At 63.5% G+C, this 57,671-nt stretch carries 47 protein-coding genes (1 of these 47 running past the window's edge); 11 read left to right on the top strand and 36 right to left on the bottom strand.

Features of this window, described 5'->3' with window-relative positions:
• From sufC to QD208_RS11800, 14 genes are all read right to left on the bottom strand, one after another.
• On the bottom strand, nucleotides 1-422 hold the 5' portion of the coding sequence (gene sufC, locus QD208_RS11865) for a Fe-S cluster assembly ATPase SufC (RefSeq protein ID WP_043335213.1). 328 nt of this gene lie to the left of the window's left edge; the window shows 422 of its 750 coding nt (coding positions 1-422); the start codon lies at nucleotides 420-422; the stop codon falls past the left edge of the window.
• A 74-nt stretch (nucleotides 423-496) separates the two neighbouring features.
• Nucleotides 497-1,939, bottom strand: a complete 1,443-nt coding sequence (gene sufB / locus QD208_RS11860) for a Fe-S cluster assembly protein SufB (protein ID WP_054557094.1) — start codon at nucleotides 1,937-1,939, stop codon at nucleotides 497-499.
• A gap of 135 nt (nucleotides 1,940-2,074) precedes the next feature.
• Nucleotides 2,075-2,581 (bottom strand): SUF system Fe-S cluster assembly regulator, encoded by a 507-nt coding sequence (locus QD208_RS11855; protein ID WP_279831138.1) that lies wholly within the window; start codon nucleotides 2,579-2,581, stop codon nucleotides 2,075-2,077.
• A 404-nt stretch (nucleotides 2,582-2,985) separates the two neighbouring features.
• Entirely contained in the window at nucleotides 2,986-4,281 is a 1,296-nt protein-coding gene (locus tag QD208_RS11850; protein WP_043335209.1) for an adenylosuccinate synthase, read from the bottom strand.
• Between the two features lie 174 nt (nucleotides 4,282-4,455).
• Nucleotides 4,456-5,640, bottom strand: coding sequence for an ATP phosphoribosyltransferase regulatory subunit (locus QD208_RS11845; RefSeq protein WP_131431591.1), 1,185 nt, complete (start codon nucleotides 5,638-5,640; stop codon nucleotides 4,456-4,458).
• A gap of 348 nt (nucleotides 5,641-5,988) precedes the next feature.
• Nucleotides 5,989-6,870: a protease modulator HflC gene (gene hflC / locus QD208_RS11840; RefSeq protein ID WP_043335206.1), complete on the bottom strand. Its 882-nt coding sequence runs from the start codon at nucleotides 6,868-6,870 to the stop codon at nucleotides 5,989-5,991.
• Nucleotides 6,870-8,090 carry an FtsH protease activity modulator HflK gene (hflK, locus tag QD208_RS11835; RefSeq protein WP_043335204.1) on the bottom strand — a complete coding sequence of 407 codons (1,221 nt, stop codon included), beginning with the start codon at nucleotides 8,088-8,090 and terminating at the stop codon, nucleotides 6,870-6,872. Before hflK ends, hflC begins: the two co-directional genes overlap by 1 nt.
• Before the next feature lie 388 nt (nucleotides 8,091-8,478).
• The gene (gene hflX / locus QD208_RS11830) at nucleotides 8,479-9,849 is read right to left on the bottom strand and encodes a ribosome rescue GTPase HflX (protein WP_279836911.1); all 1,371 of its coding nucleotides are present in this window, start codon (nucleotides 9,847-9,849) and stop codon (nucleotides 8,479-8,481) included.
• Between the two features lie 15 nt (nucleotides 9,850-9,864).
• Nucleotides 9,865-10,113, bottom strand: a complete 249-nt coding sequence (hfq, locus tag QD208_RS11825; protein ID WP_043335203.1) for an RNA chaperone Hfq — start codon at nucleotides 10,111-10,113, stop codon at nucleotides 9,865-9,867.
• 114 nt (nucleotides 10,114-10,227) lie between these two features.
• Nucleotides 10,228-11,211: a tRNA (adenosine(37)-N6)-dimethylallyltransferase MiaA gene (gene miaA, locus QD208_RS11820; RefSeq protein WP_279836910.1), complete on the bottom strand. Its 984-nt coding sequence runs from the start codon at nucleotides 11,209-11,211 to the stop codon at nucleotides 10,228-10,230.
• Between the two features lie 60 nt (nucleotides 11,212-11,271).
• A complete protein-coding gene (gene mutL, locus QD208_RS11815) occupies nucleotides 11,272-13,629 on the bottom strand; it encodes a DNA mismatch repair endonuclease MutL (protein ID WP_279836909.1) in 2,358 nt (785 codons plus the stop codon).
• A 163-nt stretch (nucleotides 13,630-13,792) separates the two neighbouring features.
• Nucleotides 13,793-15,247, bottom strand: a complete 1,455-nt coding sequence (locus tag QD208_RS11810) for an N-acetylmuramoyl-L-alanine amidase (protein WP_043335201.1) — start codon at nucleotides 15,245-15,247, stop codon at nucleotides 13,793-13,795.
• A 121-nt stretch (nucleotides 15,248-15,368) separates the two neighbouring features.
• Nucleotides 15,369-15,854 carry a tRNA (adenosine(37)-N6)-threonylcarbamoyltransferase complex ATPase subunit type 1 TsaE gene (tsaE, locus tag QD208_RS11805; protein ID WP_279836908.1) on the bottom strand — a complete coding sequence of 162 codons (486 nt, stop codon included), beginning with the start codon at nucleotides 15,852-15,854 and terminating at the stop codon, nucleotides 15,369-15,371.
• Nucleotides 15,835-17,640 (bottom strand): NAD(P)H-hydrate dehydratase, encoded by a 1,806-nt coding sequence (locus tag QD208_RS11800; RefSeq protein ID WP_279836907.1) that lies wholly within the window; start codon nucleotides 17,638-17,640, stop codon nucleotides 15,835-15,837. The genes tsaE and QD208_RS11800 overlap by 20 nt, the downstream gene beginning before the upstream one ends.
• 307 nt (nucleotides 17,641-17,947) lie before the next feature.
• Between QD208_RS11800 and queG the strand changes: the two genes are divergently transcribed.
• Complete coding sequence (gene queG, locus QD208_RS11795; RefSeq protein ID WP_279836951.1) at nucleotides 17,948-19,018, top strand: tRNA epoxyqueuosine(34) reductase QueG; 1,071 nt, start codon at nucleotides 17,948-17,950, stop codon at nucleotides 19,016-19,018.
• A gap of 55 nt (nucleotides 19,019-19,073) precedes the next feature.
• Here queG and orn read toward each other — a convergent pair whose 3' ends face one another.
• Entirely contained in the window at nucleotides 19,074-19,646 is a 573-nt protein-coding gene (gene orn / locus QD208_RS11790; RefSeq protein WP_107335235.1) for an oligoribonuclease, read from the bottom strand.
• A gap of 183 nt (nucleotides 19,647-19,829) precedes the next feature.
• Between orn and rsgA the strand changes: the two genes are divergently transcribed.
• Nucleotides 19,830-20,840 (top strand): small ribosomal subunit biogenesis GTPase RsgA, encoded by a 1,011-nt coding sequence (rsgA, locus tag QD208_RS11785; protein ID WP_192837873.1) that lies wholly within the window; start codon nucleotides 19,830-19,832, stop codon nucleotides 20,838-20,840.
• Nucleotides 20,841-20,969: 129 nt separating this feature from the next.
• On the opposite strand, the gene QD208_RS11780 is transcribed toward rsgA, so the two are convergent.
• The gene (locus tag QD208_RS11780; RefSeq protein ID WP_153635353.1) at nucleotides 20,970-22,304 is read right to left on the bottom strand and encodes an NCS2 family permease; all 1,335 of its coding nucleotides are present in this window, start codon (nucleotides 22,302-22,304) and stop codon (nucleotides 20,970-20,972) included.
• 616 nt (nucleotides 22,305-22,920) lie between these two features.
• On the opposite strand from QD208_RS11780, the gene QD208_RS11775 reads away from it, so the two are divergent.
• Entirely contained in the window at nucleotides 22,921-23,784 is an 864-nt protein-coding gene (locus QD208_RS11775) for a rhodanese-like domain-containing protein (RefSeq protein WP_153635352.1), read from the top strand.
• A 252-nt stretch (nucleotides 23,785-24,036) separates the two neighbouring features.
• Nucleotides 24,037-24,954, top strand: a complete 918-nt coding sequence (gene asd / locus QD208_RS11770; protein WP_153635351.1) for an archaetidylserine decarboxylase — start codon at nucleotides 24,037-24,039, stop codon at nucleotides 24,952-24,954.
• Between the two features lie 487 nt (nucleotides 24,955-25,441).
• On the opposite strand, the gene QD208_RS11765 is transcribed toward asd, so the two are convergent.
• Complete coding sequence (locus QD208_RS11765; RefSeq protein WP_279836950.1) at nucleotides 25,442-26,527, bottom strand: EF-P lysine aminoacylase GenX; 1,086 nt, start codon at nucleotides 26,525-26,527, stop codon at nucleotides 25,442-25,444.
• Nucleotides 26,528-26,752: 225 nt separating this feature from the next.
• Nucleotides 26,753-27,319 carry an elongation factor P gene (gene efp, locus QD208_RS11760; protein WP_043335182.1) on the bottom strand — a complete coding sequence of 189 codons (567 nt, stop codon included), beginning with the start codon at nucleotides 27,317-27,319 and terminating at the stop codon, nucleotides 26,753-26,755.
• A gap of 91 nt (nucleotides 27,320-27,410) precedes the next feature.
• On the opposite strand from efp, the gene epmB reads away from it, so the two are divergent.
• Both epmB and QD208_RS11750 read left to right on the top strand, forming a co-directional pair.
• A complete protein-coding gene (epmB, locus tag QD208_RS11755) occupies nucleotides 27,411-28,646 on the top strand; it encodes an EF-P beta-lysylation protein EpmB (RefSeq protein ID WP_153635350.1) in 1,236 nt (411 codons plus the stop codon).
• A 125-nt stretch (nucleotides 28,647-28,771) separates the two neighbouring features.
• Entirely contained in the window at nucleotides 28,772-29,131 is a 360-nt protein-coding gene (locus tag QD208_RS11750) for a 5-carboxymethyl-2-hydroxymuconate Delta-isomerase (protein ID WP_043335180.1), read from the top strand.
• Nucleotides 29,132-29,240: 109 nt separating this feature from the next.
• Here the strand turns inward: QD208_RS11750 and QD208_RS11745 are convergent, their stop codons facing one another.
• The 6 genes from QD208_RS11745 to pgi form a co-directional block, all read right to left on the bottom strand.
• Nucleotides 29,241-29,489 carry a TIGR02647 family protein gene (locus tag QD208_RS11745; RefSeq protein ID WP_043335179.1) on the bottom strand — a complete coding sequence of 83 codons (249 nt, stop codon included), beginning with the start codon at nucleotides 29,487-29,489 and terminating at the stop codon, nucleotides 29,241-29,243.
• A 239-nt stretch (nucleotides 29,490-29,728) separates the two neighbouring features.
• A complete protein-coding gene (gene serB, locus QD208_RS11740; protein WP_153635349.1) occupies nucleotides 29,729-30,940 on the bottom strand; it encodes a phosphoserine phosphatase SerB in 1,212 nt (403 codons plus the stop codon).
• A gap of 106 nt (nucleotides 30,941-31,046) precedes the next feature.
• Nucleotides 31,047-33,323 carry a DNA topoisomerase IV subunit A gene (gene parC, locus QD208_RS11735; protein ID WP_279836906.1) on the bottom strand — a complete coding sequence of 759 codons (2,277 nt, stop codon included), beginning with the start codon at nucleotides 33,321-33,323 and terminating at the stop codon, nucleotides 31,047-31,049.
• Between the two features lie 123 nt (nucleotides 33,324-33,446).
• Nucleotides 33,447-35,327 carry a DNA topoisomerase IV subunit B gene (parE, locus tag QD208_RS11730; protein ID WP_279836905.1) on the bottom strand — a complete coding sequence of 627 codons (1,881 nt, stop codon included), beginning with the start codon at nucleotides 35,325-35,327 and terminating at the stop codon, nucleotides 33,447-33,449.
• A 214-nt stretch (nucleotides 35,328-35,541) separates the two neighbouring features.
• On the bottom strand, nucleotides 35,542-36,294 hold the full coding sequence (locus tag QD208_RS11725) for a YqiA/YcfP family alpha/beta fold hydrolase (protein WP_233593451.1): 753 nt from the start codon (nucleotides 36,292-36,294) through the stop codon (nucleotides 35,542-35,544).
• Nucleotides 36,295-36,565: 271 nt separating this feature from the next.
• Nucleotides 36,566-38,269 (bottom strand): glucose-6-phosphate isomerase, encoded by a 1,704-nt coding sequence (gene pgi, locus QD208_RS11720; RefSeq protein ID WP_107335238.1) that lies wholly within the window; start codon nucleotides 38,267-38,269, stop codon nucleotides 36,566-36,568.
• A 204-nt stretch (nucleotides 38,270-38,473) separates the two neighbouring features.
• Between pgi and cmoA the strand changes: the two genes are divergently transcribed.
• The gene (cmoA, locus tag QD208_RS11715) at nucleotides 38,474-39,220 is read left to right on the top strand and encodes a carboxy-S-adenosyl-L-methionine synthase CmoA (protein WP_043335167.1); all 747 of its coding nucleotides are present in this window, start codon (nucleotides 38,474-38,476) and stop codon (nucleotides 39,218-39,220) included.
• A 31-nt stretch (nucleotides 39,221-39,251) separates the two neighbouring features.
• Nucleotides 39,252-40,280, top strand: a complete 1,029-nt coding sequence (gene cmoB / locus QD208_RS11710) for a tRNA 5-methoxyuridine(34)/uridine 5-oxyacetic acid(34) synthase CmoB (protein ID WP_279831161.1) — start codon at nucleotides 39,252-39,254, stop codon at nucleotides 40,278-40,280.
• 165 nt (nucleotides 40,281-40,445) lie between these two features.
• On the opposite strand, the gene norR is transcribed toward cmoB, so the two are convergent.
• Nucleotides 40,446-42,227, bottom strand: coding sequence for a nitric oxide reductase transcriptional regulator NorR (gene norR, locus QD208_RS11705; RefSeq protein ID WP_279836904.1), 1,782 nt, complete (start codon nucleotides 42,225-42,227; stop codon nucleotides 40,446-40,448).
• Between the two features lie 193 nt (nucleotides 42,228-42,420).
• On the opposite strand from norR, the gene QD208_RS11700 reads away from it, so the two are divergent.
• A complete protein-coding gene (locus tag QD208_RS11700; protein ID WP_279836903.1) occupies nucleotides 42,421-43,638 on the top strand; it encodes a globin domain-containing protein in 1,218 nt (405 codons plus the stop codon).
• 165 nt (nucleotides 43,639-43,803) lie between these two features.
• Here QD208_RS11700 and cysN read toward each other — a convergent pair whose 3' ends face one another.
• The 6 genes from cysN to QD208_RS11670 all read right to left on the bottom strand — a co-directional run bounded on the left by cysN (nucleotide 43,804) and on the right by QD208_RS11670 (nucleotide 49,986).
• Nucleotides 43,804-45,255, bottom strand: a complete 1,452-nt coding sequence (gene cysN, locus QD208_RS11695) for a sulfate adenylyltransferase subunit CysN (protein WP_213113883.1) — start codon at nucleotides 45,253-45,255, stop codon at nucleotides 43,804-43,806.
• A gap of 158 nt (nucleotides 45,256-45,413) precedes the next feature.
• Nucleotides 45,414-46,325 carry a sulfate adenylyltransferase subunit CysD gene (cysD, locus tag QD208_RS11690; RefSeq protein WP_054557074.1) on the bottom strand — a complete coding sequence of 304 codons (912 nt, stop codon included), beginning with the start codon at nucleotides 46,323-46,325 and terminating at the stop codon, nucleotides 45,414-45,416.
• Between the two features lie 336 nt (nucleotides 46,326-46,661).
• Entirely contained in the window at nucleotides 46,662-47,408 is a 747-nt protein-coding gene (locus QD208_RS11685; RefSeq protein WP_192838500.1) for a metallophosphoesterase, read from the bottom strand.
• 120 nt (nucleotides 47,409-47,528) lie between these two features.
• Nucleotides 47,529-47,975 (bottom strand): DUF1249 domain-containing protein, encoded by a 447-nt coding sequence (locus tag QD208_RS11680; RefSeq protein ID WP_043337025.1) that lies wholly within the window; start codon nucleotides 47,973-47,975, stop codon nucleotides 47,529-47,531.
• A 344-nt stretch (nucleotides 47,976-48,319) separates the two neighbouring features.
• Entirely contained in the window at nucleotides 48,320-48,958 is a 639-nt protein-coding gene (locus tag QD208_RS11675) for an NUDIX domain-containing protein (protein ID WP_043337028.1), read from the bottom strand.
• Nucleotides 48,959-49,302: 344 nt separating this feature from the next.
• Nucleotides 49,303-49,986, bottom strand: a complete 684-nt coding sequence (locus tag QD208_RS11670) for a hypothetical protein (RefSeq protein ID WP_279836901.1) — start codon at nucleotides 49,984-49,986, stop codon at nucleotides 49,303-49,305.
• Between the two features lie 196 nt (nucleotides 49,987-50,182).
• On the opposite strand from QD208_RS11670, the gene QD208_RS11665 reads away from it, so the two are divergent.
• Nucleotides 50,183-50,722, top strand: a complete 540-nt coding sequence (locus QD208_RS11665) for a GreA/GreB family elongation factor (RefSeq protein WP_279836900.1) — start codon at nucleotides 50,183-50,185, stop codon at nucleotides 50,720-50,722.
• 45 nt (nucleotides 50,723-50,767) lie between these two features.
• Here QD208_RS11665 and QD208_RS11660 read toward each other — a convergent pair whose 3' ends face one another.
• Both QD208_RS11660 and QD208_RS11655 read right to left on the bottom strand, forming a co-directional pair.
• On the bottom strand, nucleotides 50,768-51,823 hold the full coding sequence (locus QD208_RS11660) for a methyltransferase (protein ID WP_279836899.1): 1,056 nt from the start codon (nucleotides 51,821-51,823) through the stop codon (nucleotides 50,768-50,770).
• Nucleotides 51,824-51,903: 80 nt separating this feature from the next.
• On the bottom strand, nucleotides 51,904-52,845 hold the full coding sequence (locus QD208_RS11655) for a methyltransferase domain-containing protein (RefSeq protein WP_279836898.1): 942 nt from the start codon (nucleotides 52,843-52,845) through the stop codon (nucleotides 51,904-51,906).
• Between the two features lie 312 nt (nucleotides 52,846-53,157).
• Between QD208_RS11655 and QD208_RS11650 the strand changes: the two genes are divergently transcribed.
• Nucleotides 53,158-54,327 (top strand): glycosyltransferase, encoded by a 1,170-nt coding sequence (locus QD208_RS11650; RefSeq protein WP_107335246.1) that lies wholly within the window; start codon nucleotides 53,158-53,160, stop codon nucleotides 54,325-54,327.
• Nucleotides 54,328-54,907: 580 nt separating this feature from the next.
• Here QD208_RS11650 and QD208_RS11645 read toward each other — a convergent pair.
• From QD208_RS11645 to QD208_RS11635, 3 genes are all read right to left on the bottom strand, one after another.
• A complete protein-coding gene (locus QD208_RS11645) occupies nucleotides 54,908-55,717 on the bottom strand; it encodes a hypothetical protein (RefSeq protein WP_279836897.1) in 810 nt (269 codons plus the stop codon).
• Nucleotides 55,707-56,987 carry a DNA cytosine methyltransferase gene (locus QD208_RS11640; protein ID WP_279836896.1) on the bottom strand — a complete coding sequence of 427 codons (1,281 nt, stop codon included), beginning with the start codon at nucleotides 56,985-56,987 and terminating at the stop codon, nucleotides 55,707-55,709. Before QD208_RS11640 ends, QD208_RS11645 begins: the two co-directional genes overlap by 11 nt.
• Before the next feature lie 301 nt (nucleotides 56,988-57,288).
• Nucleotides 57,289-57,510, bottom strand: a complete 222-nt coding sequence (locus tag QD208_RS11635) for a hypothetical protein (RefSeq protein WP_043336619.1) — start codon at nucleotides 57,508-57,510, stop codon at nucleotides 57,289-57,291.
• Nucleotides 57,511-57,671: the final 161 nt, after the last annotated feature.

The raw sequence follows: 57,671 nt of genomic DNA, 5'->3' as shown, positions 1-57,671 counted from the left end.
GCGCGCTGCAGGAAGCTGGCGTCCATCTGCATGAAGGCCAGCTTCTCGCGGATCAGCTTCATGAATTCCGGGGCCGGAATCTCGCCCAGGCCTTCGGCTTCACGCTTGGCATTCAGCGCCGCCTTGAGCAGGTAGACGTTCTTGACCCCCGGGATTTCCACCGGGTACTGGAAGCCCAGCAGCATGCCGGCACGCGCACGCTCTTCGACTTCCATCTCCAGCACATCCTCACCTTCATAGGTAATGGTGCCCGAGGTCACTTCATAGCCGTCCTTGCCGGCGATCACGGAAGACAGCGTGGACTTGCCTGCGCCGTTCGGGCCCATGATGGCGTGGACTTCACCCTTGTTGATGGTCAGATCGAGACCCTTGAGGATTTCCTTGCCTTCCACCGAAACGTGCAGATCTTTGACTACGAGCATGTTGATACCTTTTGCTGACAGGCCGCCCGCGAGCGGCCCTCAAGAATGGGGTGAATGCGAAAGGGACGGCGGGATCAGCCGACGGCGCCTTCAAGGGTGACGTTGAGCAGCGCCTCGGCCTCGACGGCGAACTCCATCGGCAGCTCCTGGAAGACGTCCTTGCAGAAGCCATTGACGATCATGTTGACCGCATCTTCCTCGCTGATGCCGCGCTGACGGCAGTAGAACAGCTGATCTTCGCCGATCTTGGAGGTCGTCGCCTCGTGCTCGACGGTAGCCGTCGCGTTGCCGATTTCCTGATACGGGAAGGTGTGCGCACCACAGCGGTCGCCGATCAACAGCGAGTCACACTGGGTGAAGTTGCGCGCGCCCTTGGCCCGCGGGCCTATCTTGACCAGACCACGATAGGACTGCTCGGAATTACCGGCCGAGATGCCCTTGGAGACGATGGTGGACTTGGTGCCCTCACCGATGTGGATCATCTTGGTACCGGTGTCCGCCTGCTGACGGCCATTGGTGACGGCGACGGAGTAGAACTCCCCGACACTGTCCTTGCCACGCAGGATGCACGACGGGTACTTCCAGGTGATCGCGGAGCCGGTCTCGACCTGGGTCCAGGAGACCTTGGAGCGGTCACCACGGCAGTCGGCACGCTTGGTGACGAAGTTGTAGATGCCACCCTTGCCGTCTTCATCGCCCGGATACCAGTTCTGGACGGTGGAGTACTTGATGTAGGCGTCTTCCAGTGCCACCAGCTCGACCACGGCGGCGTGCAGCTGGTTGTCATCACGCTGCGGCGCGGTACAGCCTTCCAGATACGAGACCTGAGCCTGCTTCTCGCAGATGATCAGGGTGCGCTCGAACTGGCCGGTGTTGGCGGCGTTGATGCGGAAGTAGGTGGAAAGCTCCATCGGGCAGGTGACGCCTTCCGGCACGAACACGAAGGAACCATCGGTGAAGACGGCCGCGTTCAGCGCGGTGAAGTAGTTGTCTGCCTTGGGCACCACGGTACCGAGATACTGCTTGATCAGCTCCGGGTAGTCCTGGATGGCTTCCGAGATGGAGCAGAAGATGACGCCCGCCTCGGACAGCTCCTTCTTGAAGGTGGTGGTCACGGACACGGAGTCGAAGACCGCGTCGACCGCGACACCCGCCAGTGCGGCACGCTCGTGCAGCGGGATACCCAGCTTCTCGTAGGTCTCGAGCAGCTTGGGGTCGACCTCATCCAGACTCTGCGGGCGGTCTTCCGGCTTCTTCGGGGCGCTGAAGTAGGAAATCGCCTGGTAGTCGATCTCCGGATAATCCAGGTGGGCCCAGGACGGCGCCTTCATCTTCAGCCACTGCTGATATGCATCCAGACGCCACTCCAGCATCCACTCCGGCTCACCCTTCTTGGCCGAGATGAAGCGAATCACGCTTTCATCCAGTCCCGGCGGAATGGTGTCGCTCTCGATATCGGTCACGAAGCCCTGCTTGTACTCGCGCTGTACAAGCTGCTCCATCTCCTGGCTCGCCATGCTGGTCTCCTCTCCCGGAGAGCTCCGGGTCTGTTCAGATGCCTGATCACCCCGCCCGAATCGCAGCGAAGTTCGAATGTTCGTGTTGCCACGGCGACGTATGTCGCGCGGCAACGGATTCAGCGTTTGCCGGTTCTAGCGTTTGCCAGTGCTATTGGCTGCCCTGGCCACGGGGGGCGGTTCGTCATCCCCGTACAGGCTGATGGCCTGAATCGGCAGTTGCACCGGCATGCGCAGTGGCGCGGATGACGCCAGATGCGCCAGCGTCACGCTGCCCAGCAGCTCACTGATGGCGTACGAGACGCGCTGCCAGTTGTCGGCCACCCCGCAGGTGTTGACCAGCTCGCAATCGCCGTCGGCGTGACTGCACTCGGTCACGGCCACCGGACCTTCGATGGCGCTGATGATGTCGCTGGCCGTGATCTGACTGGCCGGGCGTGCCAGGCGATAACCGCCCAGCGCACCGCGCCGCGACTCAAGCAGCCCTGCCCGCACCAGCGCCTTGAGCGTCTTGCTCACGGTGGGATGCGGCAGCTGCACGCTTTCGGCCAGATCGATCGCCGCATGGGCCGAGTCCGGCTCGCGGGCGATGCGCGCCATCACGACAGCGGCATAATCGGTCATCTTGGAAAGCTTCAGCATGCTGGCCTCCACCACGGGAAGATTAATTGGGGACCATTTTAGTCCTGTATCAGAACGATGTGAAGCGGGGACCCCACCGAAAACGTCGAATTGCGACCTGGGCAACCAGTTTGCCGACAAGATAGCCGCCGATCACAACAAAAATAACAATCATTCCCATTTAAAATATCTACCAGCCACGCCCGAAGCCCCAGGCGCTCTGTACAACAATCCCGCACGCAGCGGGAGATCGATGACGGCTGCCCCACCCTCTCTACAACGCAAGCCCTCTCTACAACGCAAGCCCTCTCTACAATGCGCGCCCCCTCCACAACGCAAGACACCCCGCCGGGAGAATCCCGACGGGGTGTCTTGGTCACGCCATCATGCCGTCATGCAAGGCTCATGTGAGCCATGCGTGATGATCAGCCGTGGAACGGGTTGCGCAGCACGATGGTCTCGTTGCGGTCCGGGCCAGTGGAGATGATGTCGATCGGCACGCCGACCTGCTCTTCCAGGAAGCTGATGTAAGCGCGGGCGTTGGCCGGCAGCTTGTCGACTTCGCGCACGCCGATGGTGGAATCGCTCCAGCCCGGCAGGTCCTGGTACAGCGGTTCGATGGCTTCGTAGCCTTCGGAATCCACCGGGTTGTCCAGCACGTCGCCATCCTTGCTGCGATAGCCGATGCAGACACGGATGTTCTCGAGACCGTCCAGCACGTCCAGCTTGGTCAGGCAGATGCCGCTGACCGAGTTGATCTGCACGGCGTGACGCAGAGCGACGGCATCGAACCAACCACAACGACGCGCACGACCGGTGGTGGCACCGAATTCGTGGCCACGCTCGGCCAGGTGACGGCCGAACTCATCGAACAGCTCGGTCGGGAACGGACCGGAGCCGACACGCGTGGTGTAGGCCTTGGTGATGCCCAGCACGTAGTCGAGATACAGCGGGCCGACGCCGGAACCGGTGGCGGTGCCGCCGGCAGTGGTGTTGGAGCTGGTGACGTACGGGTAGGTACCGTGGTCGATGTCGAGCAGTGAGCCCTGAGCACCTTCGAAGAGGATGTTCTCGTTGGCCTTGCGCACGGAGTGGACCAGATCCACGGTGTCGCAGACCATCGGGCGCAGCTCTTCGGCCATTTCCATGGCTTCGTCCAGCACCTGCTGGAAGTCGACCGGCGCTTCACCGTGATAGTGCTGCAGCACGAAGTTGTGGTAATCCAGCACTTCGCCCAGCTTGGAGGCGAAACGCTCACGGTGGAGCATGTCACCCAGACGCAGGCCACGACGCGCGACCTTGTCTTCGTAGGCCGGGCCGATGCCGCGACCGGTAGTACCGATCTTGGCGACGCCACGGGCCTTCTCGCGCGCCTGGTCCAGACGCACGTGGTAGGACAGGATCAGCGGGCAGGCCGGCGATAGGCGCAGGCGATCACGCACCGGCACGTCGTTGGCTTCAAGCTCACGGATTTCCTTGATCAGCGCTTCCGGAGACAGCACGACACCGTTGCCGATGACGCAGGTCTTGCCCGGGTGGAGGATGCCGGACGGGATCAGGTGGAGGACGGTCTTCTTGCCGTCCAGCACCAGGGTGTGACCCGCATTGTGGCCACCCTGGAAACGCACGACGGCGCTGGCGGATTCGGTCAGCAGGTCGACGACCTTGCCCTTGCCTTCATCACCCCATTGGGTGCCGAGCACGACTACATTCTTGCCCATGGTTCCTATCTCTTTCGGTGAATAACCGTCGGTGAAAACCCACTCACAAGTGCAGCTGCCCTGTCGGCAGCTGCACCTCGGGACCCAGTGGCCCCAGCTGTTCTGCTATCTGTCACTCGCTGCCATCGCTCTCGGATCACCGAAGCTCAATCATTCAAGCTCAGTCATACAAGCTCAGGCATCGAGTGTGACGACCTGCCAGCCGCCGTCGCCATTGACCAGCTCACGGTTGCAACGGTGTGCATCCGCGCCGGTGGTCTGGCCCGGCAGCGCTTCGATGACACGCTCGCCAGCGGCACGCAGCTGGTCGACACACTCACGCAGCGCGCTGTCGTTGAGTGCCGGCGCCCAGATGCCGTCGCAGGCCGGAGCCTGCACGGCCAGCGAGGCCAGTTGCTTGAGGTCCATCGAGAAGCCGGTGGCAGGACGCGCACGACCGAAGGCACGTCCAGTATCGTCGTAGCGGCCACCCTTGGCCAGCGCCTGACCGTAACCCGGGACGTAGGCCGCGAACACCATGCCGGTGTGATACTCGTAACCGCGCAGCTCGGCGAGATCGAAATAGAGCGTGACCTGCGGATGACGCTCGCGGACCGCGCAGCTCAGCGCCGTCAGCTGATCCAGAGCGCTGGCGACTGCCGCAGGTGCGCCGGCGAAGGCGGTACGCGCCTGGGCAAGAATCTCGTCATCACCGTGCAGGTGCGGCAGCGCCTTGAGCATGCCCGCCACTACCTTGTCACCCACCACGCGATCGATCAATGCATCGAGAGCGGAATACTGTTTACGCTCGATGGCGGCGAACAGCTCACGCTCGTGCTCGTCATTCATGCCGGCTTCGGCGATCAAGGCACGATAGATGCCGATATGGCCCAGTGCCAGATGCAGTTCACCGGCGCCGGCCTGCTCGAGACTGGTCAGTGCCAGGTGCAGGATCTCGTGGTCGGCCTCGAGGCCGGCGTGACCGAACAGCTCAGCACCGACCTGCACCGGGCTGCGACCGCCCTGGTGCTTGTCCGCCTTGGTGCGCAGCACGTTGGCGCAGTAGCACAGACGTACCGGACCTTCGCGGTGCAGGGAGTGAGCATCCATGCGCGCCACCTGCGGGGTGACGTCGGCGCTGGCGCCCATCATGCGACCGGTCATCTGGTCGGTCAGCTTGAAGGTCTGCAGATCAAGCTCGGTACCGGTGCCGGTCAGCAGCGAATCGAGAAATTCGACGGGCGGCGGCAGCACCAGGTCATAGCCGAAGCGATGATAGAGGTCGAGCAGCGCGCGGCGCAGCGCCTCCATACGGGTTGCCTGAGGGGGCAATACCTCATCCATGCCATCCGGGAGGAGCCAGCGATCTGCGATGGTCATTGCGCTATCCTGCGAGAGATTTATGACAAGGGGTGACTCGTGACGCGAGGAAATTCACCCGGCTGGCGTGCGTGACAAACGCGACGCCTGCGGGGGATTTCACAGCAGCCGACCGAGACCCGTGAAGCAAGGTCCTGCTCGACGCTTTCCTGTCGGCCTTGCGCCTGTGCATGAAAAGCGGCCACAAAAAAACCGGGCGGTGCCCGGTTGCAGGAGTCTAGCATGAATCCTTGTGGGATGAACCCCGCGAACCTCTCGAGCGACGTTCATCCACTGCGCGGCCTCTGATGCTGCCAGAGGCCGCGCGCAACATCCCCGAAAGCAAGCCTTCGGGCTTGATGATGCTGCTTACTTGCTACCACCCTGCGGGTCCTTGAAGAAGCGGAAGAACTCGCTGTCCGGCTGCATGACCATCATGTTGCCATCGCCCTTGAAGCTGTCGCGATAGGCCTGCAGTGAGCGGTAGAAGCGGAAGAACTCGGTATCCGCCCCGTAGGCACCGGCATAGATGGCGGCGGCGGAGGCATCGCCCTCACCGCGCAGGGTCTGCGCCTGCTCTTCGGCCTGCGCGAGCAGGACGGAACGGCGACGATCGGCATTGGCCTGGATCTTCTCGGCCTGCTCCTGACCCTGGGCACGATACTCACGTGCCTCACGCTGACGCTCGGTCTTCATGCGCTCGTAGACCGCCTGGGAGACTTCGTCCGGCAGGTCGATACGCTTGACGCGGATATCGAGAATCGACACCCCCAGTTCCTTGCGCATCACCTCGTCGAGCTCTTCGGTGGGCTTCTTCATCAGCGCGTCACGCTGCTCGGAGATGATCTGCACCAGTTCGAGCTTGCCGAACTCGTTACGCAGACTCTCGTCGACACGCGGCGCGATCAGGCGCTCGGCCATCTGCTCGTCGCCGGAGGTCGCTTCGTAATAGCGCTTCGGATCGACGATCTTCCACTTGACGAAGGAATCAACGATGACGGCCTTCTTCTCGCGGGTCAGATAACGGCTTGCCTGGGCATCCAGCGTCAACACGCGCGTATCGAAGGTACGGATCGTGTTGTAGACCGGCAGCTTGAAATGCAGGCCGGGCTGGATGTTGTCTTCCACCACTTCACCAAACTTGAGCTTGATGGCGCGCTGGGTCTCATCAACCGTGTAGAGGCTGTTGCTACCAAGCCAGGCCACTACGGCCAGACCGGCGACGGCCATCAGTGAGCGATTGTTGATCATTAACGACCCTCCCGACGGATGCTGTTGCTGCTGTCAGTGCTCTGGCTGCGGCTCAGGGCATCACTCGCCTGTCGGGACACACGGTCCAGCTCGCTACGACTCATGCCACTGCTGTCTTCGGCGGCAGCACTGGACTTGTTGGCCAGCTTGTCCAACGGCAGGTACATGAGGGAATTGCCGTTCTCGACATCCACCAGCACCTTGTTGGTCTTGCCGAGCACTTCGCCCATGGTTTCCAGATACATGCGCTCGCGGATGATTTCCGGCGCCTTCTGGTACTCGGTCAGCAGGGACGTGAAGCGGTTGGCCTCACCCTGGGACTTCGCGACCACGGACTCCTTGTAACCCTCGGCTTCCTCGATGATGCGCTGCGCCTGACCCTGGGCTTCCGGGAGAATCGAGTTCTCGTAGGCCAGTGCCTGGTTGATCGTGCGCTGACGATCCTCACGCGCCTTGATGACGTCATCGAAGGAGTCCTGGACCGCTGCCGGCGCAGAAGTGGACTCGACGTTGATGGTCTGCAGCGTCAGGCCGACACCGTAATTGTCCAGATAGGACTGCAGGCGCGACTTGACGTTGCTGGCCAGCAGTTCACGACCGGAGGTCAGGATGTCGTTCATGTCGGCACTGCCGACTTCGTGACGCAGCGCAGAGTCCATGGCGTTCTCGAGACTGATCTCGGGCGCACGGACGTTGAGCAGGAAGTCACGCGGGTTGGACACCTGATACTGCACGGACATCTGGACTTCGACGATGTTCTCGTCCTGAGTCAGCATCGACTTGGTCTGGGAGAGCGAACGCACCTTGGTGACGTTGACCTCACGCACGTCGTCGATGATCGGCGGATTCCAGTGCAGGCCCGGACCGACGATGTCGTTGTACTTGCCGAAACGCAGCACGACGCCACGCTCTGACTGATCGACCAGATAGAAACCGGAAGCCGCCCAGATGGCGACCAGGATGACACCGATGATACCCGGCAGTGCGAAGGCATTGGTGCTGCCACCGTTGCCGCCATTGCCACCGGCACCGCCACGACGCTTGCGGCCATTGCCGAGCATGCCGTTGAGCTTGTCCTGGAATTTCTTCAGCGCTTCGTCGAGGTCGGGCGGTCCACCATTGCCACCGCCGTTACCCCCGCCCCCCTTCTTGTCCCCGTTGCGACCACCGCCGCTCCACGGGTCATGCTGGTTGCCGCCACCCGGCTCATTCCAAGCCATACGTCGTCTCCACTCAGTCGATGTTCCGCTCGTCATTATGATGACGCCGCCCTGCCAGCTGCGACCGGTTCCGTGCCTTGAGCCTGATGGCCTCCGGCGACCGATTCTCTCGTACGGCATGGCGACGCGTCCCTTGCGGGAGAAGGCCATGGCCCTGCCCGACGGCCATCGTCCGTCGGACGGCATCCAGCCAATCCTGCTGAATGCCCGCTGCTCTGACGCGCAGGTCATGCCCTGCGCGAGGGCATCCATCGTCATTCGTGCGCGGCGATGGATGCCGGGTAATGCTTGCCACTGCGTTGCGACAACGGTGCGATGCTGCGTCGTTCGCCACTTCTCATCGAGCTGCTGCGCAGCGCACCGGCACAAGTCTCGTTACCAGACGGTATCAGGACTTGTGCGTGACCGACACGCGATGCTTTTCCGCGCGTTCGGCGGACAGCTCACGCTGCCAGGCTTCGCGGTCGTCATGCTCACCGCCGAGATAATCTTCAGGCGATTCACCAAGATGCGACAACAACTGCAGAAAGTCGCGTTTCTCGAGACGAATGTCCAGCAGCGCATTGCCCTGCTCGTCATATTGCTCGTCCTTGACCGCGTCCAGCTCATGCAGGCCTGCCCGCAGACGGGACTTCTCAGGCCCCAGCGTCAGCTGCATGGAGATGACGTTGTCGGACAGCAGCTCGGCGAAGGCCTGCATCAGCAGATCCAGCCCCTTGCCGTCGCGTGCCGACAGCCACACCGCCAGCGGACGACCGAAGCCATCACGCTCGATGCGCGGCGCCATGTCGAGTCGGTCGATCTTGTTCATGACCAACAGACGCGGCACATCACCGGCATCGATCTCGCTCAGGACGTGATTGACCTGCTCGGTATTGCGGTCATTCTCCGGATCTGCAGCGTCGATGACATGTACCAGCAGATCCGCTTCCGCCGCTTCCTGCAGGGTCGCCTGGAAGGCTTCCACCAGCTTGTGCGGTAGATGACGAATGAAGCCGACGGTATCGGCCAGGACTGCCGGACCGACATCCTCGAGCTCCAGACGACGCAGCGTCGGGTCCAGCGTCGCGAACAGCTGATCGGCGGCGTACACCTCGGAGGTGGTCAGCGCGTTGAACAGCGTCGACTTGCCGGCGTTGGTATAGCCGACCAGCGACAGACTCGGGATCTCGGCACGCGCACGCGCACGGCGGTTCTGATCGCGCTGCTTGTGCACCTTCTCGAGTCGCTTGTGGATCGACTTGATGCGGGCGCGCAACAGGCGACGGTCAGTCTCGAGCTGGGTTTCCCCCGGGCCTCGCAGACCGATACCGCCTTTCTGACGCTCAAGGTGGGTCCAACCCCGCACCAGGCGGGTGGACATGTACTCGAGCTGTGCGAGTTCCACCTGCAGCTTGCCCTCATGGGTCCGCGCACGCTGGGCAAAGATGTCGAGAATCAGACCGGTACGGTCGATGACGCGACACTTGAGCGTGGCTTCGAGGTTACGCTGCTGGGAAGGACTCAATGAATGGTTGAAAATGACCAGCTCGGCTTCGTGCACGGCCAGGGCCTCTTGCACTTCCTCAAGCTTGCCTTCTCCGATGAACGTACGGGAGTCGGGGCGGGGCCGGCTACCCTCGATGAGGGTCGCCGGCACGGCGCCTGCCGAACGTACGAGTTCGAGGAGCTCACCGGCATCCTCGCGTTCTTTTTCGTCCCGGAAATTGACATGCACCAGGACGGCCGTTTCACCGGCTTCGGGTCGTTCGAAGAACAATCAGCGCCTCTAACTTCAGCTTTCTGTGGACGGCACGCTCGGATCCTGGGCCGGCAGGCGCACATTGCGCGACGGCACCACGGTCGAGATAGCGTGCTTGTAAACCATCTGGGAGACAGTATTGCGCAGCAGGATCACGAACTGATCGAAGGATTCGATCTGGCCCTGCAGCTTGATGCCGTTGACCAGGAAGATCGAGACCGGGATACGTTCCTTGCGCAGGATGTTCAGGTACGGGTCCTGGAGTGATTGACCTTTGGACATGTGACTCTCCGTAAAAATGTCTCGTTCGAGGTAAGTATGGTTATGTTCGCCAGCGCTCCGGGTTGCCCTCTTGAGGGGGCTTCACGGGCGCGGGTCGTGACCGCTCATGTTACGCTAAGTGCAGGTCTGGCGCACGATTTTCAAGGTTTCACTGTAAGGATCTACACCCATGGAATCCACCGGGTGAATCCCCTGCCAGCTCCGCAACCAGGTCAACTGTCGCTTGGCGAGTTGACGCGTCGCGATGATGCCGCGTTCGCGCATCTCATCCCGGCTCAGATGGCCATCGAGAAAATCCCACACCTGACGGTAGCCGACACAACGTATCGAGGGCAGGCCCGCATGCAGCTCCGGACGTGCCTTCAGCGCTTCGACCTCGGCAATGAAGCCCTGTTCCAACATCTGATCAAAACGCGTCTCGATACGTTCATGTAACACGGCTCTATCGTGGGGCGCCAGTGCGATCGCTATCGGCCGGAACGGAAGTTCCGCCTCTGGCTGCTCCGCGAGCAGCTCGCTCATCGGGCGCCCGCTGATCAGACAGACCTCCAGCGCGCGTGTCAGCCGCTGAGGGTCGGTGGCCCGAATGCGCTGTGCCGTGGCCGGATCAAGCCGCGCCAGCTGCGCATGCAGCGCCGGCAGACCCTCGGACTGGATACGCGCCTCGAGCTCCGCGCGCAGCTCGGCATCCGCTGCCGGCAGCTCCGCCACGCCTTCCAGCAGACGCTTGAAATACATCATGGTGCCACCGACCAGCAGCGGCATCTTGCCGCGGGACTGGATCTCGGCGATATGCGCCAGCGCATCGCGACGAAACTCGGCGGCGGAATAGCTCTCCAGCGGGTCGAGAAAGTCGATCAGGCGGTGTGGCGCTCGGGCCAGCTCTGCCGCGCTCGGCTTGGCCGTGCCGATATCCATGCCGCGATAGATCAGCGCCGAATCGACACTGACCAGCTCCGCGCCCTGCTCCTCGTGCCAGCGAATGGCGAGGTCGGTCTTGCCGGAGGCCGTCGGCCCCATCAACAACACGACAGGCGGCTTGTCAGCCACCTCAGGCGCGTGGTATCGGGAATCTTCAGGGGGTTGAATCTGGGTCATGGCCTATTGTCTGGGCTGGGAGGTGAATCAGGGGTGAACCGCGACGACATGGGGCATCATCTACTGGCCGCGCAGGAACAGCTTGTCGAGCTCATGCATCGAAAGCTCGGTCCAGGTCGGCCGGCCATGATTGCATTGCCCGGAGCGCTCGGTGCGCTCCATGTCACGCAGCAGGGCATTCATTTCCGGAATCGTCAGTCGGCGGTTGGCGCGCACGCTGCCGCGACACGCCATGTCGGCGAGCAGTTCATTCATGTGCGCCTCCATGCGGTCACTGCGCCCATAGCGCTCAAGGTCTTCCAGCATGCCGCGCACCAGGGGCTCCACATCGGCATTGCCGAGTACGACCGGCACCTGACGCACCAGCAGCGTTTCCGGCCCGGCAGCGTCCAGCTCGACGCCCAGACGGGTGAATGCCTCGGACTCGCGCTCGAAGGTGCCCATCTCGCGCGCACTGACCGCCAGCGACACCGGCACCAGCAGCGGCTGGGCCTCCAGATGGCCGCCACCGTGAACATGCTGCTTCATGCGCTCATAGGTGATGCGCTCATGAGCGGCATGCATGTCGACCATCACCAGTCCGCGCGAGGTCTGCGACAGGATGTAGACGCCATGCAGCTGCGCCACGGCGTAGCCCAGCGGCGGGGTGTCATCGTCGTCACTCTGCGCCGGCAGACCACGCATCACTACTGCCGAGTTGCCTGAGACCGAACCAGCCGAGACCGAACTACCCGGAACCGAACTGCCTGAGCCCGAGCCACTAGGGCCAGACGGCGCCGACATGCCAGGCCCTGCGTCGCTGGAAGGCGCGCCCGCCGGCGCCGAGTCGATCCGCCAGCCGGGCGCAGCTTCCCCGACACCGGCCTGCGCACTCCCCTGTCCTGCGCCCTGTCCTGCGCCCTGCCCTGGCCCGTCACCCTCGCGGCCACCTTCGCCCAGCGTGACACGTGGCGCACGCCGCGCCTCACGTTCGGCACTGGCGATCGCCGCCGGATCATTGGCCACGCCCGCGCCGCCTGCGCCGCCACCCGGCGTCAGCAGATGATCTTCGCTGGGATGCAGTGCCCGATAGCCGGCCATGAACTGACGCACACGCTCGGCGCTCAGGCGTTCGCTGGAGCGTCCATCACCGGCAGGCGGCAGCTGCGAGGAAGGCTGCCAGGGGGCCGCAGCGCCGGCAGACGCGCTTGGCGAGGCCGACGAGTCGCCCCCGGCCTGCGGGCCGGCCGATGACGGTTGCTGTTCAGTGGCGGCACTTTGCTGGGCATCCTGTTCCTGACGACCGAGACGCATGCCCTGCTGCTGCCAACCGGGGTCCTCTTCTTTCTCCTGCCCGTCGATGCCGGTAGGCGCGGCGCTGTTGTCACCGGGGCGCACCTCGGCCAGCGCCTTGTGCAGGCTCGAGAACAGGAAGTCATGCACCAGGCGCCCGTCCCGGAAGCGCACTTCATGCTTGGTCGGGTGAACGTTGACATCCACCACCGTCGGGTCGAGCTCCAGATAGAGCACGAACACCGGATGCCGACCATGGAACAGCACATCGCGATAGGCCTGACGAACGGCATGCGCGACGAGGCGGTCGCGCACCACGCGGCCATTGACGAAGAAGTACTGCTGATCGGCCTGGGCACGCGAATGCGTCGGCAAGCCCACCCAACCGGACAGACGCAGCCCGGAGGCCTCGATATCCAGGTGCAACGCATGCTCGAGGAAGTTGCGCCCGAGCAGCGCACCGATGCGCCGCTCCACCGTCAGGGTGTCTTCACCGGCGCGCAGCTGATGCACCACCTTCTGGTTGTGGCGCAGCGTCCAGCCGATATCGTGGCGTGACAATGCCAGCCGCCGGAAGCTTTCCTCGACATGACCGAACTCGGTCTTCTCGGTGCGCATGAACTTGCGGCGCGCCGGCGTATTGAAGAACAGATCACGCACCGCGACGCTGGTGCCACGCGGATGCGGCGCCGGGGAGACACGCGGCGCCATCTCGCGCCCTTCCGCCACCACGCGCCAGCCATTGGCCGGCTCCTCCGAGACATTCGAGAACAGCTCCAGCCGCGAGACCGAACTGATCGAGGCCAGTGCCTCGCCCCGGAAACCGAGGCTCGCCACGCCCTCGAGGTCATCCAGGCTCTCGATCTTGCTGGTCGCATGCCGTGACAGCGCCAGCGGCAGGTCTTCCTCGGTGATGCCGCAGCCGTTGTCGCGCACGCGAATCAGCCGCGCACCGCCACCTTCCAGCTCCAGCTCGATGCGGGTGCTGCCGGCATCGATGGCGTTCTCGACCAGCTCCTTGACCACGGAAGCCGGCCGCTCCACGACCTCACCCGCCGCGATCTGGTTGGCAAGGCGCGGATTGAGGATACGGATCCGTCGCTCGCCAGGGCGAGCGGGCTGCATGTCGGTCAGCTCGTCAGACATCGATAGACTCCTGGATACACGAGCGAAAAACGCCGCTTCTCTGAAAACGATACTGTCCGCCGACCCAGTCACGGCAAGCAACGCATGCCGGAACTGCATCAGCGGACAGTGTCTGCGCCCCGCCAACGCAAGGTGCGGTCAGGGCGACTTCATGACGTCAGGTTCAGCTGCGCGGAATCTTGAGCAGCTGGCCCACGCGCACCGTGTCGCCACTCATGTTGTTGGCCTGCTTGAGGGCCGCCATGCTCACGTTGTGGCGCTGGGCCACTTCCGACAGCGTATCGCCACTCTTGACGCGATATTCGCCGCCGTTGCCACCGCGTGCCTGGCTGCGCTGCCATGCCAGCAGACTCGCGGGCGGCGGATTGCGCTCGAAGTGGCTCTGGATTCCCGAGAAGATCGAGCGCGCCAGCTTCTCCTGATAGGGGCCGCTATTGAGGTTGCGCTCTTCCTGAGGGTTGGAGATGAAGCCTGTCTCCACCAGCAGCGAGGGGATATCCGGCGACTTGAGCACCACGAAGCCCGCCTGCTCCACCTGACGCTTGTGCAGGGAATTCATGCGCCCGAGGTTGGCCAGCACGCCGCTACCCGCCGCCAGCGAATCGTTGAGCGTCGCGGTCATGGTCAGGTCGAGCAACACGCCACGCAGCATCTCATCCTTGTCATTCAGGCTGAGATTGCCATCCACGCCCCCGATCAGGTCAGCACGGTTTTCGGTGGCGGCCAGCCAGCGTGCTGTCTCGGACGTAGCGCCGCGGCTTGAGAGCGCAAAGACCGAGCTGCCATGCGGGCGCGGACTGTTGAAGGCATCGGCGTGAATCGAGACGAAGAAGTCTGCCTTCTGCTCACGCGCGATCTCGGTGCGCTTGCGCAGCGGAATGTAGTAATCGCTGTTGCGGGTCAGGATGGCCTTGAAGCCGGGCTGGGCATCGAACATGCGCTTGAGGCGCTTGCCGATCTTGAGCACCACATCCTTCTCTCGAGTCCCGCTGGGGCCGCTGGCGCCCGGGTCTTCCCCGCCGTGGCCAGGGTCGATCGCGATGATGATGTCACGTTTGGGATGTGCCGCCGCCTGGGTATTGACCACAGGCTCCGCCGGCTCGCCCTTCAGCTTGCGCTTGGCCGCAGCCTGTTCCTGCTCGCGGATACGGGCCTCGATGGGGTCGATGGGATTCTCGACCGCCGATTCGCCGGGGAACTCGAGATCCACCACCAGGCGATTGCCGTACTTGGCATTCGGCGCCAGCGTGAAGTCCTTGGGATTGACCGGGCGCGTCAGGTCGAGCACCACACGCAGGGCATCCCCTTGACGCCCGCTGCGGATCGACTTGATGGCGCTGCCTTCGAGATTCAGCGCGGCGAACTTGCGCTCGACGGCGGCACTGGCCACTTCACTGCCGGCAAGGTCGATCACCAGACGGCGCGGATTGTCGAGGCCGAAGACCTTGGCCTTGGCGGCACTGTCGAGATCGAACACCAGCCGCGTGTGGTCCGGTGCGGTCCACAGGCGCAGGTTCTCGACCTTGGCGGCCAGCGCCTGCGGCGCCAGCACCAGACTGGCAAGCGAGCAGACGACGCCACCCGCCAGCCAGCGACGGAAGCTGCGCGCCAGACGCATACGGGGGATTTTGGACGCTATTTCAGGCATCAGACAGGATGACCCAGACAGAAAGAACATGAATGAAGATAACGAATGATCGGACACTGCGCCGCCAGACAACGCAAGCGGAACGACGTCATCATGCCTGAGAGGTTCGGCGCTCGGCCAGTGTTGCCAACCAACCCTCACCTCGCGGTGTCAGGGCAGTCAATTCGGCCTCGCGTCCTTCGTCGGCGACGAACAGCGTGATGCGCAGATCCGGCGTGGGCAGAAAGCCCTGACCACAGCTCGGCCACTCGATCAGCGCCAGGCTGTCGGCGGCGAGCAGATCGCGCCCCCCGATGAACTCGAGCTCTTCAGGGTCGGCGAGACGGTAGAGGTCGAAGTGGTTGATGTACCACTCGCCACCCTCGGCCCGTGGCAGCACGTAGGGCTCCACCAGGGTGTAGGTCGGGCTCTTGACCGCGCCCTGGTGACCATAGGCGCGCAGCACACCGCGGGTCAGGGTCGTCTTGCCCGCCCCCAGCTCGCCCTCAAGGAACACCAGCCCGCGGCCGGCAAGGATATTTCCCAATTGAGTGCCGAAGGCAACCTGGGCGTTTTCATCAGACAGAAGTATGCGCATCTCGGGCCCGTGGATTGAGCAATAAATGCATATAGGATGCCAGATCACCTGCGAGCAGGCCACGTTCACCACGCTCCTGCACCGCCCGGTCGGCCGCCAGGGCATGCACCAGCACCCCAAGCCTTGACGCCTGCGCCATGGCGCGCGTGACTCGCCGGGCCTGCGCCGCCTCATCCAGGGAGGAACGCGGCTGACGTGCATCGAAGCCGCCGTTGAGCGCCTGCGCCGCCAGACCGGCGATGATGCCACCCAGCACATCGCCCATGCCGCCACTGGCCATGCCCGGATTGCCATAGGGGCAGAGCGCCACCGCCGGCCCCTCGAGTACCCCCGCAGGACTCGCCACCAGACTGCCCGCGCCCTTGAGCACCACGCTGCCGCCGAAACGCTGCTGGAGTGCTCTTGCGGCTGCGATCCGGTCGTGTTCGACGTCCGCCACACTGCAATCGAGCAAACGCGCGGCCTCGCCGGGATGCGGCGTCAGCACCCAGTCGTCGCGAGGGATGATGTCGCCTTCGCTCGCGCGCCAGGCCAGCAGGCTCAGGCCATCGGCATCCACGACCAGCGGCTGCCCCGCCGCCAGCACCCGCGACATGCCGCCCCAGCCCCACAGCATACTCTCGAGACTCTCGGTACCCATGCCCGGGCCGACCAGCGTCACGCTGGCCTGTGCCAACTGTGATTCCAGCACGGCGAAGCCATCGTGGCTGCTGCCCTCCGGGCCACTCTTGAGGCCGCGCGCCATGACCTCGGGGCAGCGCGTCAGGCTGGCGCTGATATGCGCGGGCGCCGTCAGCAGCGCGACCTTGCCGGCACCGGCCCGCGCCGCTGCCTCACTGGCCAGCAACACCGAGCCCCCCAGCCCCGGCCCGCCGCCGAAGACCAGCACACTGCCGGTATCGCCCTTGTGGGCCAGCGGCGAGCGCGGCACCAGCTCGGACTCCAGCCAGCGCGGTGTCAGCCGCTGCACGGCGTCCTCTGCCAGCAAGGCCGCGGTTCGCGACTGCGCGACCACCTCCGGCAACACGCGCGCCGCGCCCAGGCGCGCCAGACTGACGTGCCCGGCGTGCAGCTCGGCGCGGCCGGTGTGCAGGCCCGGCTTGTCGACCAGAAACGTCAGCGTCACATCCGCTTCCACGGCGACACCCGCGACCGCGCCCGTCGCGGCGTTCAAGCCTGAGGGCACATCCAGCGCCATGACATGCACGCCCTGCTGATGAGCGTGATTGATGCGCTCGATGGCTTCGACCACGCTGCCGCGCGGCGCATCGCGCAGGCCGATGCCGGTCAGCGCATCCACCAGCAAGGGCCAGCCCTTGAGCAGCGCATCCGCCGCCTCCTCATCGGCCTTCGGCCATGCCAGCGTCTCGACACCAGCCTCGCGCGCCGCGATCGCGGCCAGCTGCGCATCACCGGTCAAGGCATCCTCCGGCGTCAAGGCGATGACTCGCACCTCGAAGCCCGCCAGCAATGCCAAGCGCGCCAGCAGATAGCCATCGCCGCCATTGTTGCCGCCGCCACACAGCACGCACAGCCTGCGCGTCTCCGGCCAACGCTGACGCAGCAGATCGAACGCCGATTGCGCGGCGCGCCCCATCAGCCGCTTCTCCACCGGCGCCTCGCTCTGGCCACTGTCAGCGGCGACGGTCTCCTCCGCGAGCATCCAATGCTCCAGATCACGCAGCGCCGCCAACGGCCACAGACAGTTGACCGAACGCCACAGCGTCATGGTTGCCGAAGATGCCGGGGGGCAGGTCTGGTCAGAGGTCGATTCGTGCGCTGTCATGCCTACACTCCTTGTCTGGATATCCATTGCCTGACTGGATGTTCGTTGCCTGTCTGGACGCTCGTTGCCTGCCTGGATATGCGTTGCCTATCGTGAGGCATGGCGCTGCATGCCACCTTCCTTTCTACTGCACCTTACCTGCCGTGCCCACGCCGTCAGGCAGCACGCTTGGGCTGACCGGCAAGTTGCGCTAAGGTGGCGCGCCTCTGCCCTCGATCTCGCTGGAACCCCCATGTCTGCTCCGCACTCATCCACCGCCGCCGCTTCACCTGCCGACACCGGGAGCCCCGCCGCCGATGAACAGGCCATGGCGGAACTGGCGACGCGCATCAAGACATGGGGGCGCGAGCTGGGTTTTCAGCAGGTCGGCATCACCGATGTGGATCTCTCGGCCCACGAGGCCTATCTGGAGCGCTGGCTGGCCAACGGCCATCACGGCGAGATGAACTTCATGGCCAAGCACGGCACCAAGCGCACTCGCCCTGAAGAGCTGGTGCCCGGGACACTGCGCGTCATCAGCGTGCGTCTCGATTACCTGCCGCCTGAGGTCGAGACCACTCAGGTGCTCAGCCAACCCGAACGCGCCTATGTGTCACGCTACGCGCTGGGGCGTGATTACCACAAGCTGATGCGCAAGCGACTGGCCAATCTGGCCAAGCAGATCGAGAAGGAAGTCGGCAAGTTCGGCTATCGCGCCTTCGTCGACTCCGCCCCGGTGATGGAGCGCGCCCTGGCACAGAAGGCCGGCATCGGCTGGTTCGGCAAGAACGCCATGCTGATGAATCAGCAGGCCGGCTGCCTGTTCTTTCTGGGCGAACTCTACACCGACCTGCCCCTGCCGGTGGACGCCCCCTTTGAAAAGGAACACTGCGGCAGCTGCAACGCCTGCAAGGTCGCCTGCCCGACGGATGCCATCGTCGAGGACAAGGTCGTCGATGCGCGGCGCTGCATTTCCTACCTGACCATCGAGCTCGATGGCGCCATCCCCGAGGAATTCCGTCGCCCGATGGGCAACCGCATCTACGGCTGCGATGACTGTCAGCTGTTCTGCCCCTTCACGCGCTTCGCCAAGGCGACCCAGGAGACTGACTTCTCGCCGCGCCATGATCTGGATCGCATCGAGTTGATCCGCCTGTTCTGTTGGGGGGAGCAGGAATTCCTCAGCAAGACGGAAGGCAGCCCGATTCGACGCATCGGCTACGAGAAGTGGCTCTCCAACATCGCCATCGGGCTGGGCAACGCGCCCTGGTCGGAGCAGGTCGAGCATGTGCTGCGCGCCCGTCTGGCCTACCCCAGCGAGCCGCTGCGCGAGCATGTGCGCTGGGCGCTGAAGGAGCAGGCCCTCAAGCGCGGCGCCCGCCTGGCCACCGCGCTTTGAGAGGCGTTGCCTCCAGGGCTTTCGCTTCGAGCGCCCTTGCCTAGAGGAACGATGCTTAGACGATGCCCTGCTGGGTCAGCTTGAGGAAGGTCTTGCGGTAATGCGCAAGCTCCGCCAGTGACTCACGGATATCGTCCATCGCCTGGTGGGTCGCACGCTTCTTGAAACCGTCGAGCGCGGCCGGATTCCAGCGCTTGGCCAGCTCCTTCAGGGTCGAGACATCGATGTTGCGGTAGTGGAAGAATTCTTCCAGCAACGGCATCTCGTGCTGCAGGAAGCGGCGGTCCTGATGCACGCTGTTGCCACACATCGGCGAGGCGCCTGCCGCCACGTGCCGGGCCAGGAACTCGAGGGTCTGGCGTTCGGCTTCGGCGGTATCTATCTGACTTTCCTTGACGCGCTTCACCAGCCCGGACTCACCATGGGTGCGCGTATTCCACTCATCCATCGCCTCCAGCAGGCTGTCCGGCTGATGCACGGCCAGCACCGGGCCTTCGGCGATCAGGTTGAGGTCGCCGTCGGTGACCAGCGTGGCCACCTCGATGATGCGCTCACGCGCCGGGTCGAGACCGGTCATTTCCAGGTCGATCCAGATGAGGCGGTCGGCCTGCGCGGTGGGATTTGCCATGGGTCACTCCTTGCTGAGCAGATGATGGAATGGCGCGGGACGCCAGTCGATGACAGCAGTATCACACGCCATCCCGGGGCGTCGCACGACACCCGAGGGCGCAAAGGGTACAATCGCGCCGCAAAGGGGGGAAGACTCTCCCATCCCTGGCGAACGAACGGCGACCGGAGTCACCAGCCAAGCATGAGTAAACGCAAGCTAAGCCGCCAGCAGCAATGGCGAATCGAGAAGGTGCAGGCCGAGCGTACCAAGCGCGCCGAAAAGCGCGAGACGCAGGACCGTGACAAGCTCGACGCCGGCGAATATGGCCCGGAGCAGCATGGCCGTGTCATCGCCCACTTCGGGCGCAGCCTGGAAGTCGAGAGCGAATCCGGCAGCCTGCACCGCTGCCACCTGCGCGCCAACCTCGAGACGCTGGTCACCGGTGACCGGGTCATCTGGCGCGAAGCCAGCGATGCCAGCGGCGTCGTCGTCGCGCGTGGCGCACGCACCACCGAGCTTGAACGCCCCGACATGCGCGGCGTGCTCAAGCCGGTGGCGGCCAACATCGACCAGATCCTGATCGTGTTCGCCGCCGAACCCGCCCCGCAGCCCAACCTGATCGACCGCTATCTGATCGCCGCGGAAGCCACCGGCATCACGCCGGTGCTGGTGCTCAACAAGGTCGACCTGCTGCCGGAAAGCGGCGGTGAGCTGCGCGACCTGCTGGCGCGCTATGAAGCGCTCGGCTACGAAGTCGTCGCCTGTACCACGCGTGGCGAGTCGGGGCTTGACGCCCTCAAGGCCCAGCTCAGCGACCGCACCTCGGTCTTCGTCGGCCAGAGTGGCGTCGGCAAGTCGTCCCTGATCGGCATGCTGCTGCCCAGGGAAGAGGTTCGTGTCGGCCCGCTGTCGGCCGAATCACGCCAGGGCATGCACACCACCACCACCGCCTGGCTCTATCATATGCCGGATGGCGGTGACCTGATCGACTCGCCCGGCATTCGTGAATTCGGCCTGGTGCACCTGACCCCCGAGCAGGTCACCGACGGCTTCCGCGAGTTCCACGACTATCTCGGCTATTGCCGCTTCCGCGACTGCAAGCATGAGAAGGAGCCGGGCTGCGCCCTGCTTCAGGCCGTGGACAACGGTGAGATCGGCCGCGTGCGCTTCGAAAGCTACAAGAAGATTCTGCTCTCGCTGACCGAGAGCTGATCAGGCGCTATCAAAAAAGCCGTCAACAAAAAGCCCCGCCAGGCAGTGACTGCCTGGCGGGGCTTTTTCATGCTCGAGGCCCTCGAGTTACATCACAGCCTCGAGACACATCACCACCGCTTTCGAAGCCTAGCCTTCCAGCAACAGCAGCAGTGACAGCGCGAACAGCACCCACATGGTCGGGCGAATCTCGCGCGCCTTGCCGACGCCGAGCTTGATGACCACGAAGCTCAGGAAACCGAACACGATACCGTGGGTGATGGAGTAGGTCAGCGGAATCATCACCATGGCGATGAAGGCCGGAATCGCATCATCGAACTGGTGCCAGTGGATCTTGCCGATCGGCTCCATCATGAACACGCCGACCAGAATCAGCGCCGGAGCGGTCGCGATGGACGGCACCAGCGACAGCAGCGGCGCCAGGAACAGGAACGGCAGGAAGCAGAGCGCCACCACCACCGCGACCAGCCCGGTGCGTCCGCCCTGACTGATACCGGCCGCCGATTCAATGTAGGCGTTCGCCGGGCTGGTGCCGAGTGGTGCGGACACCAGCGCCGAGAAGGCATCGACCATCATCGAGCGACGGATATTGCGCGGGTCACCATTCTCGTCCTTCAGATTGCCCGCCTCGGCCACTGCCATGAAGGTCGAGAGCGCATCGAAGAACACCGTGAACAGGATGACGAAGATGAATGGCGCATAGGCCACCTTGAGCGAGCCGAGCAGGTCCAGCGCCAGCAGGCCGCTGAAATCAGGCGCAGCGAAGATACCGGTGAAGTTGACCAGCGTCGGCTGAGCGATCTCCGGCGGGAAGTAGGCGCTGCCATCCCCCCACAGACGCCCGATGGTGGTCGCCATCAGGGTCGTGACGATGATGCCGATGATCAGAGCGCCGTGGATGCGCTTCGCGACCAGGATGGCAGTCAGCGCCAGCCCCAGCAGGAAGACCACCAGTGAGGGCGTCATCGGCGCGACACTGACCACGGTGACAGGGTTGGAGACGATCAGCTTGGCATTCACCAGACCGATCAAGGTGATGAACAGGCCGATACCACAGGCGATGGCGTAGCGAAGCTGAGCGGGAATCGCATCGATCACCAGGCGGCGCACGTTGAATAGGGCCAGTACCGCGAAGATGACGCCGGCCCAGAACACGCAGCCCAGCGCGACCTCCCAGCTCATGCCACCGCCCAGTACCATGGTGTAGGCGAACAGGGCATTGATGCCCATGCCCGGCGCGACCAGGATCGGGTTGCGCGCGTACAGGCCCATCATCAGGCTGCCGAAGAAGCTGACCAGCACGGTCGCCGTGAGGGCGGCACTGAATGGCACGCCGGCGGCTGACAGGATGCCGGGATTGACCACGATGATGTACATCGACGCCATGAAGGTGGCGATGCCCGCCAGCACTTCCGTGCGCGTCGTGGTGCCTTCGGCACGCAGTGAGAATAGGCGCTCGAGCAAGATGATGACTCCCGTTCAGGATGAAGCGATTGAGTAGCAGCTCAGCGTCGACGAGACGCCGACATGCTGCACCGAAATGACACACGTTGAGCGCCCGCACCGCACTCGAAGAGTGCAGCAGCGCCACTGGCGACAGACAGTGTATTGCCTGGGGCCGCGAAGAGGGGGTTCCCGAGGGCCAGAATGTGGCATTCGCCCCAGGCCCGCTGCACTGAAACAAGCGCTTCTTTCGACAAGACCTACTGGCTACAAGACCTACTGGATCTACTGGCTGCTGGCTGGCCTCGCCAGTTGATCAGAAGCCTGTCCAGAAGGCTGTCCAGAAGGTCAGGTCATGGCGCGCACTGTGCCCTGCTGGCACACGCGTCGTCCACGTCTGTACCGTTATGCGTCCGTACTGGGCATTCACACGTTCGCCCCAGAATGTGACGCGCGGCATTATACTGAAAACATGTCGTTTCAGGGGACAAGATGGCAAGGAATCTGGCGCGGTGACACTTCGCCTCGCCGCAGTCACTTGATTGCATCTCTTGATCGCAGTGACTTGACCACAGTGCCAGCCGACGTGCCATGATGCCGGAAAGATCACTCTCTTCGTAGAAGCAAGGATTACGCCATGTCTCACGATTCTTCACACCCTTCCCCCTCGGAAGCCGACCTGCTGCCCTTGATCGTCGAACCGCAGCAGCTCGCGGAGATGCTCGACCATCCTGATATCGTGATCGTCGACGTGCCACTGAAAGCCGAGAGCCATGCGCGTCATGTGCCCGGCGCTCGCCTGCTCGACTTCAAGCAGCTGGTCGGCAGCAATGACGACGACATTCCCGGCGTGCCGAGCCCCGAGGCACTGTCTGGCGTGATGTCAGCCCTTGGCATCACCCGCGACAGCCATGTGGTGGCCTATGACGATGAAGGCGGCGGCTGGGCCGGACGCCTGCTGTGGACCCTGGCGCTGCTCGGTCATACCCGCTACAGCTACCTCAATGGTGGCCTGCACGCATGGCAAGGCGATGGCCTGCCGCTGAGTGACACCGCCAGCGACTGGAGCCCCAGCGAGTATCACGCCGCCTACATGGACACCAGCGTGATGGCGACGCGGGAAGACATTCTCGATCGACTGGCGACCGAGGACCCGCAGGAAAGCGTCGTGGTCTGGGATGCGCGCTCCGCGGAAGAGTATCGTGGCGAGAAGGGCCAGAACGCCCGCCTCGGCCATATCCCGGGCGCCGTGCATTTCGAGTGGACCGAGGCCATGGACCGTGAGCGCAACCTGCGCATCCGCGACTATGCGGAGCTGGTGACGGAACTGGGCGCTCGCGGCCTCAACCCCGAACAGCACATCGTGACGCACTGCCAGAGCCATCACCGCTCCGGTCTGACCTGGCTGGTGGGTCAGGCGCTGGGCTTCAGCGATGTGCGCGCCTATCCGGGCTCCTGGAAGGAATGGGGCAACCGTGACGATACGCCCATCGAACGCTGAAGGCGCTTGATCGCAGACTGGAACGCCCCTGTCCGGCGCCAGCACGCCAAGGCAGGCCATGCCGGGATGACACGCATGGCCTGCCTGGCAACTGTCGCCAGGCCCACGGCTGCGGCAATTCGCAGGCTTGAGCCGTTATTGACGATGGGCTAAGGTGCAGCCCAACTGCTGGCCGCCGCTGTTGCCGGCCAACGCCCGCCCTCTCGAGGAGCGGGCTTTTCATTCCTGAAAGTGCCTGCAAGGATCGCCATCGTGGATCGCGCCAAGCTGTTTTCCCTGAGCCAGTACCCACTGCCCCAGCACCTGATCTCACGCCTCATCGGCCGTGTCGCCGCCTGCACCAATCCGTGGGTCAAGAACACCTTCATCGAGCGCTTCATCAAGGCCTACGGCGTCAACATGAACGAGGCGCTCGAGGAGAATCCGCGTGCCTACGCCTGCTTCAATGACTTCTTCACCCGCGCCCTGAAGGCGGATGCCCGCCCCATCGGCGAAGGCCTGGTGTCACCGGCCGATGGCGTACTGTCCCAGTTCGGCAACATCGAACACGGCACTCTCGTACAGGCCAAGGGTCAGGCATTCTCGCTGACCCAGTTGCTGGGTGGCAGTGAAGAGCGCGCCGCGCCCTTCCGCAACGGTCGCTTCGCCACCGTCTATCTGTCACCGAAGGACTACCATCGCGTCCATATGCCGGTGGCCGGTCGCCTAGTTGAGATGGCCTATGTTCCGGGACGCCTGTTCTCGGTCAACGAAGCCACCGCCAAGCACGTGCCGGGCCTCTTCGCGCGCAACGAGCGACTGGTGTGCATCTTCGAGACCGAACACGGCCCGATGGCCATGGTGCTGGTGGGCGCGATGATCGTCGCGGCGATTAAGACCGTCTGGAGTGGTCAGGTCACGCCGCTTTCCGGTGATGTCGAGACGACCCGTTTCGATCAACTCATCGAGCTGGCGCATGGCGCCGAGATGGGCCGCTTCCAGCTCGGCTCCACCGTGGTGATGTGCTTCCCGGACAGCGTCGAGTTCGATGACGCCCTGACACCGGGCCAGAAGGTCAGCATGGGTCAGTCACTCGGCATGCGCCCGTCTGCGACAGCACCGGCCCCGACCGAGCCAGAAGAGCATGCGACAGAGACGGCGCAGGACACGCCGACCACAGACGAGAAATAAGGTCAGGCCTGGCGCAGCGCGAGCACGACACTCGTGCATAAAGCCCGCACATGAAACCCTGGCATAAAAAAAGGGAAGCCCCTGGCTTCCCTTTTTAACGACAGGAGACTGACCGCGCCCCTCGCCTTCTTGCCTTGCCCCGCGATGAACGTTGCCATCGGGGTGATCACTACCTTCAGTGCCCAAACAGATCAGAGTCCTCCATGACGGGCGTCGCGCTCTAACGACGCGATTGCCGGATGATGCCTCGAAGGCTCCGAGGGTTCGAGCCATCATCTGTCGCCTTCTTTCACCATGCCCGATAAAAGAAGACCCGCTGCGACCATTGCCCTGGTCCTGCCATCACCTTGTCTGCGGGCTTCGCAGGCAAGCGCCAACCCTCCACGCTGACTTCTCCAGTCTAGTCGACGCACGCTCGGCAAGCGTGTTGGTAATAAACGCTGGGATTCACGCAAATCACATCAAAAGCTGCCTCTCATGCCGGCTCTCAAGCACGTGATGCCGGGAAAGCGATGACCGCCGAGATATCGCGCTCCCCCAGCGCCAGCATGATCAGACGATCCAGCCCCAGCGCCACCCCGCTCCCCGCTGGCATTCCCGCCTGCAAGGCCGCCACCAGACGCTGGTCCGCCGCTACCTCAGGCAGGCCCTGGGCGACTCGCGCGGCATTGTCTTCGGCAAAGCGCGCCGCCTGCTCGCTGGCATCAGTCAGCTCGTCATAGCCGTTGGCCAGCTCGATGCCCGCCACGTAGGCCTCGAAGCGCGACGCCACCCAATCACCCTCACTGTCCTGATGCTTGCGCGCCAAGGCTGCCTGCGCGGCCGGGTACTCGGTGACCAGCTCCACGGTAGCTTTTCCCTGCGCTTCTATCCCCTGTGCCCCTCGCCCCTGCGCTCCTGCGCCCTGTGACCCTGAGCCAAGAGTCGGCTCGATCACCAGGCTCATCAGCGCATCCAGGCAGGTCTCATGCGACCAGTCGTCAGCCGCGACCTCACATTCTCGCGCACAGGCGGCTCGCAGCTCCTCGAGCGAGGCCGTGAAGGGGTCCAGCGCCAGCACACGGCGAAACAGCGCACGGTAAGGCGTGATGGCAGGCCCAATCTGGGCGTCTTGAGACTCACTGAGCAGCGACGGCTTACCGGTCAGCTGTGCCCCGAGCGCCATCACGCGCCGGATCAGCTCGCAGGTCTCCGTCATCAGCGCCTCAAGACACATGCCGGGGCGATACCACTCCAGCATGCAGAACTCGGGATTGTGGCGGCGGCTGACCTCGCCATCACGGAAGGCACGCGCGATCTGGAAGATCGGCCCGCTGCCGGCCGCCAGCAGACGCTTCATGTGAAATTCCGGCGATGTCTGCAGCCACAGCGGCACGCGCTCACGCTCGCCCGGCAACTGCGCGGTCAGTGACAATGACGCGAGACCGACATCCGTCGACCCGGCCTGCCCCAGCACCGGCGTTTCCACCTCCAGCACCTCACGCTCGGCGAAGAAGGTGCGCACCTCACTGATCAGACGCGCGCGCTGGACGAGCCGCTCGCGCGTGGCAGTGGGCGCCCAGTCCTCTGCCAGGGCGGCGCCGGGCGCGGCAGCGGCTGAGAGAGGTGAAGCAGCGGCGGAAGAATCGGCATCAGACATGGACAGGCTCGAGGAAGGGATCAGCGGGAGCGCTGGCCAACCGGGAGGGCTGATCGACACGATCGCCCTGCACGAATGACCAGCATGAGTGGCCAGCACAAACGATGATGCCCCGCACGAGGCGAGGCATCAGGGTGTTCACGACGTGAGCGAAAGGGCTCAGGCGCGAGACACGTACTCGGCGCTGCGGGTATCAACCTTGAGGACTTCGCCCTGGTTGATGAACAGCGGCACACGCACCACTGCACCGGAAGACAGGGTTGCCGGCTTGGAGCCACCGTTGGCGGTGTCGCCCTTGAGGCCCGGGTCCGTCTCGACGACTTCCAGCTCGATGAAGTTCGGCGCGGTGACGGCGATCGCGTTGTCGTTCCACAGCGTGATGGTGTAGACGACCTGCTCTTTCAGCCACTTGACCGTGTCGCCCAGCGCCTTGCCATCGACAGCGTACTGCTCGAAGGAGCCATCGGTACGCATGAAGTGCCACATCTCACCGTCGGTGTAGAGGTATTCCATGTCGACTTCCATGACATCGGCGGCTTCGATGCTCTCGCCGGACTTGAAAGTACGCTCCCATACACGACCGGTCTTCAGGTTGCGCAGCTTGACGCGGTTGAAGGCCTGACCCTTGCCCGGCTTGACCAGTTCGTTATCGACGATGGCACAGGGATCATTGTCCAGCATCACTTTCAGACCGGACTTGAATTCGTTGGTAGAATAGTTGGCCATCTTGCTCGCTCTCGACTCGTTAACGGGTCTTGCCCGCCATGAATTCCAGATTGCAGTCAATTGGCTGCAATCATGACTAGAAGTGATGCGCATGATAACCCGAACCCCTGCATCCTTGCATACCATCCCGCACACCAGCCACGAAAGTCGTGCCTCAGAGGCCTTCTCAACTGCCGCTGAAGCCCCGTCTGCCCCGAATGACTGGCGTGCACAGCTACGCGACGTGATCCGCTCTCCACAGGCTCTGCTGGAGCGCCTGGGGCTCGCGCGCGAGTGGCTGCCGGGCGCCCGCGACGGCCATGAGCTGTTCGCGATCCGCGTGCCCGAGGCCTATGCCAGCCGCATCCGCGCCAATGATCCCGACGACCCACTGCTGCGCCAGGTACTGCCGCTGGACGCCGAGACCGACGTGCTCGACGGCTACGTCACCGACCCGCTGGAAGAGGCCGAGCATACGCCGCTGCCGGGGCTGATCCACAAGTACACCAATCGGGTGCTGCTGATGGCCAGCGGCGGCTGCGCGATCAACTGCCGCTACTGCTTCCGCCGTCACTTCCCCTATGACGACCATCAGCCCAGCCGCGCGCAGTGGCAGGATATCCTCGACTACCTGCGCGCTGACGAGCGCATCCACGAGGTGATCCTGTCCGGCGGCGACCCGCTGGTCTCGCCCGACAAGCGCCTGGCGTGGCTGGTGGAGTCGCTGGGTGAGATTCCGCACCTCAAGCGCCTGCGCATCCACACGCGCCTGCCAGTGGTGATTCCGGACCGCGTCAATGACGAGCTGCTCGGCTGGCTGGGTGCCACGCGTCTGCAGAAGGTGCTGGTCATTCACACCAACCATGCCAACGAGCTGGACGACGCCGTCGCTGCCGCGATGACTCGCCTCAAGAGCGCCGGCGTCACCTTGCTCAATCAGGGCGTCATCCTGCGCGGCGTCAATGACAGCGTGGAAGTGCAGACAGCCCTCGCCGAGCGACTCTTCGAGTGCGGCGTACTGCCCTACTACCTGCATGCCTTCGACCCCGTACAGGGTGCCGCCCACTTCGCGGTCAGTGATGAAGAGGCCTGCAACCTGATGGAAGCGCTGCTTGAGCATCTGCCCGGCTTCCTGATGCCGCGCCTGGTACGTGAAGTGCCCGGCCGACGCTCCAAGACACCTCTTTCCAAGCCCCCTCTGTCCAAGCCCCCTCTGTCCAAGCCCACAGTGTCCAAGACACATCCGGGAGTCGACGCCGCCACCACTGGCCCTTCGGCGTCTTCCCCTGCGGGTGACGAGCGAGAGCCATCTTCGCTCAACCTGACGGGTATCATCGCCAGCGCGTGAATGGCGCACTGGCAGCGTGAGGCAACAACAGGCGGCGTGCTGCGCAAAATTTGCTACTATCGCTGGCCAATTTCATCATCGGCACACGCCCCGAGAGGCGTGGCCATGCTCAAGGAGCCCACCACATGCCTCATCTCGTCATTGATTATGCCGACAGTCTGGCCCCCAGCCTCGACATGGACGCGATCATGGATGACCTGCATGCCGCTGCCATGCAAAGTGGCCTGTTCAAGGAAACCGACATCAAGGTGCGCGCGGAAAGCTGGCGCCACTGGCGTCTGGCCGGCAATCAGGCACCGCTGGCGCACAAGCACGGCTTCGTCAACCTGCACTGCCACCAGCTGGAAGGCCGCAGCGATGACGACAAGTCGCGCCTGGCGGATATCCTGATGGAGGCCCTCAAGCCTCACTGCGAGGCGGCCCGCGAAGTCAGCGTGGAGATCGTCGAGATCACCCGCGCGACCTATCGCAAGCACAAGGCCTGAGCGCAAAAGTGACTCACCGCCCCTGAGGCCGTAGACGAAAACGCCCCGTGGCCGAAAGCCACGGGGCGTTTTTCCTTCTCATGATCAGCGATTCAGCCAACAGGCGAACTCAGGTGCCCGTCATGGCCATCGGGACGTGAAGCAGGTCATTGAGACGATGGGCGTGCTCGGCGGCCTCACGGCCCACCGACGTCAGATAGCCGCCATCCGGCAGCGTGGTCAACCCCTTGGCATGCAGACGCTCGGCGGCGGCCACCATGTCGGGACTGGCATCGTGGCGAATCTTCAAACCCTTGAGGGCGGCATCATGCGGAAAAAGGCACAGCAGGTGCAGTTCATCGTCATAGGGTGACGGCATGGGCAAACTCCTGACGGCGTGGCGAGTGGCGTTTCAGTATGGCGTCAACTGACGAGCGACGAGTCGTCGGCGCTTCCCCTCCAGTCTAGCCCTTACACCCGAAAGCGCATTGCTGCTTTGGGACTATTCTGCGACCTGATGACCAGACGACAACGCCCCCATCGCGGCGGCGATGGGGGCGTTGTCACTCACACACTGGCTTGTCACTCAGCGCAGGCGTTCAGCGGCTGAATCACGGATCAGTGCTCGAGATCCTGCTGGCGATAGCCCATCAGGTAGAGCACGGCATCCAGGCCCAGGGTCGAGATCGACTGGCGCGCCTGTTCACGCACCAGCGGCTTGGCGCGGAAGGCGATGCCCAGCCCCGCCTCGGCCAGCATCTTGAGGTCATTGGCACCGTCACCGACGGCGATGGTCTGCTCCATATGCAGGCCATGACGCTCGGCGATCTCGCGCAGCAGCAGCGCCTTGCGCTCGGCATCGACGATCGGCTCGCGCACTTCACCGGTGACCTTGCCATTGACGATCACCAGCTCATTGGCGTGGATCTCATCGAAACCCAGCAGCTGCTGAAGATGACGCGCGAAGTAGGTGAAGCCGCCGGACAGGATCGCGGTGCGATAGCCCAGCGCCTTGAGGTTGGCCATCAGGCGCTCGACCCCATCCATCAGCGGCAGATTGGCGGCGATATCGGCCAGCACCGACTCATCCAGGCCTTCCAGCTTGCTCATGCGTTCGCGGAAGCTTTCCTTGAAGTCCAGCTCGCCCCGCATGGCACGCTCGGTGACTTCCGAGACTTCCTCGCCGACACCGTGACGGCGCGCCAGCTCGTCGATCACCTCGGTCTGGATCAGCGTCGAATCCATGTCGAAGCAGATCAGGCGACGATGACGACGCCAGATATCGTCTTCCTGGATCGCGATATCGACACCGTGCAGCGCGCCCAGCGCCAGCGCCTTCTCGCGCAGGGCATTGATGTCGGTGTCACTCTCCGGCAGGCGCAGCCAGCACTCGACACAGGCGCCTTCGGCCGGTGACTCGCCATCCAGCGGCTCACGCCCCGACAGACGATGCATCAGCTCGACGGTGATGCCGAATTCGGCTGTCAGGCCACCGACCTCGGCCAGAATGCCGGCCGGCAGACACGGCGCCAGCAGCGTCAGAATCCAGCGCGGGCGCTCCGCCTGATGGCTCCAGCGCGCATATTCCTCAGCACCGACCTGCACGGCCTGCACATCCAGCCCCAGCTGTTCACCGGCGGCGGCCAGCGCGGCCTCCAGATCGGACTCCGCGCCGAGAGCCACCAGCGCTTCCAGCGACACCAGCCCGAAGGTCACGCTCTGATTGATGTCCAGCAGTCGTGCGCCGCTGCGCGCCAGCGCCTGACCAAGCCCTGCCAGCTGTCCTGGACGAGCCGTACCGGTGGCACGGATCAAGATACGTTGTGTCATTGGAAAATCATTCCTGAGCAATGAATCATCAAGGTGTCGCCCACGGGGCATGTCGGCGTCAACGCCGACGCACCTCAGCTAACAAGCCAGGCCATCCGGCCCGGATTCAACTATCGACGGCCAGACGGTCGACCTTCTGGAAGCCCTTGGGCAGCTTGCTGCCGCGGCGGCCACGCTCGCCACGATAATAATCGAGATCCGCCCCCTTGAGCAGGGTCTTGCGCTTGCCGGCATGCACCACCAGGGTCGCGCCGGCGGGCAAGACCACCAGCGAGCGCACGAACTCCTCGCGGTTGGCGGCGCGTTCGCCCGGAATCGACAGCATCTTGTTACCCTTGCCCTTGGACATCTCGGGCAGCTCGGAGAGCGGGAAGACCAGCAGACGCCCTTCGTTGGACACCACCGCCACTTCCAAGGCCGCGGGCGCGCCATCGGCAGCCTCCGGCACTGTCGGCACCTCGACCGGTGGCAGCACCGCACAGCCGCGCGGCAAGGTCAGCGCTGCCTTGCCGGACTTGTTCTTGCCGGTGAGCTGCTCGAGCGTGGTCACGAAGCCATAGCCGCCATCGGAGGCCAGCAGATAGCGCGCGGAAGGCGCATCGAGCAGCAGTCCGACCATCGCCGCCCCCGCCGCCGGGTTCATGCGCCCGGTGATCGGTTCGCCCTGCCCGCGTGCACTGGGCAGATTGTGCGCGGCCAGGGTGTAGGCACGCCCGGTGTCATCCAACAGCACCAGCGGCTGATTGGTCTTGCCGCGCGCCGCCAGATGGAAGCGGTCGCCGGCCTTGTAGGACAGGCCTTCGGGGTCGATATCATGCCCCTTGGCGGCACGGATCCAGCCCTTCTCGGACAGCGCGACGGTGATCGGGTCGGCGCCCATCAGCTCGACTTCCGACAGCGCCTTGGCTTCGCCGCGCTCGACCAGCGGCGAGCGACGTGCATCACCGAAGTCGGTGGCGGCCTGCTCAAGCTCACTGTCGATCAGGTCCGTCAGTGCCTCGTCATTGCCCAGCAGATGCTTGAGGTGCTTGCGCTCGCGCTTGAGCTCGTCCTGCTCGCCACGCAGCTTCATCTCTTCAAGACGCGCCAGGTGACGCAGACGCAGCTCGAGGATCGCCTCGGCCTGACGCTCGGAGAGCTGGAAGGTCTCGATCAGGCTGGCCTTGGGGTCTTCTTCCTCGCGGATGATGCGAATCACCTCGTCGAGATTCAGATAAGCCGTCAGCAGACCCTCGAGGATATGCAGGCGGTCCTCAACCTTGGCCAGACGATGCTCGAGGCGACGACGCACGGTGGCGCGACGATAGCGCAGCCACTCGGCGAGCATCTCGTGCAGCGCCATCACCCGCGGGCGCCCCTTGAGGTCGATGACGTTCATGTTGACGCGTGCGTTCTTCTCGAGGTCCGTGGTGGCGAACAGGTGCGCCATCAGGCCTTCGATATCGACACGATTGGAGCGCGGCTGAATCAGCAGGCGCGTCGGGTTCTCGTGGTCGGACTCATCACGCAGGTCCGCGACCATCGGCAGCTTCTTGGCCTGCATCTGGGCGGCGATCTGCTCGATCACCTTGGCGCCGGAGACCTGATACGGCAGCGCCGTGATCACGATATCGCCCTCTTCCAGCACGTAGCGGGCGCGCATCTTCACGCTGCCACGACCGGTGCGGTAGAGCTTGGCGAGGTCGGTGCGCGGCGTGATGATCTCCGCCTCGGTGGGGAAGTCCGGTGCCGGCAGGTACTCCATCAACTGATCGCTGTCGGAGTCCGGATGACGCAGCAGATGGCGGGTGGCGGCCACGACTTCATGCACGTTGTGCGGCGGGATGTCGGTCGCCATGCCCACCGCGATACCGGTAGTGCCGTTGAGCAGCACATTGGGCAGACGCGCCGGCAGCACCTTGGGCTCGTTCATGGTGCCATCGAAGTTGGGCACCCAGTCGACGGTACCCTGGGAGAGCTCGGACAGCAGCACCTCGGAGTACTTCGACAGCCGCGATTCGGTGTAACGCATCGCCGCGAAGGACTTGGGGTCATCCTGGCTACCCCAGTTGCCCTGGCCATCCACCAGCGGGTAGCGATAGCTGAACGGCTGCGCCATCAGCACCATCGCCTCGTAACAGGCGCTGTCGCCGTGGGGGTGGAACTTGCCCAGCACGTCGCCGACGGTACGCGCCGACTTCTTGTACTTGGCGTTGGCCGTCAGGGACAGTTCGCGCATGGCGTAGACGATGCGGCGCTGTACCGGCTTCATGCCATCGCCGACATGCGGCAAGGCGCGGTCGAGAATCACGTACATCGAGTAGTCGAGGTACGCCTTTTCGGTGTAGTCGCGCAGGGCCAGACGTTCGACGTCACCCTCCGCGACCTGGATATCCATGCTCATGGGCGCTTGACCTTGATTACGAGCGTAAAACCGGGGAGCGCCTGACTGTGGCGCTCCCGAAAGAATGCTGTCGCGCAGATTGTCTGGCTTTCGAAGTTCAGCTGCGCTCGAAGCTCACGATGATCAGACCTCGATGTCGGCCATGTTGCCGTAGTCCTCGAGCCAGCTCTTGCGATCACTGGCGCGCTTCTTGGCCAGCAGCATGTCGAGCATCTCGTGGGTGCCGTCATCCGCACTGCGCGTCAGCTGCACCAGACGGCGGGTGTCCGGCGCCATGGTCGTTTCCCGCAGCTGCAGCGGATTCATCTCACCCAGACCCTTGAAGCGCTGCACATTGGGCGTGCCACGCTTGCTCTCGAGCTGCTTGAGGATGTGCGCCTTCTCGCTCTCGTCCAGGGCGTAATGCACTTCCTTGCCCAGGTCGATGCGGTACAGCGGCGGCATGGCGACGAAGACGCGCCCGGCATCCACCAGCGCCGGGAAGTGACGCACGAACAGCGCGCACAGCAGCGTGGCGATGTGCAGACCATCGGAGTCGGCATCCGCCAGGATGCAGACCTTGTGATAGCGCAGCTTGGTGAGGTCGTCCGAGCCCGGGTCCAGGCCGATGGCGACCGCAATGTCGTGGACTTCCTGGGAGGAGTAGATGTCATGCGACTCGACTTCCCAGGTATTGAGGATCTTGCCACGCAGCGGCAGGATCGCCTGAGTCTCGCGGTTGCGGCCCTGCTTGGCGCTGCCGCCGGCGGAGTCACCCTCGACCAGAAACAGCTCGCTGTCGGCAGGGTCGGAGCTTGAGCAGTCCGAGAGCTTGCCCGGCAGCGCAGGCCCGGAGGTGACCTTCTTGCGCGCGACCTTCTTGGCGCTCTTCAGACGGCGTTGGGCCGCCGAGATCACCAGCTCCGCCAGCGCTTCGGCCTGATCGACATGGTGGTTGAGCCACAGCGAGAAGGCGTCCTTGACCACGCCGGAGACGAAGGCGGCGACGCTGCGTGAGGACAGACGCTCCTTGGTCTGGCCGGCGAACTGCGGATCGAGCATCTTCACCGACAGCACGAAGGCTGCGCGCTCCCACAGGTCATCCGCGCTCAGCTTGACGCCACGCGGCAGCAGGCTGCGGTAGTCGCAGAATTCCTTGAGCGCCTCGAGCAGACCGGAGCGCAGGCCATTGACGTGGGTGCCGCCCAGCGGCGTGGGGATCAGGTTGACGTAGGGTTCCTGCACCAGCTCACCGCCTTCCGGCAGCCACTGGATCGCCCAGTCGACCCCGTGCTCCTCGTCCTCGAAATGGCCGACGAACGGCGATTCCGGCAGGCGCTCGTAGCCATCGGTGGCGCCGAGCAGGTAATCGCGCAGGCCATCCTCGTAGTGCCAGGTCGTCTCGCTGCCATCGGTCTCGATGAGCACGACCTTGAGGCCCGGACACAGCACGGCCTTGGCACGCAGCAGGTGGCGCAGACGCGGCATCGCCAGGCGCGGGCTGTCGAAGTAGCTCTCGTCCGGCCAGAAGCGCACCAGGGTGCCGGTATTGCGCTTGCCGACGGTGCCGATCTGGGTCAGCTCCTCGGCCTTCTCGCCATTCTCGAAGGCGATGCGCTGACGCAGGCCATCGCGGCACACTTCCACTTCCAGACGCGTCGACAGCGCATTGACCACCGAGACGCCCACGCCGTGCAGGCCGCCGGAGAAGCGATAGCTGTCCTGGGAGAACTTGCCCCCCGCGTGCAGCTTGGTGAGGATCAGCTCGATGCCGGTCACGCCATGCTCGGGGTGGATGTCGGTGGGCATGCCACGACCGTCATCGCCGACCTCGATACCGCCATTCTCGAGCAGGCGCACGCGGATTTCCTTCGCGTGCCCCGCCAGCGCCTCATCGACGGAGTTGTCGATGACTTCCTGCGCCAGATGGTTGGGCCGAGAAGTGTCGGTATACATGCCGGGCCGCTTGCGGACCGGTTCGAGGCCGGAGAGGACCTCAATGGAACTGGCGCTGTACTGACTCATCGCAGCCTTGTGTCCTTGGTGTTGACGTCCGCCATCCGACTCGCCATTTCACGTGCGCGAGACGGACAACGGATTCCTGAAAAATGAGAGACCGGCGCCTGGCGTTCAGCATCAAACGCCCTGCCAAGTCGTGCCAATCCATGTCGTGCCAAGAGGTGCCGTGCCCAGCCAGGTCGTGGTGTCTCGTAGCAGAAAGCACCACGCACATGACCTGCTAGTCCGGCGCGACATGCATCGCCGCTGCGGTGGCGGGGGCCAGCCGGTGCCCGCCATGCGCCATGATCGCCGGCAGATATTCCGCCAGCTGCGCAAAGCCGTGATCGCCACCCGGTGTGATGATCAAGCGACTTCCCTGATAGAGCCCTGCGGCATCATTGACATCCAATGTCTCATCGGCCGTCGCCAACAGCACCAGGGTGCGCTGCGCCGTGACCGGTTCCGCTTCCAATGCGAGCAGCCCGGGCCCGAAATCCTCGGTGACGGTGAACGTCACGCCGGTATAGGGGTTGGCATGCACCGAACCGAGCCATTCGCTGACCAGTCGCGCGGGACGCACGGCCGGATTGATCAGCACGCTGCGCGGCCCTTGACGCCAGACGCTCTGAGAAGGGCCTGCCGGCCCCTCGAGGCGTGCGGCCTCACGCGCGACCAGCCAGGTGGCCAGAAAGCCGCCCATGGAACTGCCGATCACCATGATGGCGTCATCACAGGCGGGGTCTGCGGGGTCCAGCGCCAGACGCTCACACAACGTGAGATAGGCCGCGTTGACCGCCGCCTGACCCGCGCCGGGCTCCGGGGGGATGTCCGGCATCACGCACGGCAGGCCGAACTGCTCTGCCGCGCGCTGCATCAAGCGTGCCTTGGGCGAACAACTGGCCGAATTGAAGCCGTGCAGATACAGCAGACCCTTGACGGGCGCGGTGGCGTGCATCGCTGCCGTATCTGACGGAAAGGGGGAATTGGCCATCAGCACTCCCGACAACACGCCAGACCGCGAAACCTCCCCTCCCACGCCCCAAGATGGCTGGGCATCTCTCAAGCGTTGATACGCTGGAAGCAGGGTTTTCGACGGTCCGCGTCGTGCTGTCTAGTGTAAACGATTGATTCGCTTATAGGATAGCGAGAATACTGTATAAATCAACAGAGAGCGACGACTGACGTCGCCGCTCGTCTTGCATGGCATATCAGCATGCCCTCACTCACTCACACACTCACTCTCACTCACATCCGCCGTGGGCTCAGCGCGGGTCCTGATCCTGGGCTGCCCACACCGCTTCGATCAGCGCACGGCTGGAGGCATCCAGTGTGTCGAAGCCTTCGCCGGTGGTCATGGTCGCTTCGGTGGCGGTGGCGATCTGCTTGCCCAGCTCCACGCCCCACTGATCGAACGGGTTGATATCCCAGATGGTGGCCTGAACGAAGACCTTCTGCTCGTAGAGCGCAATCAACGCACCCAGCGTTTCCGGTGTGAGCGTCTCCAGCAGCAGCGTGGTCGACGGCTGATTGCCACGGTAGCGCTTGTGGTTCGGCTGCGCCTCATCACCGGGGATGGCGTCATCACCCAGCATCAGCACACGTGACTGGGCGAAGCAGTTGGCCAGCGTCAGGCGGTGCTGTGCCTTGAGGTGGGCGCGTGTCTCGGCGTCCTCGACATGGTCATAACGGCACATCGGCGCGATGAAGTCACACTCGACCGCCTGGGTGCCCTGGTGCAGCAGCTGATAGAAGGCGTGCTGGGCGTTCGGCCCCAGCTGGCCCCACAGCACCGGACAGGTCGAGTAGTCGATCATCTCGCCATCGTTGGTCACCGACTTGCCATTGGATTCCATCTCCAGCTGCTCGAGGTAGCTTGCGAAGTACTCCAGGCGACCGTCGTAGGGCAGGATGGAGTGGGCGCGGATGTCGAGGAAGTTGTTGTTCCAGATCCCGGCCAGCGCCAGCAGCACCGGCAGGTTGTCTTCCAGCGGCGCGGTGCGGAAGTGCTCATCCAGCTCATGCGCCCCGGCCAGCAGGCGACGGAAGTTGTCCATGCCGACATTGAGCGCGATGGGCAGACCGATGGTGCCCCACAGCGAATAGCGACCGCCGACCCAATCCCAGAACAGCAGCTGATGTTCCGGTGCGATGCCCCACTCGGTCATCTTCTCCGGCTTGGCGGAAGCGCCGATGAAGTGCTGGCGGTTGATCAGCGCCTCGAGGCGCCCTTCCGGGTCGAGGCGTGATTTGAGCCAGTCGCGCGCGGTGCGGGCATTGGACAGCGTGTCGATGGTCGAGAATGACTTGGAGGACAGGATGAACAGCGTGGTTTCCGGGCTGAAGGATTCCAGATAATCCGCCAGCTGGGAGCCATCCATGGTCGAGGCGAAGTGCACGCCGATCTCGTGGATGTCCTTGGGACGGCAATCGCTCAGGGCGCTGGAGACCATCAGCGGGCCCAGGTCCGAGCCACCGACACCGAGGTTGACCACATCGGTGATCGGCTTGCCGGTGGCGCCGCGCCACTGGCCGCTGTGGAAGGTGTCGACCATCTCGGCCAGGTGCTCGAGGCTCTCGTGGATGGCCGGCACGATATCCTCGCCGTCCACCTCGAGGCTGGCGGAGCGCGGCAGACGCAGCGCGGCGTGCAGCGCCGGACGGTCTTCGGAGCGATTGACATGCTCACCGGCCAGCAGGCGCTTGATGCCCTGCTCGACGCCGGTTTCGCGCGCCAGATCCAGCAGCAGCTCCAGGGTCTCGCCCTTGAGGCGCTGCTTGGAGAGATCCAGACGCAGCCCCGCGGCAGAGCGTGTGAAGGTCGCCACTCGGTCACGCCCTTGCGCCGCATCCTCGGCGAACAGGTCCTTCAGATGCACATCGGCCATCTGCTCTTGATGATGGCGCGCGAGAGCCTGCCAGGCCTGGGTATTACGACGCGCAGAACGTGCCGCTGATTGAGTGGACATGGCCACCTCTCTCCTTGAAGTGTAATGACCGGCCCTGCATGGCCCGGCCTGAAATCGATTGATGGAGGCATCACCCGCCAGCCGTGACGGGTGCGTCACGGGCGCCGAATGCGTAGAATGGCGGGCCCGACGGGGCGCTCTGCCCGGCCGGTCCTCGGCCACAGGCATGTCGCCCTGGCCCACTGCCCGATGAAGCCTTGATCCATGAGTGATGCATCTTACCGTGACGCGATATTTACGACACCCCTTGACCGTGTCGCCAGCTTCTCCTTCGACGAGCAGGTCGTCAGCTGCTTTCCGGACATGCTGCGCCGCTCGGTGCCGGGTTACGGTCAGATCATCGCCATGCTGGGCCTGATGGCCCGCGCTCACCTGCGCCCCGGTGCGCGGGTCTATGATCTGGGCTGCTCACTGGGCGCTGCCAGCATGGCGCTGGCCCGCGAGATGGCCGCCGAGGATATCGAGATCGAAGCCGTCGATCTGTCCAGACCGATGGTCGAGCGCGCCAGCCGCGAACTCGCCGAGGCCTTCCCCGACCATCGCATCAACGTCACCGAAGCCGACATTCGCACCCTCGACTATCAGCCGGCCGGCATGATCGTGGTCAATCTGACGCTGCAGTTCCTGCCGCCGGAAGACCGCGACGCCGTGATCGACAAGCTGTTCGCGGCGCTGGAACCCGGCGGCGTGCTGATCCTCTCCGAGAAGATCATCAGCGATGATCCGGTCGAGAATGCCTGGCTGATCGAACGGTATCATGACTTCAAGCGCGCCAACGGCTACTCCGATCTGGAAATCTCCCAGAAACGTGAGGCCCTCGAGGACGTGATGAAGCCCGACAGCCTGAACACGCATCACGAGCGCCTGGCGCGCGCCGGCTTCCAGCGCAGCCACACCTGGCTGCAATACCTGAATTTCGCATCGATGGTCGCCTTCAAAGCCGCCGAATGACCGCTACGCCTGCACGGACCCGACCCAGCGCATGAGCATTTCCCCGTATGACCGCGACCTTTACCGCGCCTTCACCGAGCTTGCCTGTGAGCCAGGCGCCGTCGGCGACGGCTTCGCCCGCTGGCTGGGCGCCCTGCCCGAGCAACTGGCCAATGGCCTGGACCGCAAGCGTCACGCCGACCTCAAGGCCTGGCATGGCGCGCTGGAAAAGCTGCCCGCCCTGCCCGACGCGCGCGATGTGCAGCTGGATGCCGACCGGGTCGGTGCACGCTTTCCGACTGGCCTGACTAGCGGCCAGCTGCGCCAGAGCGAGAACCTGCTGCGTGCGATGATGCCGTGGCGCAAGGGCCCCTATCAGCTCGACGAGATCCATATCGACACCGAATGGCGCTCCGACTGGAAGTGGCAGCGTCTCGCGCCGCACCTGTCGGATCTCACCCATCGCCGCGTGCTGGATGTCGGCGGCGGCAATGGCTACCACGGCTGGCGCATGGTCGGTGCAGGCGCGGCCTTCACGCTGGTGATCGACCCTTCGCCGCGCTTCTACTGCCAGTTCCATGCCGTGCGCCACTTCATCGGCGCGGACCACCCCCAGGGCCGCAACCTGCACTTCCTGCCGGTGGGCATCGAGGATGTGCCAGCGAAGATGGGCGCCTTCGATACCGTATTCTCGATGGGCGTGCTCTATCATCGCCCCTCGCCGATGGACCACCTCTTCCAGCTGCGTGACACCCTGCGTCCCGGCGGCGAACTGGTGCTGGAAACCCTGGTGGTGGAAGGTGACGTGACGACGGTACTGATGCCTGGCGAGCGCTACGCCGCGATGCCCAACGTCTACTTCCTGCCCTCCTCGCAGGCGCTGGCCCACTGGTGCGAGCGCGCCGGCTTCAAGGACGTGCGCATCGTCGATGAAGCCGTGACCACCCTGGACGAGCAGCGTGCCACCGACTGGATGACCTACCACTCGCTGAGCGACTTCCTCGATCCCGCTGACCCGAGCCTGACCCGCGAAGGCCACCCGGCGCCGCGGCGTGCGGTACTGATCGCCACTCGCGCCTGAACTGGCGTCTGAGCGGGCGCCTGAACGCGCGTTCGAGACACGAACTTCTCGTCGCGCCAGGGCCGGTGGCGGCAGAGATACAAGAACGGCGATGCTCCATGAGCATCGCCGTTCTTGTATTCTCATATCAGACACTTCATCTCGCCCCAGACACTGCCTCGCGCCTCAGACAATTCCCAGACGCTGCGCCTGCCGGTACAGGTTGCCGCGATCGACCTTGAGCCTGCGCGCCGCCTCCGCCCAGTTGCGATCACTCGCCTGCCAGACCCGCGAGATGTGCTCACGCTGAAACGCCTCGGTGGCATCGCGCAGTCCCAGCGTCTCATCGCCGTCCTGCCAGGCGGTGCGCTGTGCAGAGCTTGCTCCTCCTGTCTGACTCGCTTCCGCCGCCTGACTCGCTCTTCCCGCCTGACCCACCAGCCCCACCTGCGCGCCCTGAACCTCCTGCGCCACGCCGGTGGCCCGTTCAAGTGACACCTCGGTATTGACCTCCAGCCCCAGCAGTTCCAGCGTTATAACCACCAGCTGGCGCCCATCGGCGCGCAGGCGAGTCGAGTGGGCACCATGCGCGAGCCGGGCATGCAGGGCCGCGCGGCTCAGGCAGTGCTCCAGCTCACGCACGTTGCCGGGCCAGGGGTACTCGCACAGCAGGCGCTCCGCCGCTGGCGTCAGGCGCAGATTGCCCAGCCCGAGGCGCGTACGGTTGTGCTCAAGAAAGGTGCCGGCCAACGCCAGCAGGTCCGCACGTCCGCGCTCACGCAGCGGCGGCACCCTGAGCGGATAGACGCTCAGGCGGTGATAGAGGTCTTCACGGAAATGCCCGGCGGCGACCTCCGCCTCGAGATCACGATTGGTGGCCGCGATGACGCGCACATCGACTTTGACCACGCGATCGCTGCCCAGCGGCTGCAGCTCGCCTTCCTGCAACACCCGCAGCAGTTTGGGCTGCAGCGCCAGCGGCAGCTCGCCGATCTCATCCAGCAGCAGGGTGCCGCCATCCGCCATCACGAAGTGGCCACGGTGATCATGGGTCGCGCCCGAGAAGGCGCCACGCCGATGCCCGAACAGAGCACTCTCGACCAGGTCCGGCGACAAGGCGGCGCAGTTGATGCGTACCAGCGGCCGCGCAGCCCGCCGAGAGGCGTCATGCAGACGCTGGACCACGCCCTCCTTGCCCACGCCGGTCTCGCCCTGCACCAGCACCGTCATCTCGGTATCGGCGACCGCCTCCAGCTGCGCCTCGAGCCTGGCCATCGCCGGGCCACGCTGCGGACAGGCCATGGCGCTCTGTGACGCCATGCCTGTCGGCGACACCACCATCGGTGCCGAAAGCCCTGACCTGCCGACCGTGGCTCCCGCGGCCCACTCCTGTCGCAGTGACAGCGACAGACAGTGTGCGGGGAGTGACAACCAGGACTGCAACTCCTGAAGCGGAAGTGCCAGCTCGTCCGTACTCGCAAAGGCGCACAGCGATTCCAGCGGGGCCAGCACCCCCGGCGTCAGCGCATCGAAGGTCATCACCCCCAGCAGGGTATCGCCCTCGCGCAGCGCGATACCGGCGCAGTCATGCACCAGCAGATCCGGCCCATGCACGTCCCCCAGCAGGCCATCGAAGGGGTCCGGCAGGTCGCTGTCCAACGCGAAACGATGTACCCCCGTGTGCTCGGCGATCGCCTTGAGCCGCGGGTGCTCCGCCAGCGCGAAGCGTCGCCCGCGCACCTCGGCAGGCAGGCCGTAGGTGGCCAGTGGCAACAGCTCGTCACGCTCAGGCAGGTAGCGCATCAGGGTCGCCGCCTCACCGGGCAGCTGCTGCATGATCGCGGCCAGCAGACGCGTCCATGGCAGCGCGCGCCGCTCGCCGCCCTCCTCGCGGGACAACCAGGCGGCGAGCCAGGCATTCACGGCCGCGACCGGCGTATCGTTCAGGGGCAAGTGGGCATCGGGCATGCGGTCATCCTTGCGGGTATCGGGAGTGAGAGGGCTGAAGATTGATGTCATCATGACACGCTTGATGTCACTAGAACACGCCACATGACCATGTCATTTTGACATCACAGGCCTGCAGGGCGCATGACGACTGGCCTCGAGAGTTGGCACGCCCCTTGCCATAGAGGGAGGGACATCAATCAGAGGTATCGTCATGCTGACCAACGCCCAGGAAGACCTGATCGCCGCCACCGCTCCCGTCGTCGCCGAGCATCTCAATGCCATCACGGCGCGCTTCTATCCGCTGATGTTCGAGCGCTATCCCGAGGTGAAGCCGCTGTTCAACCAGACCCACCAGGCCAGCGGCGGCCAGGCCCGTGCGCTGGCCGGCGCCGTACTCGCCTATGTCGGCGCCCGCCACTCGCGTGAGGCGGTGGACCGCCTGCTGGCGCCCGTGGTCAGCAAGCATGTCTCGCTCAATATCCTGCCGGAACACTACCCCATCGTCGGCGAATGCCTGATGGCCGCCATCGGTGAGGTGCTGGGGGACGCCGTCACGCCGGAGATCGCCGATGCCTGGGGCGCCCTCTACGGGGAACTGGCCGCTGTGCTGATCGCCGCCGAGCAGGGCCGCTACGACAGCTTCGCCGCTACCCGCGGCGGCTGGCAGGGGCTGCGCCGCTTCCGCATCGTGCGCACGCAGGACGAGAGCCGCGAGATTCGCTCGCTGTACCTGGCGCCGGTGGAAGGCCCGATGTTCTCCTTCCTGCCGGGCCAGTACATCGGCATGCGCCTGACGACACCGCAGGGCGTGATCCACCGCCATTACAGCCTGTCCCACGCGCCGGACGAGCGCTTCTGCCGCATCTCGGTCAAGCGTGAGGCCCACGGCCAGTCCAGCCAGTACCTGCATGCGCTGAAGGCAGGTGACGAGATCGAACTGCTGCCGCCGGCCGGCGAGCTGACCTTCGAGCATGCTGCCCCGCAGAGCGCCGATGCCCCGGTGCTGTTGCTGTCGGCCGGTGTCGGCCAGACACCGATGCTGCCGCTGCTGACGGCGGCGCTGGCGGCGGGCCGCCAGGTGATCTACCTGCATGCGGCGCGCAATCCCGAGGTGCATGCCTTCGACGCCACCCTCAAGGCACTGGTCGCGCAGTATCCAAGGCAGCTGCATTATCAGGTCTGCTACGAACAGGCCGAGACGCTGCCAGCCCATGCGCAATTGGGCATCATCGAGCGCGACTGGCTGGCGCAGCAGATCGCCGCGACCGGTGCCAGCGCCGAGTCGCTGCAGGCCTTCGTGATCGGCCCGCATGGCTTCATGCAAAGCATGATCCAGCACCTCAGCCGTATCGGCGTACCGCTCGCCCAGTGTCATCACGAGCATTTCGGTCCCTCCGCCCCACTCGCCATCGACACTGCTGTCGCCTGATGCGCCAGGCGTGAGCCGCGCCATGCAAAAAGCCCCCATCGCCTTGCGGCCATGGGGGCTTTTGCGTTCTCCGGCTTCATTCCAGCAGGCCGTGTTGTTATTGCGTGTCCAGCGTTGTTGTTGGTATCTCGCTGACTTCCATTCTGCTGTCGCTACAGGATGGAATCAGTTGGTGCGGCCGAGCAGCTCGCGCACGTCGCGGGCTTCCCAGTGCGGGAAGTGCTTGCGCACCAGCGCGTTGAGGTCGGCTTCAAACGCGGCCCAATCGGTCTGCTGGGTGGTGGCCTGGGTGCCGGAGCGACCCACGCCGCGAATCATGCCCGCGCCGACGGTCACGTTGCTCAGACGATCGATGACGATGAAGCTGCCGGTCCCCGGGCTTGAGCGGTAGTCATCCACCGGCACCGCCTGGGTCAGCTCGAGCTGGACGCGGCCGATGGCGTTCAGCGCCAGACTGTCGCCCTCGTGATGCTCCAGCGTGTTGACGTCGTAGAGGTAGTCGATGGCGCTGACCTGGCCGGTCAGGTCACGGGTCGCCAGCTTGATATCGTACTGACGGCCCGGCTGCAGCGGCTTCTCGTGCATCCAGACGACATCCGCTTCCAGTGCATTGGAGAGCGGCAGTTCGGCATCCGCCGCCACCAGCCAGTCGCCACGCGAGATATCGATCTCATCGTCGAGCGTCAGAGTGATGGCCTGCCCCGGATAGGCGATCTCGAGATCACCATCGAAGGTGACGATGCGCTCGATGGTCGAGGTCTTGCCGGACGGCAGCACCTTGACGCTGTCACCCGGACGCACGACACCGGCCGCCAAAGTGCCGCAGTAACCGCGGAAATCGAGGTTGGGACGATTGACGTACTGCACCGGGAAGCGCAGATCGCTGAGGTTCTGGTCGTGGGTCAGCTCGACGGTTTCCAGCACTTCAAGCAGTGACGGGCCCGCTTCGCCATCGACGGTGTACCAGTCCAGTGCCGGGCTGCGATTGACGACGTTGTCGCCCTTGAGCGCGGACATCGGCACGAAGCGGATGTCCGGCGCATTCAGCTTGTTGGCGAATTCCTGATACTCGGCGACGATCTCGTTGAAGCGCGTCTCGGAGTAATCGACCAGGTCCATCTTGTTGACCGCGATCACCAGGTGCTGGATGCCCAGCAGGTCGGCGATGAAGCTGTGGCGACGGGTCTGGGTCTGCACGCCGTAGCGCGCGTCGATCAGGATGATCGCCAGGCTCGCGGACGAGGCGCCAGTGGCCATGTTGCGGGTGTACTGCTCGTGCCCCGGCGTGTCGGCGATGATGAACTTGCGCTTGTCGGTCGAGAAGAAGCGATAGGCGACATCGATGGTGATGCCCTGCTCACGCTCGGACTGCAGGCCATCGACCAGCAGGGCCAGATCGACCTCGTCACCGGTGGTGCCGCTGGTCTTGGAGGCCTGGGTGATGGAGGCCAGTTGATCTTCATAGATCAGCTTGGAATCGAACAGCAGACGACCGATCAGGGTCGACTTGCCATCATCGACGCTACCGCAGGTGATGAAGCGCAGCAGGTCCTTGCGCTCGTGTTCTTGCAGGTAAGCTTCGATATCCGCGGAAATCTTGTCTGACGCGTGGGACACACTCTTCTCCTTGCCGCTGTCATGGGCCTGATGAGGTGGCGAGCCAGTGTCGCGAACCAGTGTCTCGTGAGGCTGCGAGCCGTCTCATCAGGCGAATTGTTCGTTCGGGTCATCAAGCGCCGCGTGGCGGCGCCTGCAGGCAATGTGCTGGGGCGACCTTAGAAGTAACCTTCGCGCTTCTTCTTCTCCATCGAGCCTGCCTGGTCGTGATCGATGGCACGACCGGAGCGCTCACTGGTACGCGTCAGCAGCATTTCCTGGATGATTTCCGGCAGGGTCGCGGCGGTGGATTCCACGGCGCCGGTCAGCGGGTAGCAACCCAGGGTACGGAAGCGCACGGACTTCATTTCCGGCACTTCGCCTTCCTTGAGCGGCAGACGGTCGTCGTCGACCATGATGTCGAGGCCGTCACGCTTCACCACCGGACGCACGGCGGAGTAGTAAAGCGGCACGATCTTGATGGACTCGAGATAGATGTACTGCCAGATGTCCAGCTCGGTCCAGTTGGAGAGCGGGAAGACGCGGATGGACTCACCCTTGTTGATCTTGGAGTTGTAGATGTTCCACAGCTCCGGACGCTGATTCTTGGGGTCCCAACGGTGGTACTGATCACGGAAGGAGTAGACACGCTCCTTGGCCCGCGAGGCTTCCTCATCACGACGTGCGCCACCGAAGGCGGCATCGAAGCCGTGCTTGTCGAGTGCCTGCTTGAGACCGGCGGTCTTCATGATGTCGGTGTACTTGGCACTGCCGTGATCGAACGGGTTGATGCCCGCCTCGACGCCTTCCTGGTTGATGTGCTCGATCAACTCCATGCCGACTTCCGCGGCCATCTCGTCGCGGAACTTGATCATTTCCTGGAATTTCCAGGTGGTGTTGACGTGCATCAGCGGGAACGGCGGCACGCCCGGCGCAAAGGCCTTGCGCGCCAGGTGCAGCATGACGGCGGAATCCTTGCCGATGGAGTACAGCATGACCGGATTGGCAAATTCCGCTGCCACTTCACGGATGATGTGAATGGATTCGGCCTCAAGCTGCTTGAGGTGGGTCTGACGTTCGGGGGTAAGCATCGCGTGCGGCAACCTCGTGAGCGTTGGGACACGCCCCGAGAGGCGGCCCGTGAAGTCAGTGGCGCGCTCTGTCAGCGACAGATGGATGCCCCGAGGGAGCACGCCGAATGGTTACACGGTACTCGCCCCGCCTTGATAACGTCAAAGAATCAGAAACTATCTTTTAAGACCAAAAAGGCATACCTGATACCTGTGGGCCTTGCACCGCACTGATGACACCGAGGGCATTCATGCTGACGCCCAGGGCATTATCGCTGACGCCCAGAACATTCATGCTGACGCCGAGGCAGCGCCAGTGCATGGGGCGAGCTTGCCCGCCCTTCCTTGCGAACCTGGCTAGAGCGTGACCCGCTCCACCCAGGTCTCGAGATGCTCGCCATCGAGATCCACCACGCGCAGGCCGGGGCGCGCCGCCTCATCCACGGCGAAATCATGGCTGAGCGGAGCGAACTGATCGGAGGTGGAGGGAACGCCATAGACGGCCACACTGCCTTGCCCACACGGCATGAGTTGCGTGAAGGCCTGATGGATATGCCCACACAGCACGGCCCGCACCTGCGGGTACGGGCGCAACGTTTCCCACAGCGCATCGCGGTCGGCAAGGCCCAGTGCATCCATCCAGTCCGAGCCGATCGGCAGCGGATGATGATGCATGGCCAGCAGGATCGGGCGCGGGTCCAGCTCGACGGAAAGCGCCAGTGACTGCGCAAGCTCGCTCAACTGCTCCTCGCCAAGCTCTCCCCCCGCCTGCCCGGTGACGCGCGAATCCAGACACAGCAGTCGCCAGTCGCCCAGATCCAGCTCGTGATGGAAGGGACGCAGCTCCTGCATGAATTCAGGGTGATCGTGGTTGCCCGCGAACCAGAACCAGGGGCAGCCCAGGCCATCGAACAGCTCTGCCGCCATGCGATAGGAGGCAGGGCTCTCATCCTGGCTGACATCACCGGTCACCAGCAGGATATCAGGCCGCAGGCGCGAGGCATGCGCCATCACCGCCTCCAGCTGACGCCAGGGGAAGCCCAGCCGTGAACGCGCATCAGGGTCGGCGCGCAGATGGCAATCACTTATCTGAATCAGTCGCATCGGTCTCTCGAGCAGCAGGGAAATGAACAGAACCGCGACGGCCGGGCCATCGCGGTTCTGTCAATCAAGACGGGAAATCCATCGGGTGTCAGCGCCTGTGCGCCATGCCAGCCTTGAGCGTCACGGCAACTCCGGCACATCCGCCTGCCCGAAGGCGCGGGCATGGGTCAGCCATTCGCCGAGAAAGCGATTGAGCTGAAGCTTTTCGTCCGGCTGGTGCATGCGCGGATTCGGGTAACGATTGCGCCCTGAGAAGTGACGCTGGCGCTGAAAGTCGGTGACCTCCGCCATGCGCACATCGTGGTACAGGTGCACACTCATGCGCGGCGAATCGATGATGTGGTCCAGCACGCCGGTCTGGGCGACCGTGACCATGGTGGTATAGGGCGCGCATTCGACCACCTCGAGCAGCAGCGTGCCGAAGTGGCCCTGATTGCCCGCCAGCGGGAAGGCGAAGCTGTCACCGGCCTCGGCCTTGCCGAGGATGCGCGTGAGGCGCAGATAATTGGACCCGCACTCGGCATGGAGTGCTTTTAGGTCAGCCACATAGGCTTTCTTGACCTGCATGGGCGATCTCCTTGCGAATCTCAGAACATTGCATGTTGTCTGTCAAAGCACGCCCGCTATCGTGCGAGGCAAGATGCGGGCAACGGACGATAAATCAAGCGCTGCGCCAGCGCTCAGGCTGTCGGCGATCAGCTCTCGGTTATCAACTCTCGGCTATCGACTCTCGAGTCCAGCTCTCGGGACTGAAGCTGAGACGAAAACCGAGACTGATACGGACACTGGCGCAGACAGTGATCATTGCTGGCTGCCGGTTTTCAGCAAGCCTCTAGAATAGCAGCTCTGACGCGCAGGTTGAGGAAGCCTGCGTGAGACACGGGGGATTGCCAAGCTTCGCCTTCACTGCCTCAGGCATGCATGACGCGCAACGAGGCACGTTCACGCAGCAGCCATTGCATGGCCATGATGGCCATCGCGTTGCCCAACCGCCCTTGTTCCAGCAGCGTGAGGGCCGCCTGGAAATCGAGCACATGCACACGGATGTCTTCATTCTCCTCGGCCAGACCATGCACGCCACCCAGCCCACTGCTGTCACACAGACCGATGAACAGCGTGACCTCCTCGGTACAGGCGCCGGGGCTCGGATAGTAGCGGTACAGTTCGATCAGGTCGGTCAGCTCACACCCCGCCTCCTCGATCGCCTCACGGCGCGCGACCTCATGGGCCTGTTCGTCCTTGTCCACCAGCCCTGCAATCGGCTCCAGACTCCAGGGCGTGCGTGCATCTTCCAGCATGCCGGCGCGAATCTGCTCGACGAAGACCACGCGGTCGTTGACCGGGTCATAAGGCAATACGCCTACCGCATCGTGACGGACATGCACCTCGCGATGGATCACATCGCTCCAGCCACCGTTGAAACGCTGGTGGCGGAATTCGCGCTGCTCGAGGCGAAAGAAGCCGTCCTGCAACACCCTGGCCTCGACCAGTTCGACATCATCATGTGCGAAGGCCTGTTGCCCTGCGACGTGCTCTTGTTGCTCGCTCATGCATCCTCCTTGGCTGAGCAGGCATTATCCTGTCCTGCCGCGAGACAGGCCAGCCCGTCACCTGCAAACTTGTTAGTTGCGCCGCGCCGAGTCAGCCATCAGCGCCATCTGAAGACACCTGGGCGACTTATCACCCGCAGAGCGATAAACGACACGGCCCGAGCGGGATCTCCGCTCGGGCCGTGGGGCTCAAGGACTCAGTCGTTCAGGGAATCGGGAATTCATTCGAGGCTGTTAGAACAGCGCCTGACGCCAGCGCTGCCGTTCACTTGCAGGGCTCACTGATGTCGCTCCAGCCAGTCTCCGCTTCTGACAGCCATGCAAGCGATACGGGTGCCAGAGACTCACTGCAGACGCTTGATCAGCGCGGCGATCTCTTTCTGCAATTCCTGATCGGCCAGCTCACGGTTGGGACGCGGCGGCCCGTCCTGAGCGAGGCGCGCATGCTTGAGCGCTTCCTCATCTCGGCCTTCTGAGGCCAGATAATCGGCGTAATAATAATTGGTATCCATGCCCGTCGGGTTGACCTCAAGCCCCTTGCGTAGCACTTCTCCCGCCTTCTCATCATCCCCGAAGCCCACCGGCCAGCCGGGCGCCTTGTCATAGAGCGCGCCAAGCGTCACATAGGCGGAGGCATTGTCGCCCTTGGGGTCGAGCGAGATCGCCTTCTCGAGCGTGGCCTTGGCTTCCTTGGCCAGATCCAGCGCTCCAAGGCCACCGCGCGCCTTGGCCCATGAGGCCAGAATGATGCCTTCCCATGTCAGCACATGGGCATTGCCCGGATACTGATCCGCCAGCGCCCGCACCTCCTTGCCCAGGGCCTCCATGCCCTTTTCCTGAGCATCACCGGAGACCTGATAATTGATCTGCGCCCAGCGCTTGGAGAGCGGGAAGACGTCATCATCGCCCGGGGCAGCATGGACTCCGGTCATGCCGGCCAGCGTGATGCCCAGCGCCATGCCCCCGGAGAGCAATACGCGACAGCAACGGGATATGACACGAAAAGACGGGTGTGAAGATGGCAGCATGGGCATGGACAGCTCCCTGATTTTCGTTATTGTTGGCAGATTCGGCATGGGTGACGTGCAAGTGTTCCGGCGAGCACACACTGACTGTAACGAACGTTTGAATCGGCCGCCAATCACCCTTGGTCGCAGGTCTCAACGCTAGCGAACATCACACACGACGCCTTGAGCCTTACCCACAGAACCAGCGGAGCAGACCATGCAAGGTCGCAACATGACACGCTGGCGCGACCCCAAGACGGACCCGCGCCAGGAAAAGAAGAGCAACGTGATTACCCCGCAAGGCCACGCGAAGATGAAGGGGCTGGCCGACCACCTGAGGCGCGTGAGGCGCCCGGAGCTTTCGCGCAAGACGGGCGAGGCCGCCGCCATGGGGGATCGCAGCGAGAATGCGGATTACACCTACAACAAGAAGGCGCTCAATCAGACCATCGCCAAGATCGCCTATCTGGAGAAACGCCTGGATGAGCTGACGGTGGTCGATCGCCTGCCCGCGGATCTGGAGCGCGTCTATTTCGCGGCCTTCGTGACGCTGGAGGACGAGCAGGGAGAGGAGATGGAGATCCGCATCGTCGGCCCTGATGAGACCGACAATCCGCGCCGCTGGATCAGCGTCGATGCGCCCCTTGCCCAGGCATTGCTGGGCAAGGGGCTGGATGACGAGGTGAGCGTAGCTGCGCCGGGTGGCGAGACGACCTACATCATCACGGCCATCCGCTATCAGTCGTCGGAGGCGTAAGCGGCGAGCTGGGCATCAGGCTGCAGAGGCTCAGGACGCAGGGAATCAGCGCGCCTTGCGTGCACGATAGACCTTGAACTGGCGCGTTTCCGCGAGCACTTCAAACTCGCCGAAGGCCGCCTGCAACAGATCGGGATACGGCAGGAAGGCATTGGCGACCAGCGTCAGGGTGCCGCCGGGCATCAGGTGATCCGGTGCCTGGCTGATCAGGCGCGCCGCCGGTCCGTAATCGATATCGCGCTCATGATGGAACGGCGGATTGGCCACGATGGCCTCGAACCGCTCCCCCTCGAACGCCGCGAACACATCACTCAGGCGTACGTCCGCCTCAAGCCCGTTGAGCGCCAGGCTGCGACGGGACGCCTCCACCGCGAAGGCACTGACGTCGCCTGCCATCACGCGCGCCCCGTGGCGCGCCAGCCAGCAGCTGATGATGCCGTCACCCGCCCCGATATCCAGCGCGCGTTTGTAGCCACGGGTCGGCAGGTTTTCCAGCAGCAGCGCAGTCCCCGGGTCCAGCTTGGCATTGCCATACAGTCCCGGATGACTGGTCAGTCGCATCTCCAGCGCCTCGAATTCGCCCCAGCCTTCTGTCCATTGCCCAGCCACTGCCAGTGGCGATTCACTGTTGGCGGCCTGTTCGGCCGTCAACTCACGCGTGGCAGATGACCATAACTGGCAACGGCGCGCGGTATCGTCCTTACGCGCCGTCATTCCCAGCGCCTTGAGGATGCGCTCAGCGCGCTTGATGCCACCGTTGACCTCGCCCACCACCTTGATCGGCGTACCGGCCGGCAACACCTGACACAGCGCCACCAGCCACCATTCGCCCAGCGCGTGCGCCTTGGGCCAGAACACGATGGCGCCCACGGCTTGCGCGATGGTGTCGTCAGCTCGCGCATCGGCGAAGGACACCGCATGGCTGACCCGGTGCCCGGCTTCCCGCGCGGCATTCACGATACCGGTGTCATGCCCCCAGACACGCCGCTGACGGTCCGATGACAGCCACCAGTCATCACGCGGCGCAGCGACCCACAGCCAATCACGGAAATCACTGTCCTGACGCTCGAGCAGCTGACAGGCGGGGGTTTGAGCAGACATGAAGACTCCAACAGGGTAGGAAGATACGGACAACGGCGAGAGCGCCGGATATCGAAACAATGCGGTTGTGCGGGGCCGCCTCAGGCCGGGCGCACCAGCTCATAGTGCAGATAGCGGCCCAGATAGACGAAGGGGGGCGTGCGCCAGTGCTGACACTCGAGCGCCAGCATTTTCTGCATATCAGCCTCGCTCAGCGGGTCGCGTGAGCGCAGATAGTCGTGGAAGACGCGCAGCCCGGTCAGCTCACGCACTTCAAGCCCCGCCTCCGCGGCCCACTGGCGTATCTCGCCATCACGCAGCGGTGAGATGGGCGTCAAGCGCTTGCCAGTGCCCCAGCCTGCCAGGCGCCCTTCCAGCACCTTGTCGAAATTGCCCTTGCTGACATTGGAAAACGCCAGCGCATCGCGATTGAAAACACTCAGCGACATGACGCCACCGGGCGCCAGCAACTTCGCGAGCAATGCAAACCCCTCATGGGGGTCGACCAGCCACTCCAGCACGGCGTGGCACACCACCACCGGCCACTGCTGGTCAGTCGCGGCGGCGAAGCCCTGCAGATCAAGCCCCTCCCAGAGCAGTCGCCCAGCGAACGGCTCATCATTCGACAGCGCGTCGGTTTGACCAGGCACTTGCGGATCTGACGCCGCCTGAGCCGTCTGGGATGGGTCAGCCGTCGAACCAGCGGACAGCCCCTGGCCTTGCGGCGCGGCAGTGCTCAGGAAGCGTTTCGCGCGCTCACGCATCTCGCCAGAGGGTTCGACCAGCGTGAGGTGGTGCCCACGCGTGAGCCACCAGTGAGCGGTCTGCCCGAGCCCCGCACCGATTTCCAGTACAGGGGAAGGCGGCAGGTGCGAGAAACTCTCATCCATCAGACGCTGGGTCAGCGCAAGACGAACACGGCCGCGCTCCGTGGTGTAGAAACCACGTTCGAACTTGTCGGCCAGACCGTCGAAATGACGATCAGCGGTGGCACGGCGAACGCGAGAGGCGCCAGCGCGGGACGAGGTTTTCGGCTCAGGCATGGAGAATATCTTGGCGAAGGAGAAAGAACTGACGAAGCGATGGTGCAGATAATGCCTCACTCACTCGCCAAAGGCACTTCTCGGTGCGGATGAACCGCCCACTGATGCCGCTGACGGCCCGCCGCCACGCATTTCCTCCGCCAAATGGATCGGCGTAGAATGGCGCCTGCATCGAGGGGCCAAGGAACGGCACATGGCGAGGAAAGAGGTCATGGGGCAGAGAAAGACCGACACTTGATCGACTTGAGCAGCCAAGGCTTCAACGTGACTGACTTGTGCACATCGACTCCACTTCCGACATAGACCTCAGCCATGAAACAACGCGTCCTGCTAATCGTCCGCAAGCTCAACATCGGCGGCATCCAACGCAATACCGTCAATCTCGCCAATGTCTTGCACCGCGAAGGGCATGAGGTCCATGTACTGGTACTGAAAGGCGAACTGGAACTCGTCCCGGATGCCGGCGTGCACCTTCATCAGGTCGACTTCGACAAGGCATTTCGCAAGACGGGCATCGGCCTGTTCTACGACCTGTTCACCCGCCTGCTGCTGGCTCCGTGGATCAAGGGCTCAGGATACGTCTGGCGAGGCTATTACGGCGGCCACTATCTGCGCCGTTTCATCGCGCGCCTGGAGAAGGAACACGGCCCGATCGATCGGGTCATCACGCGCGGCCAGGGCGCCTTCGAGACCTTCTGGTCGTGGCGGGACCCTCGCCTGTGGCAGGTGGCGGTGTCATGGCCCGGCGACCTGAAAGAGGGCTGGCGGCAACGTTTCCTGTTGAGCCGCCTGTATAGCGGCAAACAGGTCGTGTGCAACACCGACAATGTGCGCCAGCAACTGGAAAGCCTGCTGGACCATCACGGGATCAAGGCGGCGAGACTCGCGACCATCGGCAATGTCTGTGATCTGGATGCCATCGCCGCCATGGCAGAGGAAGAGGTGGAACTGCCCTCCCGCCCTTACGTGGTGCAGGTGTGTCGTCTCTCGGACGTCAAGCGTCAGGATGTGCTGATCAAGGCATACCTCGCCTCAGGCATCGAGGAAGACCTCGTCATCGTCGGCGATGGCCCCAAGCGGGAAGCCACCGAAGCACTGATCCGCGAGCTGGGCGTCGGCGACAGGGTCCACCTGATCGGTAGCCGCCTGAACCCCTACCCGTGGATGAAGCACGCCCGTCTGTTCGTGCTCAGTTCACGCAGTGAGGCCTTCGGCATCGTGCTGGTGGAGAGCATGTGCTGTGGCACGCCGTGCGTGGCACCGGATGTCCCCGGCGGCATTCGCAATGTCTTGATCCATGATCAGGCGCGCCTGATCTCCGAAGACTCCATCGAGGCGCTGGCAGCCAAGATTCGTGAAGGTCTCGCCAACCCGCCGGCACTCGACTCGGATCCGGAGCTGATCGAACGCTTCCGCGATACCCGCATCATGCAGGAGTTTCTGTCCCTGCCCACTGATGCCGTGACATCAGACTCCCGCTGACACCCAAAGCCCTGCGTTTATCGAGAGACTCTCTTGCAGGGCTTGTTCTTTCGCCTTCCTGCGACGCTGAACTGGCAGGACGATTGGCTGGCAAGACGATTGGCTGACAATACGATTGAGTGAAAAGACAATCGTCAGACACGACGATGCGATGTCCAGACCAAGAGCCAAGACATGGTTGATCGAGTAATCGGATAGGAAGATCAAGTGCGGCAGTTCTTACTCCGGGCCTGAAGCCAGGAGGGGCGCTGCTCACAGCAAGGAGCAAGCCACGCAGGGCACGGTACTGAGAAGTGATAAGGCGATGACGCAGAAGGCAGGACAGACGACGTCCAGAAGGTGGGATTGCTGGCGCCCCCTGCAGGAGTCGTATAGCCCCACCATTAAAGGCACGGATTACGATTTCCTCTTTCACCATACACGTCACCATACACGACGATTGATGCTGAGCTGGGCCTCCCCTTTAACCAAAACTGGCACATCGGTAAGTCATGCCTCTGCACATACTTTGATCCGCATGCAGCTTGGCCGCGTATCGCAACCAAACTGCAAGCAAATATCCGCCAGCTGCAGCGGAAACTCATTCCATCCTGGCGTAGATATCAAGATCGGTGGATAGAATTTCGCTCGATGGCACGAGCCTATAATGCTTCTCGCGTACGACCTTGATCTCGTCATCCTCAACGATCAACTCGAACATGGCAATGCGGCTGTCTTCCATAAACTGCACGGAGACGGCACGGCAGATCAAGTCTGGAAACTTTTCCACACAGCAACGCATATCCTGTTCGGTCTGGGTAGAACCATGTTTATCCTTGCCGCCCTTGGCCTGAACGGGAATGACATATTGCTGCCCGTTGCTATTCACACCTACATAGATCTCGTCGATCTCGATCTGGCCGAGCCCTTTTACGGTAGTGCGCAAATGGTTCTGAAGCGAGTAAGCAGCGATACCTAGAAAAATGTCGATCAACCGGTTGTAGCGAACCTTAGCTAACAACCCCTGCTCATCGCCCAGCGCGTTGACGCCTATGATTTCTGGGGTGGCGTCGGGAATTTTGACCGTCACGAGATCTTCGCGTGGGACAATCCGGCTAAGTTTCACTTGCTTGAAGCGATACCTGGCGACGCCAGCGCCTTCAATAATCCATTCCAAGCCCGGCGCCGCTGTGGATTTAATCGCATCAGGGAGCTCGTACCTATACCGAAACGAGTAGAAGATGTCGCCAACGTTACTCGGAAGCGTGATACCCAGGTCCGCGGCAACAGCCCCCGCTTCGACCCTCTCAAACTCGAACTCCGTTATACCTGCCACGTAGTGGTCGTCGAAGATACGCTGGATGATCGCAACATAGCGATTTGGCTTGCTTCCTTTCTTCTTACCCGACATCGGTTTGATCCCTTATCACCTTCTTTGGTGTGCCCTTGCGCGTTCTTTGAGCGATGGTGTCATGCGGTACATCGAAGTACGCGGCGGCATCACCCATATCCATGTAGAGGAATTCAGTTTCGTTGAGCTCGAGCTTCTTCCTAGGCTTCTTCGGAGTTTCCCCCAGTGCTTGCATAATTTGTCCGGCAACCGCTCGCCCGAGCAACGGGGGAACACTGTTGCCAATTTGACGAAAACCGTGCCATTTGGTCGAATGCAGGCGGAACCAGTCCGGGAACGAATGCAAGCGCGCCGCTTCACGCACGGTGATTACGCGAGCGATACTTGGGTGAATCGGACGAGGCGAAGTAAATGCGCCGCGAGCGCTATCCGTTCCGGCGCGCAGTGTATTGCAGAGCCCGTCTGGGGCAAGCTTCCGAAACCGGCTGACGGGCTCGGTCTTACCTGGTTCCGTGGAGGAGAAGCGGCTCTTCGAGAGATCGGTATGCTCCGTGCGCAAACTCGACGACAGCAGGGCAGGATCGTAAATACGCGGATAGCTGTAGTCATTCGGATCGCGCTCAAGTCCCCTAAGACGACGCCCATATATCGATGCTGTTGTCCATTCGGTACGCACTACATCCTTGGTTTTCAGATCCTCGAAGCTGTTGGCATCAGGCAGGTCGCCTATGGCATCCCAGACGGTGGTTCTTACCTCCAGCGGCTCCGGATAGGTTGGTGCCAACAAGCCTTTGCGTGCACCTAGCAAAAACAAGCGCTGGCGAGACTGAGGAACACCGTAATCCGAGGCATTCAATACCTCATAGGGCATGACGACATCGTAGCCTGCATCGTCCAGTGCTGAGATCATTTCATCTAGGAACTTACGGTGCTTCCCTAGAGTGAGCCCTTTAACGTTTTCGAAGACGCAGTATTTCGGCTTGAGCTCCTCGACCAAGCGGACGTAGTGCGAAGCCAGCAGGTTCCGGGGATCATCGAGCACTCTCTTGCCAATCATTGAAAACCCTTGGCAAGGAGCGCCACCGAAGACGACATCGATCTCTCGAGCCCCGATCTCGGCACGCTTTCGGATCTCATCGCCGGTCATATCAACGACACTGGCGCAGATCGCTTTCGAGTGGGGGAAGTTATACTCGTGGATTGCACAATGGATAGGGTCAATCTCAACGGCAGCGGCAACGTCGAAACCGGCTTGCTCGAAGCCAAGAGACATGCCCCCTGCACCGGCGAACAGGTCGATGCCGATAGGGCGTTTACTAGAATTCTTCATCGATCCGAGGGCTCACTCTTAATTCTGCGGCCATCGCGCTACGTGGCGATGCAGCCGATAGCCCGCGTTGGGGCATATTCGTTTCGTATAGGTCCGGAACTATACCAATCCCTTCACATCAATGCAGTCATAGTCACTCGCCAACAGATTAGCGTAGTGCTCCACCGACTCACATCATTCTACTCAAGCCACGAGCCTTGAGGCGCAAAGAGAATTCTGCGCGTGACCGCTGTCGTATGAAACACAGGACTTGGGCTCTGAGAACGAGTTTGTAGGCAGGTCACCAGCGAGAAAATTGTTCTCACACCTCGACCACCACCACCGGCAGGCTCGGCGCCACGCCAGTGATCTGGTCGCCCTCCACGTAGACCATGCCACCCACCTGGGCATCGCCCTGGCAGGTGCGCACCCCACCCCCTACCAGATCCACGCGAACGCGCGAGCCGCTGACGCTGATCACCTCGCCTACCTGGCGCGGCGTGGTCGGCAGCAACGCCAGCAGGCGGCGATATGGATTGGCCATGCTATCCCCCTCCTTTGTTTGAACTGATACCACACGACGCCATCACAGATGGAATCTCTGCAGCTCGATAGACTGGCGCACGCTCAGGGCACGCCCCTGCAGGGTTGCGCTGACGCTCACGCCCCGCGAGACACCACGCCAGCCATCGCACTCGATCATCA

It is taken from the genome of Cobetia sp. 29-18-1, assembly GCF_029846405.1.
GTDB classification, from domain to species: Bacteria; Pseudomonadota; Gammaproteobacteria; order Pseudomonadales; family Halomonadaceae; genus Cobetia; species Cobetia amphilecti.
The sequence above is the reverse complement of the archived record's forward strand: the minus strand, read 5'-3'. Positions and strand labels throughout refer to the sequence as shown.

Bases quoted from the DNA above. Each gene is read 5' to 3' on its own strand.
- sufB (WP_054557094.1), bottom strand. From the start codon at position 1,939: ATGGCGAGCCAGGAGATGGAGCAGCTTGTACAGCGCGAGTACAAGCAG.
- QD208_RS11855 (WP_279831138.1), bottom strand. From the start codon at position 2,581: ATGCTGAAGCTTTCCAAGATGACCGATTATGCCGCTGTCGTGATGGCG.
- QD208_RS11850 (WP_043335209.1), bottom strand. From the start codon at position 4,281: ATGGGCAAGAATGTAGTCGTGCTCGGCACCCAATGGGGTGATGAAGGC.
- QD208_RS11845 (WP_131431591.1), bottom strand. From the start codon at position 5,640: ATGACCATCGCAGATCGCTGGCTCCTCCCGGATGGCATGGATGAGGTA.
- hflC (WP_043335206.1), bottom strand. From the start codon at position 6,870: ATGATCAACAATCGCTCACTGATGGCCGTCGCCGGTCTGGCCGTAGTG.
- hflK (WP_043335204.1), bottom strand. From the start codon at position 8,090: ATGGCTTGGAATGAGCCGGGTGGCGGCAACCAGCATGACCCGTGGAGC.
- hfq (WP_043335203.1), bottom strand. From the start codon at position 10,113: ATGTCCAAAGGTCAATCACTCCAGGACCCGTACCTGAACATCCTGCGC.
- miaA (WP_279836910.1), bottom strand. From the start codon at position 11,211: ATGACCCAGATTCAACCCCCTGAAGATTCCCGATACCACGCGCCTGAG.
- mutL (WP_279836909.1), bottom strand. From the start codon at position 13,629: ATGTCTGACGAGCTGACCGACATGCAGCCCGCTCGCCCTGGCGAGCGA.
- QD208_RS11810 (WP_043335201.1), bottom strand. From the start codon at position 15,247: ATGCGTCTGGCGCGCAGCTTCCGTCGCTGGCTGGCGGGTGGCGTCGTC.
- tsaE (WP_279836908.1), bottom strand. From the start codon at position 15,854: ATGCGCATACTTCTGTCTGATGAAAACGCCCAGGTTGCCTTCGGCACT.
- QD208_RS11800 (WP_279836907.1), bottom strand. From the start codon at position 17,640: ATGACAGCGCACGAATCGACCTCTGACCAGACCTGCCCCCCGGCATCT.
- queG (WP_279836951.1), top strand. From the start codon at position 17,948: ATGGCGGAACTGGCGACGCGCATCAAGACATGGGGGCGCGAGCTGGGT.
- orn (WP_107335235.1), bottom strand. From the start codon at position 19,646: ATGGCAAATCCCACCGCGCAGGCCGACCGCCTCATCTGGATCGACCTG.
- rsgA (WP_192837873.1), top strand. From the start codon at position 19,830: ATGAGTAAACGCAAGCTAAGCCGCCAGCAGCAATGGCGAATCGAGAAG.
- QD208_RS11775 (WP_153635352.1), top strand. From the start codon at position 22,921: ATGTCTCACGATTCTTCACACCCTTCCCCCTCGGAAGCCGACCTGCTG.
- efp (WP_043335182.1), bottom strand. From the start codon at position 27,319: ATGGCCAACTATTCTACCAACGAATTCAAGTCCGGTCTGAAAGTGATG.
- epmB (WP_153635350.1), top strand. From the start codon at position 27,411: ATGATAACCCGAACCCCTGCATCCTTGCATACCATCCCGCACACCAGC.
- QD208_RS11750 (WP_043335180.1), top strand. From the start codon at position 28,772: ATGCCTCATCTCGTCATTGATTATGCCGACAGTCTGGCCCCCAGCCTC.
- QD208_RS11745 (WP_043335179.1), bottom strand. From the start codon at position 29,489: ATGCCGTCACCCTATGACGATGAACTGCACCTGCTGTGCCTTTTTCCG.
- serB (WP_153635349.1), bottom strand. From the start codon at position 30,940: ATGACACAACGTATCTTGATCCGTGCCACCGGTACGGCTCGTCCAGGA.
- parC (WP_279836906.1), bottom strand. From the start codon at position 33,323: ATGAGCATGGATATCCAGGTCGCGGAGGGTGACGTCGAACGTCTGGCC.
- parE (WP_279836905.1), bottom strand. From the start codon at position 35,327: ATGAGTCAGTACAGCGCCAGTTCCATTGAGGTCCTCTCCGGCCTCGAA.
- QD208_RS11725 (WP_233593451.1), bottom strand. From the start codon at position 36,294: ATGGCCAATTCCCCCTTTCCGTCAGATACGGCAGCGATGCACGCCACC.
- pgi (WP_107335238.1), bottom strand. From the start codon at position 38,269: ATGTCCACTCAATCAGCGGCACGTTCTGCGCGTCGTAATACCCAGGCC.
- cmoA (WP_043335167.1), top strand. From the start codon at position 38,474: ATGAGTGATGCATCTTACCGTGACGCGATATTTACGACACCCCTTGAC.
- cmoB (WP_279831161.1), top strand. From the start codon at position 39,252: ATGAGCATTTCCCCGTATGACCGCGACCTTTACCGCGCCTTCACCGAG.
- norR (WP_279836904.1), bottom strand. From the start codon at position 42,227: ATGCCCGATGCCCACTTGCCCCTGAACGATACGCCGGTCGCGGCCGTG.
- QD208_RS11700 (WP_279836903.1), top strand. From the start codon at position 42,421: ATGCTGACCAACGCCCAGGAAGACCTGATCGCCGCCACCGCTCCCGTC.
- cysD (WP_054557074.1), bottom strand. From the start codon at position 46,325: ATGCTTACCCCCGAACGTCAGACCCACCTCAAGCAGCTTGAGGCCGAA.
- QD208_RS11685 (WP_192838500.1), bottom strand. From the start codon at position 47,408: ATGCGACTGATTCAGATAAGTGATTGCCATCTGCGCGCCGACCCTGAT.
- QD208_RS11680 (WP_043337025.1), bottom strand. From the start codon at position 47,975: ATGCAGGTCAAGAAAGCCTATGTGGCTGACCTAAAAGCACTCCATGCC.
- QD208_RS11675 (WP_043337028.1), bottom strand. From the start codon at position 48,958: ATGAGCGAGCAACAAGAGCACGTCGCAGGGCAACAGGCCTTCGCACAT.
- QD208_RS11670 (WP_279836901.1), bottom strand. From the start codon at position 49,986: ATGCTGCCATCTTCACACCCGTCTTTTCGTGTCATATCCCGTTGCTGT.
- QD208_RS11665 (WP_279836900.1), top strand. From the start codon at position 50,183: ATGCAAGGTCGCAACATGACACGCTGGCGCGACCCCAAGACGGACCCG.
- QD208_RS11660 (WP_279836899.1), bottom strand. From the start codon at position 51,823: ATGTCTGCTCAAACCCCCGCCTGTCAGCTGCTCGAGCGTCAGGACAGT.
- QD208_RS11655 (WP_279836898.1), bottom strand. From the start codon at position 52,845: ATGCCTGAGCCGAAAACCTCGTCCCGCGCTGGCGCCTCTCGCGTTCGC.
- QD208_RS11650 (WP_107335246.1), top strand. From the start codon at position 53,158: ATGAAACAACGCGTCCTGCTAATCGTCCGCAAGCTCAACATCGGCGGC.
- QD208_RS11645 (WP_279836897.1), bottom strand. From the start codon at position 55,717: ATGTCGGGTAAGAAGAAAGGAAGCAAGCCAAATCGCTATGTTGCGATC.
- QD208_RS11640 (WP_279836896.1), bottom strand. From the start codon at position 56,987: ATGAAGAATTCTAGTAAACGCCCTATCGGCATCGACCTGTTCGCCGGT.
- QD208_RS11635 (WP_043336619.1), bottom strand. From the start codon at position 57,510: ATGGCCAATCCATATCGCCGCCTGCTGGCGTTGCTGCCGACCACGCCG.